This window comes from Lysobacter sp. N42, assembly GCF_004344885.1.
Genome location: NZ_SKFB01000002.1, coordinates 346,029 through 403,699 on the forward strand (window position 1 = coordinate 346,029; position 57,671 = coordinate 403,699).

45 protein-coding genes (2 of these 45 cut by a window edge) are annotated in these 57,671 nt (G+C 46.0%); 18 read left to right on the forward strand and 27 right to left on the reverse strand.

What is annotated here, in order from left to right; genetic code table 11:
* On the reverse strand, window positions 1-839 hold the 5' end (the start) of the coding sequence (locus EYQ95_RS06830) for an efflux RND transporter periplasmic adaptor subunit (protein ID WP_111915155.1). 931 nt of this gene lie to the left of the window's left edge; the window shows 839 of its 1,770 coding nt (coding positions 1-839); its start codon is at window positions 837-839; its stop codon lies off the left edge, out of view.
* A 628-nt stretch (window positions 840-1,467) separates the two neighbouring features.
* On the opposite strand from EYQ95_RS06830, the gene EYQ95_RS06840 reads away from it, so the two are divergent.
* Together EYQ95_RS06840 and EYQ95_RS06845 are read left to right on the forward strand one after the other, a co-directional pair.
* Window positions 1,468-3,978, forward strand: coding sequence for a zinc-dependent metalloprotease (locus EYQ95_RS06840; protein WP_111915156.1), 2,511 nt, complete (start codon window positions 1,468-1,470; stop codon window positions 3,976-3,978).
* Entirely contained in the window at window positions 3,978-5,204 is a 1,227-nt protein-coding gene (locus EYQ95_RS06845; protein WP_111915157.1) for an Nramp family divalent metal transporter, read from the forward strand. Before EYQ95_RS06840 ends, EYQ95_RS06845 begins: the two co-directional genes overlap by 1 nt.
* Here EYQ95_RS06845 and EYQ95_RS06850 read toward each other — a convergent pair.
* The 5 genes from EYQ95_RS06850 to zwf are packed head-to-tail and all read right to left on the reverse strand — an operon-like array spanning window position 5,190 to window position 10,861.
* Window positions 5,190-5,831, reverse strand: a complete 642-nt coding sequence (locus tag EYQ95_RS06850; protein WP_111915158.1) for a bifunctional 4-hydroxy-2-oxoglutarate aldolase/2-dehydro-3-deoxy-phosphogluconate aldolase — start codon at window positions 5,829-5,831, stop codon at window positions 5,190-5,192. The genes EYQ95_RS06845 and EYQ95_RS06850 overlap by 15 nt on opposite strands.
* The gene (glk, locus tag EYQ95_RS06855; protein WP_111915159.1) at window positions 5,828-6,814 is read right to left on the reverse strand and encodes a glucokinase; all 987 of its coding nucleotides are present in this window, start codon (window positions 6,812-6,814) and stop codon (window positions 5,828-5,830) included. The genes EYQ95_RS06850 and glk overlap by 4 nt, the downstream gene beginning before the upstream one ends.
* Window position 6,815: 1 nt before the next feature.
* A complete protein-coding gene (gene edd, locus EYQ95_RS06860; RefSeq protein WP_111915160.1) occupies window positions 6,816-8,669 on the reverse strand; it encodes a phosphogluconate dehydratase in 1,854 nt (617 codons plus the stop codon).
* A gap of 19 nt (window positions 8,670-8,688) precedes the next feature.
* Window positions 8,689-9,384: a 6-phosphogluconolactonase gene (gene pgl, locus EYQ95_RS06865; protein WP_111915161.1), complete on the reverse strand. Its 696-nt coding sequence runs from the start codon at window positions 9,382-9,384 to the stop codon at window positions 8,689-8,691.
* Window positions 9,377-10,861: a glucose-6-phosphate dehydrogenase gene (gene zwf, locus EYQ95_RS06870; RefSeq protein WP_111915162.1), complete on the reverse strand. Its 1,485-nt coding sequence runs from the start codon at window positions 10,859-10,861 to the stop codon at window positions 9,377-9,379. The genes pgl and zwf overlap by 8 nt, the downstream gene beginning before the upstream one ends.
* A gap of 115 nt (window positions 10,862-10,976) precedes the next feature.
* On the opposite strand from zwf, the gene hexR reads away from it, so the two are divergent.
* From hexR to EYQ95_RS06890, 4 genes are all read left to right on the forward strand, one after another.
* Complete coding sequence (gene hexR / locus EYQ95_RS06875) at window positions 10,977-11,834, forward strand: transcriptional regulator HexR (protein WP_111915163.1); 858 nt, start codon at window positions 10,977-10,979, stop codon at window positions 11,832-11,834.
* A gap of 10 nt (window positions 11,835-11,844) precedes the next feature.
* Window positions 11,845-12,876 carry a type I glyceraldehyde-3-phosphate dehydrogenase gene (gene gap, locus EYQ95_RS06880; RefSeq protein WP_111915164.1) on the forward strand — a complete coding sequence of 344 codons (1,032 nt, stop codon included), beginning with the start codon at window positions 11,845-11,847 and terminating at the stop codon, window positions 12,874-12,876.
* Between the two features lie 162 nt (window positions 12,877-13,038).
* The gene (locus EYQ95_RS06885) at window positions 13,039-15,678 is read left to right on the forward strand and encodes a glycoside hydrolase family 16 protein (protein WP_111915165.1); all 2,640 of its coding nucleotides are present in this window, start codon (window positions 13,039-13,041) and stop codon (window positions 15,676-15,678) included.
* A 34-nt stretch (window positions 15,679-15,712) separates the two neighbouring features.
* The gene (locus tag EYQ95_RS06890; RefSeq protein WP_111915166.1) at window positions 15,713-18,697 is read left to right on the forward strand and encodes a TonB-dependent receptor; all 2,985 of its coding nucleotides are present in this window, start codon (window positions 15,713-15,715) and stop codon (window positions 18,695-18,697) included.
* A 369-nt stretch (window positions 18,698-19,066) separates the two neighbouring features.
* On the opposite strand, the gene EYQ95_RS06895 is transcribed toward EYQ95_RS06890, so the two are convergent.
* Both EYQ95_RS06895 and EYQ95_RS06900 read right to left on the reverse strand, forming a co-directional pair.
* Window positions 19,067-21,400 (reverse strand): exo 1,3/1,4-beta-D-glucan glucohydrolase, encoded by a 2,334-nt coding sequence (locus tag EYQ95_RS06895; protein WP_207916252.1) that lies wholly within the window; start codon window positions 21,398-21,400, stop codon window positions 19,067-19,069.
* A 167-nt stretch (window positions 21,401-21,567) separates the two neighbouring features.
* Window positions 21,568-22,809 (reverse strand): sugar MFS transporter, encoded by a 1,242-nt coding sequence (locus EYQ95_RS06900; RefSeq protein ID WP_111915168.1) that lies wholly within the window; start codon window positions 22,807-22,809, stop codon window positions 21,568-21,570.
* Between the two features lie 98 nt (window positions 22,810-22,907).
* On the opposite strand from EYQ95_RS06900, the gene EYQ95_RS06905 reads away from it, so the two are divergent.
* The 3 genes from EYQ95_RS06905 to EYQ95_RS06915 are packed head-to-tail and all read left to right on the forward strand — an operon-like array spanning window position 22,908 to window position 26,623.
* Window positions 22,908-24,269, forward strand: coding sequence for a GH1 family beta-glucosidase (locus EYQ95_RS06905; RefSeq protein WP_111915665.1), 1,362 nt, complete (start codon window positions 22,908-22,910; stop codon window positions 24,267-24,269).
* On the forward strand, window positions 24,266-25,591 hold the full coding sequence (locus tag EYQ95_RS06910; protein WP_111915169.1) for a glycoside-pentoside-hexuronide (GPH):cation symporter: 1,326 nt from the start codon (window positions 24,266-24,268) through the stop codon (window positions 25,589-25,591). The genes EYQ95_RS06905 and EYQ95_RS06910 overlap by 4 nt, the downstream gene beginning before the upstream one ends.
* A 27-nt stretch (window positions 25,592-25,618) precedes the next feature.
* Window positions 25,619-26,623, forward strand: a complete 1,005-nt coding sequence (locus EYQ95_RS06915) for a LacI family DNA-binding transcriptional regulator (RefSeq protein WP_111915170.1) — start codon at window positions 25,619-25,621, stop codon at window positions 26,621-26,623.
* On the opposite strand, the gene EYQ95_RS06920 is transcribed toward EYQ95_RS06915, so the two are convergent.
* From EYQ95_RS06920 to ampD, 10 genes are all read right to left on the reverse strand, one after another.
* Entirely contained in the window at window positions 26,589-27,143 is a 555-nt protein-coding gene (locus EYQ95_RS06920) for a hypothetical protein (RefSeq protein WP_111915171.1), read from the reverse strand. The two genes, EYQ95_RS06915 and EYQ95_RS06920, sit on opposite strands and share 35 nt — an antisense overlap.
* Window positions 27,144-27,215: 72 nt before the next feature.
* Window positions 27,216-29,264 (reverse strand): M13 family metallopeptidase, encoded by a 2,049-nt coding sequence (locus tag EYQ95_RS06925; protein WP_111915172.1) that lies wholly within the window; start codon window positions 29,262-29,264, stop codon window positions 27,216-27,218.
* Between the two features lie 121 nt (window positions 29,265-29,385).
* Window positions 29,386-29,988 (reverse strand): GTP cyclohydrolase II, encoded by a 603-nt coding sequence (ribA, locus tag EYQ95_RS06930; protein WP_111915173.1) that lies wholly within the window; start codon window positions 29,986-29,988, stop codon window positions 29,386-29,388.
* 5 nt (window positions 29,989-29,993) lie between these two features.
* On the reverse strand, window positions 29,994-32,753 hold the full coding sequence (locus tag EYQ95_RS06935; protein ID WP_111915174.1) for a bifunctional diguanylate cyclase/phosphodiesterase: 2,760 nt from the start codon (window positions 32,751-32,753) through the stop codon (window positions 29,994-29,996).
* 116 nt (window positions 32,754-32,869) lie between these two features.
* Window positions 32,870-34,297, reverse strand: coding sequence for a dihydrolipoyl dehydrogenase (lpdA, locus tag EYQ95_RS06940; protein ID WP_111915175.1), 1,428 nt, complete (start codon window positions 34,295-34,297; stop codon window positions 32,870-32,872).
* 117 nt (window positions 34,298-34,414) lie between these two features.
* The gene (gene aceF / locus EYQ95_RS06945) at window positions 34,415-36,124 is read right to left on the reverse strand and encodes a dihydrolipoyllysine-residue acetyltransferase (RefSeq protein WP_111915176.1); all 1,710 of its coding nucleotides are present in this window, start codon (window positions 36,122-36,124) and stop codon (window positions 34,415-34,417) included.
* 10 nt (window positions 36,125-36,134) lie between these two features.
* Window positions 36,135-38,801, reverse strand: coding sequence for a pyruvate dehydrogenase (acetyl-transferring), homodimeric type (aceE, locus tag EYQ95_RS06950; RefSeq protein WP_111915177.1), 2,667 nt, complete (start codon window positions 38,799-38,801; stop codon window positions 36,135-36,137).
* 29 nt (window positions 38,802-38,830) lie between these two features.
* Complete coding sequence (gene pdhR, locus EYQ95_RS06955; protein WP_111915178.1) at window positions 38,831-39,592, reverse strand: pyruvate dehydrogenase complex transcriptional repressor PdhR; 762 nt, start codon at window positions 39,590-39,592, stop codon at window positions 38,831-38,833.
* 114 nt (window positions 39,593-39,706) lie between these two features.
* Window positions 39,707-40,501 carry a regulatory signaling modulator protein AmpE gene (gene ampE / locus EYQ95_RS06960; protein WP_111915179.1) on the reverse strand — a complete coding sequence of 265 codons (795 nt, stop codon included), beginning with the start codon at window positions 40,499-40,501 and terminating at the stop codon, window positions 39,707-39,709.
* A complete protein-coding gene (gene ampD, locus EYQ95_RS06965; protein ID WP_111915180.1) occupies window positions 40,498-41,064 on the reverse strand; it encodes a 1,6-anhydro-N-acetylmuramyl-L-alanine amidase AmpD in 567 nt (188 codons plus the stop codon). Before ampD ends, ampE begins: the two co-directional genes overlap by 4 nt.
* 103 nt (window positions 41,065-41,167) lie before the next feature.
* Here ampD and EYQ95_RS06970 point away from each other — a divergent pair, with 103 nt between their 5' ends.
* From EYQ95_RS06970 to yacG, 8 genes are all read left to right on the forward strand, one after another.
* Entirely contained in the window at window positions 41,168-41,704 is a 537-nt protein-coding gene (locus tag EYQ95_RS06970) for a TIGR02281 family clan AA aspartic protease (protein ID WP_111915181.1), read from the forward strand.
* Window positions 41,705-41,725: 21 nt separating this feature from the next.
* Complete coding sequence (gene nadC, locus EYQ95_RS06975) at window positions 41,726-42,619, forward strand: carboxylating nicotinate-nucleotide diphosphorylase (RefSeq protein WP_111915182.1); 894 nt, start codon at window positions 41,726-41,728, stop codon at window positions 42,617-42,619.
* Window positions 42,620-42,719: 100 nt separating this feature from the next.
* Window positions 42,720-43,178 (forward strand): prepilin-type N-terminal cleavage/methylation domain-containing protein, encoded by a 459-nt coding sequence (locus EYQ95_RS06980; RefSeq protein WP_165831959.1) that lies wholly within the window; start codon window positions 42,720-42,722, stop codon window positions 43,176-43,178.
* A gap of 3 nt (window positions 43,179-43,181) precedes the next feature.
* On the forward strand, window positions 43,182-44,162 hold the full coding sequence (locus EYQ95_RS06985) for a GspE/PulE family protein (protein ID WP_111915184.1): 981 nt from the start codon (window positions 43,182-43,184) through the stop codon (window positions 44,160-44,162).
* Window positions 44,150-45,334 carry a type II secretion system F family protein gene (locus tag EYQ95_RS06990; protein ID WP_111915185.1) on the forward strand — a complete coding sequence of 395 codons (1,185 nt, stop codon included), beginning with the start codon at window positions 44,150-44,152 and terminating at the stop codon, window positions 45,332-45,334. The genes EYQ95_RS06985 and EYQ95_RS06990 overlap by 13 nt, the downstream gene beginning before the upstream one ends.
* A gap of 28 nt (window positions 45,335-45,362) precedes the next feature.
* Window positions 45,363-46,220, forward strand: coding sequence for an A24 family peptidase (locus EYQ95_RS06995; RefSeq protein ID WP_343142076.1), 858 nt, complete (start codon window positions 45,363-45,365; stop codon window positions 46,218-46,220).
* Window positions 46,217-46,846, forward strand: coding sequence for a dephospho-CoA kinase (gene coaE / locus EYQ95_RS07000; protein ID WP_111915186.1), 630 nt, complete (start codon window positions 46,217-46,219; stop codon window positions 46,844-46,846). Before EYQ95_RS06995 ends, coaE begins: the two co-directional genes overlap by 4 nt.
* A gap of 13 nt (window positions 46,847-46,859) precedes the next feature.
* On the forward strand, window positions 46,860-47,060 hold the full coding sequence (yacG, locus tag EYQ95_RS07005; RefSeq protein WP_111915187.1) for a DNA gyrase inhibitor YacG: 201 nt from the start codon (window positions 46,860-46,862) through the stop codon (window positions 47,058-47,060).
* Here the strand turns inward: yacG and mutT are convergent.
* The 3 genes from mutT to EYQ95_RS07020 all read right to left on the reverse strand — a co-directional run bounded on the left by mutT (window position 47,022) and on the right by EYQ95_RS07020 (window position 51,287).
* Window positions 47,022-47,426: an 8-oxo-dGTP diphosphatase MutT gene (mutT, locus tag EYQ95_RS07010; RefSeq protein WP_111915188.1), complete on the reverse strand. Its 405-nt coding sequence runs from the start codon at window positions 47,424-47,426 to the stop codon at window positions 47,022-47,024. The two genes, yacG and mutT, sit on opposite strands and share 39 nt — an antisense overlap.
* A gap of 80 nt (window positions 47,427-47,506) precedes the next feature.
* A complete protein-coding gene (secA, locus tag EYQ95_RS07015; RefSeq protein ID WP_111915189.1) occupies window positions 47,507-50,233 on the reverse strand; it encodes a preprotein translocase subunit SecA in 2,727 nt (908 codons plus the stop codon).
* 124 nt (window positions 50,234-50,357) lie between these two features.
* On the reverse strand, window positions 50,358-51,287 hold the full coding sequence (locus EYQ95_RS07020; protein ID WP_111915190.1) for a M23 family metallopeptidase: 930 nt from the start codon (window positions 51,285-51,287) through the stop codon (window positions 50,358-50,360).
* Between the two features lie 28 nt (window positions 51,288-51,315).
* On the opposite strand from EYQ95_RS07020, the gene EYQ95_RS07025 reads away from it, so the two are divergent.
* Complete coding sequence (locus EYQ95_RS07025) at window positions 51,316-51,642, forward strand: DUF721 domain-containing protein (protein WP_111915191.1); 327 nt, start codon at window positions 51,316-51,318, stop codon at window positions 51,640-51,642.
* Here EYQ95_RS07025 and lpxC read toward each other — a convergent pair.
* From lpxC to murC, 6 genes are all read right to left on the reverse strand, one after another.
* Entirely contained in the window at window positions 51,618-52,532 is a 915-nt protein-coding gene (gene lpxC, locus EYQ95_RS07030; RefSeq protein WP_111915192.1) for a UDP-3-O-acyl-N-acetylglucosamine deacetylase, read from the reverse strand. The genes EYQ95_RS07025 and lpxC overlap by 25 nt on opposite strands.
* Window positions 52,533-52,682: 150 nt before the next feature.
* On the reverse strand, window positions 52,683-53,873 hold the full coding sequence (ftsZ, locus tag EYQ95_RS07035) for a cell division protein FtsZ (protein ID WP_243699871.1): 1,191 nt from the start codon (window positions 53,871-53,873) through the stop codon (window positions 52,683-52,685).
* 48 nt (window positions 53,874-53,921) lie between these two features.
* A complete protein-coding gene (gene ftsA, locus EYQ95_RS07040; protein WP_111915668.1) occupies window positions 53,922-55,154 on the reverse strand; it encodes a cell division protein FtsA in 1,233 nt (410 codons plus the stop codon).
* Window positions 55,155-55,159: 5 nt separating this feature from the next.
* The gene (locus EYQ95_RS07045) at window positions 55,160-55,897 is read right to left on the reverse strand and encodes a cell division protein FtsQ/DivIB (protein WP_111915193.1); all 738 of its coding nucleotides are present in this window, start codon (window positions 55,895-55,897) and stop codon (window positions 55,160-55,162) included.
* 3 nt (window positions 55,898-55,900) lie between these two features.
* Window positions 55,901-56,827 carry a D-alanine--D-alanine ligase gene (locus EYQ95_RS07050; protein ID WP_111915194.1) on the reverse strand — a complete coding sequence of 309 codons (927 nt, stop codon included), beginning with the start codon at window positions 56,825-56,827 and terminating at the stop codon, window positions 55,901-55,903.
* Window positions 56,824-57,671, reverse strand: partial view of a UDP-N-acetylmuramate--L-alanine ligase gene (gene murC, locus EYQ95_RS07055; RefSeq protein ID WP_111915669.1) — the 3' portion only. 616 nt of this gene lie beyond the right edge of the window; the window shows 848 of its 1,464 coding nt (coding positions 617-1,464); its start codon lies off the right edge, out of view; its stop codon occupies window positions 56,824-56,826. The genes EYQ95_RS07050 and murC overlap by 4 nt, the downstream gene beginning before the upstream one ends.

Here is a 57,671-nt window from a genome sequence, read left to right on the forward strand (position 1 = left end):
TTTTGACCTTCACTAAGGTAGGCTACTTGGTTTGGAAACACGTCGAGTTCAACCCAAACATGCTCGGGGTCGGCAATGCGTGCGATTGGTGCACCGCGCTCAACGTACTCACCGACTGCGACTAAAGCGTCAATCACAACACCCGACATAGCCGCATATATTGCAACGGCATCTTCTTGATTCCTTTCTGCCACTAATCTTTCGATATCAGACTGAGGGATACCTAACCACTGCAGCCTTTGAGCCGACGCTCTCAAGGTTTCCTGCGCTGAACTGCGTAAAGTGGGTGAAAGCTGACGATTTTCAAGCAGCTGCACTGCGTCCAAGTATTCCTGTTGCGCGCTCAAAAGTTCAGGACTGTATAACGACGCAACCCGATCGCCTGCATTTACCTGCTCACCCACTTCATCGACATGTAAGGTTTCAATGCGACCGGCAGACCATGCCGTAAGTGTTTTAATATGCCGGGTATCCCATTGAGCACGCCCTTGAAGCTCCACCATTTCTTTAGCGACGCCTTGTATTACAGGCGAGCTTTGGACACGCATTAAAGACACTGCTCGCGGTGAAAACTCGGTAAACTCTGCACTCTCGGAGACTTCAACGCCTTCATTTTCAATAGGAATCAGGTCCATTCCGCAAATTGGACAAGTGTCATTAGGATCGGTACTGCGCACTGAAGGGTGCATCGAGCAGGTGTATTCCGTAACGGTGCTGCCATCAGCAACTTGCTCTGCCAACGTGTGGTCATGAGCATCTTGCTCGGTACAAGCAGTAAGAGCGAACATTAGGAAGAAAATACTCGCTAAGCGGGTTAAAACTTTTTTATCAATAAACATGGCAATGCCTCAATCGTACAACTTAAAAGAAAACGTTTCGCCGCAAAGCAAGTTGCAGCGTCAGCGGGTTTCCTTAAGCACGACTGGGCGGAGGATTCTGAAGGCTTGCGTAAAATTGATAATTGAGAGTGACGTACGGTATGCGCTCGGAAGACATGCGCACATGGGCAACAGTCGTCGTTGAAACAAGGCCAGCACTCGACGCGACCACATGCTCGCAGTGATCACATCCTTTATCACAACTATGAACGGTATGAGACTGACCTTCATCACAGCAATCGTATAGTGCGCTGGCATCGCTTATCGCTGAATCGCTCTTGTGCATCGGACAAGGAGCATCTTCATTTTTCACGATGTGATTCGTTGGCATATTTTCATTTGGCACAGCAAAGCTCGCGGGCGCTGCAAGAAGCCCCACGGTCATTATGCTTATAAGTAACCAAGTGAAAAAAGTTTTCATTAGTCCACAATATTGCTTAGTGAAACACTATTATGACCTGCCTTAAACACCTACGCAAATAGCAACGGTATTATTTGTTTACACTTTGTTACTGCTAAGCTTTTCATTTTGTCGCATTACCTTATAGAATCGGGAGGTTATTACTAAAAAACAACAAGAGGACTTGTCATGTTGAAAAAGCTCGCAGTAGCTAGTGCAGTAGCATTTGCACTTGGACTGAACGGGTACGTAGCTCCAGTATCAGCGCAAGAAGGTGAAGACGCTGAAGAGGAAATGACGTACGCGAAACTCATTGAAGACTTAGAAGTTCAAGAAGGTCTGTTCAATCTTTACCGTGATACAGAATCTGGTGAGTTAATGATGTCACTCACGGAAGACCAATTGAACACCCCTTTCCTTTACTTCGCGATGACTCATGACGGTGTACTAGAAGCGGGTCATTTCCGTGGTTCATATCGTGATGAGAAAATCGTTGAGTTTCGTCGTTACTACAATCGTATCGACATTATCCAACGCCCTATTCGATTCAAATTTGATCAAGACAGCGCGCTAAGCAATGCAGAAAGTGCAAACATGAGCACGAGTGTTCTTGCTTCGCTTGAAATCAAACATGAAGAAGACGGCCGTATTGTTATTCCTGCCGACGACATTTTTGTAAGTGAAGCACTGCACCGTGTATCTCCTTACCCGAACCCGAACAACCGTGACGGTTTTAGCGTAGGCAGTTTCAGCAAGTCACAATCTCGTGTACTGAACGAGCGTGTATATGACAACAACCTAGACGTTGTTGTGAACTACGTGTTCAATAACCCGAATCCTTCTTCGTGGCCAACGGCTGCAGTAGCAGACCCACGTTCTACTTCGGTAACCATGCAGCACTCTTTTGTTGCACTACCGGAAAATGACTTTGAAGCACGCCGCGACGATGCTCGTGTAGGTTATTTCGGTAACCAGTTTGACGATATGACTTCAGCAGACTGGGCTCCGTACATGGACAACATCAACCGCTGGAACTTGGTTAAGCAAGATCCATCAGCTGAAGTTTCAGATCCTGTAGAACCTATCGTTTTCTGGTTGGAAAATACTACTCCTGAAGAGTGGCGTGGCGTAATTACCGAAGGTGTACTTGCTTGGAACGTAGCATTTGAACAAGCAGGCATTTCTAACGCGTTAGAAGTACGCATTCAACCAGACGACGCAGAATGGGACGCAGGCGACATTAATTACAACGTAATCCGTTGGACTTCATCTCCGAACCCTCCATTCGGTGGCTATGGCCCGTCTCTAGCTAACCCTTATACCGGTCAAATTCTTGGTGCAGACATCATGATGGAATATGTCTACATGACGAATCGCTGGATTGAAGGTGAACTATATGGTGCAAACGACGCTTCAATTGATGACGCGGCATACTGCAGCCAAGGTCACTTGATCAACGAAGGGCTACTAGCTGGTGCAGCGATGTCTGGCTTACTTGGTGTTGAGTCTATTGAAGACAACGAATTACTACGCCAAGGTATGATTCACGTAATTTTGCACGAAGTGGGCCATACACTAGGTCTGAATCACAATATGAAAGCTTCTATTTTGTGGGATTCAGAAGAAGTGCATGATGCAGCGACAACACAAGGTCAGCTTACTGGTTCTGTTATGGACTATGCGCCAGTAAACATCGCACCACCCGGCGTTGAACAAGGTGATTATTACCAGTACGTAGTAGGTCCTTATGACCGCTGGGCAATCGAGTACGGTTACAGCCAAGCTGCAGCAACTCCAGAAGCTGAAGAAGAACGTTTAGAAGAAATTCTTAGCCGTTCACACCAACATGAACTAGCGTTCGGTAACGACGCTGACGATATGCGTGCACCTGGTCGCCACATCGACCCACGCGTAATGATTGGTGATATGTCTTCAGAGCCTGTGAAGTATGCACAAGGTCGCTTCGCTATCGTGAACGAGACTTTTGGTACTCTACTTGACGAAGCGCGCCCAGAAGGCGAGTCTCACGAACAGCTATCGACATTAGCTAGCCGTTTGTTTGGTAACTACTATGGCCAAGCTGGCGTGGTTTCTCGTCAAATTGGTGGTGTTTATGTAGAACGTGCATTCGTAGGCCAAGGCGCTGAAAATGCTCCATTTACACCAGTGCCAAAAGAGCTTCAAAAAGAAGCGATGCAAACGCTAACTGACTCGGTATTTGCACCAGACGTTCTTGAGTCTATGGAACCTGTTCTTGCATACATGCAAAGACAGCGTCGTGGCTTCAACCACTATGGTAATAACGAAGACCCGAATTTTCATGACATGGTACTGATGATGCAACAGAACGTGTTGAATCATGTACTTCATCCGAACACGATGAAGCGTATTACCGACTCTACACGCTATGGTAACGAGTACCCACTTGGCGAAGTGATGACTGATTTAACAGACGCGGTATTCCCGAATCCTCGTTCAATCACAACCACTAGCCGCAACCTGCAAATTGCTTACGTAGAGCGTTTAATTGCAATTTCAGGCCTAGAAGGTGACTCACCGTTTGATCATATCAGCCGTACTGCGGCGTATGCGCAACTAGAACGAATCAAAGCGATGCGTGCTCCACGCCGCTCTGACTTCGAAGTGGTTGCTCATTTCGACTACATCAAGCGTATGATTGAGCAGGCAATGGAAGCCTAATGAAACTGGGTCCAGCCACCCTTGTTGCCGCGGCCTTTATTGGCCCCGGCACGGTGGTAACAGCTTCTCTAGCTGGGGCCCAATTTGGATATGCGCTGATTTGGGTACTTGTGTGCGCAATCGGCGCTACCCTTATCCTTCAAGAAATGGCCGCGCGTGTAGGCGTGGTTACTCAACAAGGACTTGGGGAGAATCTTAGAACTTTAGTCACTCACCCTATTCTCCGAATTTTGTTTTTCATTCTCGTTATAGCTGCAATTGTGATTGGTAACGCAGCATATCAGGGTGGAAATATTACCGGTGCCAGTATAGGTGTCAGTGCGTTAATGCCCTCGCCCGAAATATTTGAAACTCTTCAATCGAACTACAATGTCAATGTTTGGACCCTGGTCATTGGTACTATCGCAGGTGTGATTCTCTGGCAAGGTCAATATAAGAGGATAGAAATAGCACTTATCGCACTTGTTGCTTTAATGAGTCTAGCGTTTTTAAGCACATTTATACTTACAGGACCAGATTGGCTAGGGCTATTTAAAGGCTTTCTTCCATCAGCGCCAAGCGGCAGTTTATATACGCTCATGGCTTTAGTGGGTACAACGGTTGTTCCATACGCCATTTTTCTTCATGCGGATAGCGCGAGACAACGCTGGCATGGTCAAGACACCCAGCATGCGCTGAAAGAGTCTAATCAAGACCTTTGGACTTCAATTCCGATTGGCGGGTTAATCACCTTAGCCATTCTCTCTACCGCTTCAACGGCCTTTTTCGCGAAAGGCTTAACGATTAGCGGCCCGGCAGATCTCGCGACAACCATAGAGCCGGTCTTCGGTGATGCCGCCGGAATACTCATGGGAATTGGCCTTTTTGCAGCGGGTATATCTTCAGCTATCACAGCACCACTTGCTTCAGCATACGCTTTAACAGGCATCCTCGGTGGACAAAGAAGTCTTAACGGACGAATGTTTAAGCTGACATGGATAGGCATTCTTATTACGGGCGTCATCATAGCTTCATTGCGTATTCAGCCATTAACCCTAATTACCTTTGCCCAGATAATGAACGCCCTACTATTGCCGCTTATTGCAACTTTCCTTTTAATGGCGGTAAACCACAACAAACTTGGAAAATACAAAAACACAACCACGCAAAACATTTTAGGTTTCGTTGTGGTTCTATTTACACTTGCCCTCAGTTTAAGAACATTCTGGTTTTTATTTTTTAGGTAAGGCAGCCGCTGCTAATTTTTTAAGTTTTTCCCAGTTCTTGTCAGCAATCACATCCTTTGGAAGAATCCATGATCCGCCCACGCAAAGCACGTTATTAAGCTCTAGATAATTACTAGCATTTACTGCAGAGATACCCCCTGTTGGACAGAACCGCATTGCAGGGAAAGGTCCGGCTATAGCCTGCAACATAGGCACTCCACCCGCAGCTTCAGCTGGGAAAAACTTCAAATGTGTGTAACCTTTTGATTTGGCGTACATCAACTCTGACACCGTGGAAATTCCAGGAATCAGCGGAATGCTCCCAGCTGCAGCAGAGTCAAGTAACTCGGGGGTTATACCTGGACTTATTGCGAATTCGGCACCTGCCTCTTGCGCGGAATCTAGTTCTTCAGGGGTACTGACAGTTCCCGCACCAACTACAGCTTCCGGTACAAACTCAGCTATTCTAGAAATAGCTTCCAATGCCACATCACTTCTTAAAGTAACTTCTAAAAGCTTTATTCCCGCGCCAACTAAAGCTTTAGCTAAGGGCACCGCATCATCTAAATCGTTTATAACGATAACAGGAACGATAGGGGTTAAACTCATTAAGTATTCAGGTTGGTGTTTCCAGTGTTTAAAGCTCATAGCTCCCCCATCTGTTGCTTTTTCTCTTGTAACTGTTGTTTGAGATACTGCCCTACCCCTCTAAGGCCAGCATGTTCAGCTGTGATTACAAAGCAGGGAATAGCCTCTGCAACTTTGCAAAAGCGCCCCTTATGCTCAAAACGCGCTCTAAAGTTTGATGTTGCCAACAAATTCATTAGTTTTGGAACTACTCCGCCTGCAATATAGACACCGCCATAGGTATTTAGGTTTAACGCCAAGTTGCCCGCGAAAGTTCCTAAGCTAGCGAAGAATTGGTTTACTGCTTCTAAAGCTAATGTATCGTTACCGCTCAATGCGCGCTTTCCTATCTCAGCAGCGCTCAAGTTATTCACATTCTTGCCATGGTAATCAGCCAAAGCGAGATACAACGTTTCTAATCCAGGGCCGGAGAGAACACGTTCAGCGGATACACGACCAAACCGGTTATGAATATACCGATGAATTGCCCACTCTTTTTCATTAGTAGGCGCCCAGTCAACGTGTCCACCTTCACCAGGTAGTGGTATAGCGCTGCCATCTGGAAGAGTAATTAAATGGCCAACCCCTAACCCTGTACCGGCACCCAGAATTGCTTTCGGCGCCTTAGGTGCAATCTTACCTCCACCTATTTGCTTGAGTTCATGTGGTTTCAAAGTCACTACGCTCATGGCTGCCGCTGCAAAATCATTGAGAACGATGAAAGTTTTCAAGCTCATGGCCTTTTTCACACCGCGCACTGAAAACTTCCAATGGTGGTTCGTCATATCAATTTCGTCAGCATCAACAGGGCAGGCTATAGCTATAGCTACATGCTCAAGTGGCACTTCTTGTTCATCGCTATACGCATTTAAAACATCACCCAGAGTGGGGTAATCAGCACAAGCAAAAACTTGAATCCGATCAAGCTCAAAGGTAGTCAAATTAATGCGGCTAAAACGCGCATTTGTGCCACCTATATCCGCTACTACTGCAAATGTAGACATGTTATTTAGTACCGTTTTTATTGTTATTCGCGCACGCGACAGAGCCGCCCAATAGGCCACACGCCCCCTCTTCCGCACCACTCAATTGGCCACGATAACCGTTAAATAGTTCTCGGCCCATGCCAAAATGGCTAGTACTTAAGTCACAATGGGACTGCTCTCGCTGCTCAAGCACCGAGGCGTCTACTAGCAACTCTAGCGTCCCTGAGTGTGGGTCAAGCTTAATCATGTCGCCATGTTGTACTTTACCAATCAATCCGCCTTCCACTGCTTCAGGTGTTACATGAATAGCTGCGGGAACTGCTCCTGAAGCACCAGACATTCGACCGTCGGTGACGAGCGCTACATTGAAGCCCCGTTTTTGCAACACGCTTAATGGCGGTGTTAACTTGTGAAGTTCCGGCATCCCAATCGCCTTGGGACCTTGAAACCGGACAACAACAATACAGTCACGGTCGAGCTCTCCGGCTTTAAATGCTTTATCCAGTTCATGCTGAGAAGACATCACCACAGCAGGTGCGGTAATCGACTCTTTACCTTCTGGAATGGCTGAAGTTTTAATAACGGCGCGCCCTAGGTTCCCCGACAGTACAGCAAGGCCACCATGGTCACTAAACGGGTTTTCCGCACTACGAAGCACCGATGTATCTAATGACTCTTTCGGCCCTTCTTCCCATGTGACCTGCCCCCCCACTAATACGGGCTTTTTCGTATACTTTGATAACCCGAAGCCGGCAACAGTATTAACGTCTTCAAACAATAGCCCCTTCTCAAGCAGGGTATGAATTAGGAAAGCCATTCCGCCAGCACGTTGAAAGTGATTTATATCTGCTTCACCATTCGGGTAAATACGAGTAACTAGCGGCACTACGCTCGAGAGTTCAGCGAAATCATCCCAATTAATCACAAAGCCCGCAGCCCGAGCAATAGCTACAAGATGCATAGTATGATTAGTCGAACCTCCTGTAGCCAGAAGTCCTACAAGACCATTAACTATAGCTTTCGCGTCTACCACTTCACTAATTGGAGTGTATTCTGTGCCCAAATCAGTAATACGGGTTACTTGCTGGGCTGCAACTCGCGTAAGCTCTTCTCGTAACTCACTACCCGGATTTACGAATGAAGACCCAGGAAGCTGCAAGCCCATAATTTCTACGATAAGTTGGTTTGAGTTAGCAGTGCCATAAAACGTGCATGTTCCAGGGCTGTGATATGAAGCTGACTCTGCGTCCAACAATTCTTCTTTACCAATTTTTCCCTCAGCGTATAACTCTCTCACGCGAGCTTTTTGCTTATTTGTAATACCCGAGGGCATCGGCCCTGCGGGCACAAATACAAACGGCAAATGGCCAAAGCTTAAAGCGCCAATTAAAAGCCCGGGTACGATTTTGTCACATATCCCGAGCATTAAGCCGCCGTCAAACATGTTATGGGACAAGCTTACTGCGGTAGCCATAGCTATTACGTCTCGGCTCATTAAGCTTAATTCCATTCCAGGCTGACCTTGGGTCACACCGTCACACATTGCAGGTACACCACCCGCAACTTGCGCAACGCTACCTACATCATGGATGGCTTGTTTAAGTTTTTGCGGGTAATCATGATAAGGCTGATGCGCAGACAACATATCGTTATAAGAGGTCACAATGCCGATGTTGGCCTTGGTTAAACTTCTGAGGTTTGTCTTTTCGCTCTGCCCGCAGGCAGCAAACCCATGAGCAAGATTGCCACATGACAGTGCGCCACGGTGTGGTCCTTGTTGACGCGCCGCCGCCATTCTTTCCATGTAGTCTTTTCGGGTATTTTGGCTTCTTTCTTCAATACGCTTTTGAACGCGCTCTATAACAGGATGCATGATCTAATCCTCGCTCAAATTACTGCTTAGGTACTGCAAGCATGACATCTACAGAGACCAAGTCTTGATGAATAAAATAGTTCATCGGGAGTTGAGAACCAGAGTCCATTACTTCATCTAGCGTGTGTTTCTTGTTCTGACCCACGAGGTGAACATAGATTTGAAGGCTATTGAGTAAACGCCGTTTGGTCATAGAAACACGTGCATGAGGAGCTGTCTTAGGATAAACAGCAATGAATGATTCTTTCCCGTTTAAGCCCTCGTCGATTTCTTCACTACAAGGGAACAATGAAGCGGTATGCCCATCATCTCCCATACCGAGAATGACCACGTCAAACGCGGGCATGAGCGACAATTCTTGATTCACCAGTGCAACCGAGGCATCAATACTTTCTGGGTCTTTAATGTAAGATATAAATTTCGCAGATGCGGCACGATGTTGAAGAAGATTCTCTCGCACCAATTTTTCATTACTCGCCTCGTTATTCACATCAACCCAACGTTCGTCAGCAAGTAATATTGTAATTTTGTCCCACGGTAACATTTGAACAGATAGCCTTTGGAAGAAAGGTACAGGAGTGCTTCCCCCGGATACTACAAGTGTTGCAGAACCTCTTTCTTTTATAGCTTCCTCGAGCTTTCGACACACTTGCCGTGTGAGTTGATCGGCAAGTTCATTTTTATGATTGAAAATATGAATTTGCGCTTTAGACATCGTCTTCCCACTCTCTTCCTTCTTGGGCCATGAGAGATACGGAAGCAACGGGGCCCCAACTCCCTGCTTTATAAGGTTTAGGTTTTTCGCCGGACTGTTGCCATGCTTTGCGAATGGAGTCTATCCAGCGCCAAGCGTATTCAACCTCTTCCCGAGCGACGAACAGGTACTGGTGACCTTGAAAAGCTTCAAGTAAAAGCCGCTCATAAGCGTCTGAAATACGATTGTTCTTGAAGGTTTCATCGAAGCTAAGATCAAGCGTCGTGGACTTCAGCTCCATTTGCTTACCTAAACCAGGCACCTTATTCATCATTTCGATCTCAATCCCTTCATCAGGTTGCAATCGAATAATTAAACGATTCGGAGACAGATTCCCGATGGAATCTTTGAATATGTTATGCGGCTGCGGTTTGAAGCTTATGACAATTTCAGTGCACTTGTTCGCCATCCGTTTGCCTGTGCGCAGGTAAAATGGCACGTTCGCCCAACGCCAGTTATCAATATGTGCTTTAAGTGCGACAAAGGTCTCGGTGTCACTGGCTTTTCTCGCACCTTCTTCGTCTAGATAGGCTGGTACTTTCTGGTCATTTACGAATCCCGCCGCGTACTGCCCCCTCACTACATCTTCGTTCACATTTTCAGTGGTAATTGCGCGTAATGACCTTAACACCTTTACTTTTTCGTCTCTTACGCATTCAGCGTCGAGTTGGGTTGGCGGCTCCATAGCCACAAGAGCGAGGACTTGCAGTAAGTGATTTTGTACCATATCTCGTAGTTGGCCTGCGTCATCGTAGTAACTCCAGCGACCCTCAACACCAACCTGCTCTGCAGCTGTAATTTGAATATGGTCAATGTACTTACGACTCCACTGACTGGAAAAGATGGGATTTGCGAATCTCAAAGCCATAAGATTCAAAACTGTTTCTTTACCCAAGTAGTGATCAATCCTATAAATTTGCTCTTCGTCAAAGTATCGAGCTACCTCATCGTTTATTTCTACCGATGACTCAAAATCATGACCTAGTGGCTTTTCAAGGACTACTCGCGAAGGACTTGAGGCGTAACCAATTGATTCGAGTCCCTTACAAACTTGAGCAAAAAGCGACGGAGGAACAGCTAAATAGCTCATGACAGAGCGTGAACTATTGTTATTCTCGTTATTTAAGACCGACGGCAACTTCTGAAAACCGTCACTATCCGCTAAATCTAGCTCGCAATAGCGCAATCTTTCGGCCATTCGAAGCCAAATTGAATCGTCAAATTCTGCAACTGGAATAAAGCGTTGTAAGCTCGCTTTAACTTCTTGTTGGAACTGTTTTTCAGTGAGCTCCTCACGCGCGACGCCAACAATGAGAGAATTCTCATCTAGCAAGTTTGCTCTCTCCAATTGATAAAGCGCCGGCAGTAACTTTCTTCGCGACAAGTCACCTAAAACACCAAAAAGAACAAGGTCATATTTCTGTTCAGCTGAAGTCATATCCCACTCACGAAATGTAGTTTTGCTACAAAATATCACTCGATGTTAGCAATAGTTTGCATGATTTACCAATTAAATGTAATTTAACTACAAAATAATACACGGTACAGCACGCATGTTAGACGAAATAAGAAATCAGCTAGATCAACTTAGTAAATCAGAGCGTAAAGTAGCTCAAGTCATTTTGGCGGATCCAGAATCGTCAATTCACCACAGTATTGCGCATCTCGCTCATCTTGCCGACGTCAGCGAGCCTACGGTAAATCGCTTTTGCAGAACTATGGGAGCCAAAGGCTACCCTGACTTTAAGCTTCAAGTAGCCAAGAGTCTTGCAAAGGGAACACCTTATGTACATCGACATGTCGAGCAGAGCGATAGTGCAGCATCATTCAGCTCTAAAATTTTCGAATCAACTATTTCATCCTTGCGTCTCACTCAACAGAATTTAGATATTGAAACGCTTGAACAAACAATTGAGCATCTCAATCGAGCTGGCAAGATTATCTTTATGGGGCTAGGCGCCTCTGCCTCTGTAGCCCACGACGCTCACAACAAGTTTTTACGCTTCGACACACCGGTGCTTTTTTCTGACGATATTTTAATGCAACGCATGTTGGCCATTAACGCTAAAAAAGGCGATGTACTTATTTTTGTCAGTCACACAGGAAGAACTAAAGCACTAATTGAGATAGCGGAACTTGCAAGGCAGTCGAACGCCATTGTCGTAGGTGTTACTGATGCAGACAGTCCTCTAGCCCACGTATGCTCTCTCGTTCTTTCAACCCAAGTACCTGAAGACACTGACGTGTATATGCCCATGGCATCGAGAATAGCTCAACTTCTATTGATCGATGTTTTGGTTACTGGTTTTACATTGAAAAAAGGTCCTGCTTTGCAGGAGAAACTTCGACTGATTAAGGCTACGCTTCGCGATTCACGCTACGACAAGCCTGATCATTCCAACTACGAATAGGAGGCACACCATGACTACTCGAGTTGCCATAAATGGCTTTGGCCGAATTGGCAGAAACGTGGTCCGCGCATGGCTTGAACGCCAATTGCACGATGACATTCAGATTGTTGCCATCAACGATTTAGCAAGACCAGAGCTTAATGCACATTTACTAAAATACGATTCAATTCATGGAGCACTGGCGCACAATGTATCAGCATCAGAAAATGAACTAAGAATTGACGACTATTCAATTTTACTTTTACGTGAAAGAGAGCCAGAGCGGCTCCCCTGGAAACAGCTACAGGTTGATATCGTTCTGGAGTGCACTGGACTTTTTACATCGAAAGCTAGTGCATCACTGCACCTGCAAGCAGGAGCTAATAAAGTTCTAATATCCGCGCCTTCAGTAGATGCAGACGCAACAATAGTTTTTGGAGTTAATCATCACCTTCTTTCGAACGCGCATCGAATCGTCTCAAATGCCTCATGTACAACAAATTGTCTTGCTCCAGTAGCAAAACCAATACAAGACGAAATTGGAATAGAAAGCGGACTCATGACCACAGTTCATGCGTTTACCAACGATCAAAACCTCACGGACTCTGTTCACTCAGACCCGCAAAGAGCAAGAGCAGCAACACTGTCGATGATTCCTTCTAAAACAGGAGCAGCAGCTGCCGTTGGTTTGGTTATTCCCGAATTGAAAGGTAAGTTTGATGGTTTAGCGGTTCGCGTCCCTACCCCAAATGTCTCTCTGGTTGATCTGAGCTTTATTGCACAGCGCGAAACAACAGTAGAGGAAGTTAATGCTTGTATTACGAAAGCCGCTCAATCAAGTTCCGTTCAGGGAGTTCTCGATGTAAACCGATTACCTTTAGTATCGAGTGACTTCAATCACAACCCGCATTCATCAATTTTCGATGCTAACCAGACGAGAGTAAACGGAAGACTTGTTAAAATCATGGCATGGTACGACAATGAATGGGGATTTAGCCAAAGAATGCTAGACACCAGCCTGGCGTGGTCAACCGCATCAGAACAAAGAAAAATTCAAGCTTAATTCAAAGCAAAATTACAATATTTTAATAATTTTTTAACGACATGGATTGACGCTCAAATTTTCTTGTTCTATTTTATGAAAGCGCTTTCATAAGCAAATAAATATAAATTAGAAATAAAACAACAACGAATACGGTATGAGTCAACAATCAGGAACTCAGTTATGTATAACAGCAGAACCAACAAGAGTGTAATTACGGCGCTCTTTATTACGTTAGGCCTCGTCGGATGTGGTAGTGAAGACGTTAAAACGGTCTCAGATTTCGAGTCTGTGGACACCACAGCCCCCGTAGATGACTGGCAACTCGTGTGGAGTGACGAGTTTTCCGGTAGTCAAATTGACACCAATAAGTGGACCTTTGAGGTTGACTGTCGCGGCGGAGGAAACCAAGAGCAACAATGCTACACGGACAGCGCTGAAAATGCTTATGTTTCTGACGACACACTGAAGATTGTTGCCTTGCCAGCAGAAGAAGGTGCTGACTTGCCGTATACCTCGGCACGACTAAATACCCGGTATAACGGTGACTTCAAATACGGACGTATTGAAGTGCGCGCACGTATGCCTAGAGGTCAGGGTACATGGCCTGCTATCTGGATGATGCCAACCGACGAAGTCTATGGAGGTTGGCCTAAGTCTGGTGAAATAGACATCGTAGAAGCTGTTAACCTAGGTGCACAAACAGCAGAAGGCGAGGAAGAAACTCGCGTATATGGCACCCTTCATTACGGTCGTGACGCACCAGACAACTCATCATCAGGCACAGCCTACGCTCTTCCTGGAGGCGCTAGTCCTGCAGATGGTTTTCATACATATGCTATTGAGTGGCAAGAAGGCGAAATTCGCTGGTACGTAGACGGCTACCTCTACCAAACACAAACGCGCTCATTTGTGAGATTCAATAGCCGCGGTGAAGCGGTTGGCTTGCGTCATCGTGGTTGGTTTGCGGAGTACTTTAATCAGGCATCCGGAGACCTAGAAACAACTTGGGATGCAGCGCCTTTCGACCAACGTTTTTACTTAATTATGAACTTGGCTGTGGGTGGAACATGGCCTGAAAATGTAAACGAAACCGGTATCGATGCTGATGCTCTCGCTAACGGTCAAACATTCGAAATCGATTATGTCCGCGTGTATGAGTGTGGCTCTAACCCACAAACAGGTCGCGGTTGTGAAACAGTTCGCGACGGATATAAAGACGCAGAAACTTACGTAGAGGGCGACGCCCCCATTCCCTCGCCTCCGTCTGATGGTGTTGCTCGTAATTTAACTATTTTTGATGGCACACCGAATCCAAACTGGCCTGCATGGGATTGCTGTGGCGGCTCTACACCAGAACTTGTAGATGACGCTGAGAAAGGCAGTTCATATCGATTTGTCGTAGGTAGTGCGCCAACAGTAAATGGGTTTATTACGCGTTCAGATTTTATTACCGATCCAGCTGGCTCACCTTCTCCGTTTGACGCGTCACCGATATTGGAAACGGGTTCCATTTCTTTCGACATTAAGGTTGAATCTCAACCGAATGACGCTTCTTCAGTTTGGCTGTTTAAAGTAGAGAGTAACGGCGCGTCTACGGCTGCTGAATTACCTCTCACAGACAGTAATGAAGGACTAGCGCCAGCAACAGGCGAGTGGCAAACCGTTACTTACTCATTACAAGCACTTTCAGACGCGGGTCTTGATGTTTCTGCAATTGATGCCTTTATGGTGTTCCCAGCATGGGGAACGGGTGAAGGCGCACAGTACCTCATTACCAATGTTGAAATTTCGGCGCCAGAGGTGGCATCTCCTGAGCTGGTCTTGTTCGATGATAGCGAGAATTCAGACTGGCCCCTTTGGGACTGCTGTGGCGGTACCATCCCAAGTGTTGTTGAAGATGAAGAGCGAGGCCCTGTAGGTGAATTCACGATTGGAGCCACGCCGACAGTTATGGGTTTCAAACCAGCAGATGGCAGCGGGATTCAATTTGATGCGTCAGCATTGTTAATTGAAGGTGTTGTCCAATTTGACATGAAAGTTGTTTCTGCACCAACAGACTCATCATCAGTGTGGAAATTCAAAATCGAGTCCGATGGCGCTTCAACAGCAGTGGAAGTTGACCTATCTACTGGTAATGCAGGTAACGAGCCGGTGGTTGGTGAATGGCAAACTTACACTTTCAGTTTACAAACATTGTCTGACTTAGGGCTCGATGTTTCTGCTATCGACGTTGTCATGATTTTCCCTGCATGGGGAACTGGTGACGGCGCAACATACCGTGTGGATGAAGCTAGAATATACAACCCGAGCGCAGGTGGTTCAGGTTTAACTGTGTTCGAAAATGAAATCGTTGAGGGTTGGTCTTTGTGGGACTGTTGTGCAGGTACAACGCCTGAAGTTGTTGCTGAAGACGCACCATACGGGTCAGTTGCTGAATTCTCGATTCCAGGATGGCCTGAAACAGTACTAGGGTTTCTTGCGGACGAGGGTGTTTCCTATGATGCGTCAAGCATGGTGGCAAACGGCGCTATAAGTTTTGATATGCGCATTGTTACTCAACCGGATGGCGGCGAAACATCTTGGCTATTCAAAGTAGAGTCTACAGGTGCCGCAACAGCTGTCGAATTGGCTTTAGAGTCTGGTAATTACGACACGCCTCTTGTTACAGGTGAATGGGCAACATATCACTTCCCGTTACAAGAGTTATTCGATGCGGGTCTCGATTTAACCGATATCAATGTCATCATGATATTCCCAGCGTGGGGAACCGGCCAAGGCGCGGTTTATCAAGTTGATAACGTTAGAATCGATAACTTTTAATGCGCACAGCACTGACAAAACGGATAACTAAATTATGAAAAAATTAACGTTTATGAAGAGCCCTGTTGCTGCAGCTGTGTCGTTGGTTTTAGCCAGCAGCTTTATTACACCTTTGTACGCACAGGACGCACAAGAACAAGAAGAGCAAACGGAACAAACTCAACAAACTGAGCAAGAGAACTTCGAGGTCATTGAAGTTCGAGGAATTGTTGGAAGCTTGGCTCGTTCAACTGCATTTAAAAGAGATAGTAGCGGCATTGTGGACGCAATCTCTGCAGAGGAGATGGGGAAATTCCCAGACACCAACCTTGCTGAGTCTCTACAGCGCATCACAGGTGTTTCAGTAAGTCGCGTAAATGGCGAAGGTAGTCAAATTACGGTTCGCGGCTTTGGTCCTGAATTTAATTTGATTACCCTTAACGGCCGCCAAATGCCGGGTACTGGTTATACGCGTTCATATAACCTAGAGAACCTGTCTTCTGAAGGGGTAAATGCGCTCGAAGTATACAAAACCGCAAGAGCAGCCACTCCAAGTGGTGGTTTGGGAGCAACCGTTAACATCGTTACAACTCAACCTCTGGAAAGACCGGGACAACGCTTTTCTGTCTCAGGCAGAGCCCTACATGACTCCTCTGTCGCTGACGGAAGCGATGTAACCCCTGAAGTTGCAGCTGTCTACAGTAACACTTTCGCAGACGACCGCTTTGGGGTTGCATTTTCGTTCTCCCAATATCGACGCGACTTTCAAATTCAACAGGCGAACATTCAAGGTTGGCAAGCAAATGTACCATTGCCAGGAGACTTACCAGAGTCTTCAGTAATCGATCCTCGCCCAGTCGACGAGGAAGGTAATCGCGTAGGTAATCATTTCTTTCCTAAAGATATGAACTACGGTATCGCGGATCTCGCACAAGAGAGAACAAACGGCCAACTAACCCTTCAGTTCGAGCCAATAAATGGTTTGGTCTTAACGACTGACTACACTGCAAGTCGCAACTTAACAGGTCGTGAAGCCTTTGGTTGGGGTATCTGGAATGAGTTCGGCGGAAATATTAATGCTTACGAGCTAGACGAAAACGGAACGGCAGTTTATGCAGATATTGCCGGTAACGACGGTTCTTTCACAGCAGAGAAAGGAACGACTGAAACCGAGGCAGAATCGGTAGGCTTCAACTTAGAATATCAATTAAGCGACAGCTGGAGCTTCTGGTTTGATGCGCATGACTCAAGCAACAAAACAGATGACGGTGCCGATGCAGGTAGCGGAATGTTTGGTCAAGTGATTCTGGGCTCTGACCAACTTCGCTCAAAAGTTTATGACTACCGTACGGGTGAAATTCCACAAGTTTTAATTAACTGGAACAACGGAACAAATGTTCTAGACCCTGCGTCAATTGACTCTAACTTCAGTCAGTTCTTCCACCGCCCTGGTGAGAGCAATATTACTCAGTATCAATTCAAAACAGACTGGTATAACTATGGCACGTTTGATGTTCCACTCGTGAAAGTTACAGCTGGTTTATCTAGAACTGACCAAGAGATGGGAGGCTATACTGCTTGGAGTGGGCTGAGAGGAGGACCTGGATTTAACCCTTCATTCGCTCAAATTCTTCCCGACAGTATGTTTACATATAATGGCACAGGAAGCTTTTTAGACGAGCTTTTAGGCGGTGGTAGTAACCTCCTAACCGACTATTATTATACTTATGATTTTGACGAAGCAGTGGCCCGTCAAATGGCATACATCACAGAAGCACTGATGGGCAGTGATGCCTATGTAGCAGATCCTTATTTCGACGGAATTGACAGCGAAAGTTATGTTAACGAAGTAACAAACGCGCTATTTATTCAGTCTGATTGGGAGTTCTACGTTGCAGACTTCCCTGTTCAGTTAAATGTCGGTGTACGCTACGAAGAGACTGATGTAACAAGCCGAGTTCGTCAAAGCGTTGAGCGACAAGTCAACTGGGTAAGTCCGTCTGAGTGGATTATGCAATATGAGCCTTCAGACCAAGCTACGTTCCTTACCCTCGAAGGTAATCATGACGTACTCCTTCCAAGCTTAGACTTCAAGGTCGAGTTAACACCTGACCTAATTGGTCGCTTCTCATACGGCAAAACAATAGCTCGCGCTCCTCTAGGTGATCTCGCTGGTGGACGCTCACTGAGCGGAAGTCCAAAACCAGGCTCTCGCTCAGGTGGACAAGGCAATACCAACTTGCTTCCATTTGAGTCCACCAACTTCGATTTGTCGTTAGAATACTATTATGACTTCGGTAGTTATGCCGCTATCGGTTATTTCCGTAAAGAGGTTGATAACTTTATCCAACGGTCTATTACAACAACGACAATCGACGGTTTAAGAGACATTCTCAATGGTCCTCGCTATGCACAGGCTGTTGCATCTTTGGAAGAACGCGGTGAACAAGCAACGAGTACAAACATTTTCAACGAGATGATTGCTCTTGGGTTCGGTAATGGCGAAGGCGTCATTGAACCTAACGCTGATGACCCTCTGATGGAATGGCAAATTTCACAACCGACCAACACCGACACCAAAACCGTAGACGGCTTTGAAATTGCTGTTCAACATGTGTTTGGAGAGTCTGGTTTTGGCTTGGGTGTGAATGCTACGGTCGTCGACGGAGACGTGGATTTTGATAACGAGAGCTTAACGCAACAATCACCACTTGTGGGCTTAAGTGACTCTGCCAACTTCCAAGGGTTTTATGAAAAGCATGGCTTGTCTGTGAAAGTAACATACGCATGGCGTGACAGTTACCTTATCGGTGTAGGCCAAGCGCAAGGTTCTGCTGACGCTCCTCCACAATATGCTAGAGAGTACGGGCAATGGGATATGAGCGTGAACTACAACTTCACAGAAAACTTTTCTGTGTCTTTTGAAGGATTAAATCTTACGAACGAAACCGAGCAAGGTTATGGTCGTTACGAAGAGCAATTCTTATTCGCTCGTCAGTACGGACCAAGATACTCACTAGGCTTTAGATACAGCTTCTAAGGCGGTCTTCAATTCATAGTGCAAAAGCATGGATGCTTATTTAAGCAAGACAATGGGACAGCTAATCGCTGTCCCTTTTTTTATCCTATCGCACCTTAAACTTACCTTACGCAACAAGACCTGCTATCCCGCAAGGTGCATTTTTCAATTGAAATTAAGCGGCCTGAGTATCGGATAACGATATTCAGCAATGAATATACGATTCATAAACGTTTCTACTAAACATGCCCCAACCATTCACCGCTCAACTTTTCGTGCGCCGCCAAAGACAATATAGAGAAAGTAAATAATAGCAATAGACAAGAGCCTACAAGAACAAAAAAGCCCACCTCACGGTGGGCTTTTATTTGGTTGGTTCGCTCAATTCAGTTAAGGACTTACGCAATGCAAATGAGCATTTTCAGGAGCCTGCTGAACAAAACGGATATCATTAAAACTGATTTCCAACGGGTCGGTCGAAGATAAACCGAATACACCACTAACGTGTCCTAAATTCAGGCCTTCTTGCTGCATACATGAGAGATCAAAGTAAGTTCGTTGCCACTGACCTGGAGGTAGCTCCGCCAAAATAGGCTGAACATTTACATTGAGTCCGCAATCATTGCCACAGTACATATTTAACATGACGTTAGTCGCAACAGTTTCAGGTACTTTTAAGGTAACAACAAGTGCACTTCGGTCGCCCATAAATGCTCTAAGATCTCTTGGGAAGGGAGCTACAAAATTAAACGCCGCCTCCTGAGCACCGCTGAACTCAAACCTTCTTGCGTCCTCTTGTACCTCATCATCGAACGTAGAAACAGCGACGGCTCCTTGAGACTGAATGCTACTTTCAACAATAGCGCGCGTATCTCCGCTACGCAGCTCTAATAGCCATGGAGCTTTCACTGCACGTTCGAAAATCACGAGATCCTCTGTTTCACTCTCACCGCCTAGTTCCTCATTAAGCAAGCTTGTGAACAAAGGCGTGTCGCCGTAACTCATTCCGGCGCCAACCGGAAGCAGTTCACGATTATCCTCAGGGTCCGCAGGCCAAGCAAAAGAAAGTCGGCCCGTAACATCATATTGAACGTCGCCATCAGCATTTCGAAGAATTACATCAGCCACGCCTTGCCCTTCACTACCCGGAAGCCACACAGCAACAAAGGCATCTGATGCATTTAGTTCAGGGTTTACCCACATAGGACGACCACTAATGAATAAGGTCACCACAGGTATCCCCTGCTCTTGAAAGCGCTCTAGCAACGCTAAGTCGCTCGCATTGCCACGCTGATAATCGAGGTTATTTAAATCACCATTGCCCTCTGCATAAGGTTGTTCACCGAAAACTACAACTGCGACATCTGGCTTATCATCAAAGCTTCCGTCCTCTGATAACCGAACTTGTCCACCCGCAGCCTCAACTTGCTCAGCAATACCATCAAAGATAGAAGTGCCACCAGGAAAATCATCATTGGTGTTACCTGTGCCCTGCCAACTAATTGTCCATCCCCCGGACTGCTGCCCAATATTATGCGCGCCGCTTCCTGCTACAAGAATATTTTGGGTCGGATGTAGAGGTAGTAATTGGCTATCGTTTTTTAACATCACTAAAGATTGACGCACCGCGTCACGCGCGATAGCTCGATGCTCTTGAGAACCAATAATTCCACTACGACCCGCCAAAGGACGATTAGCTGGACTCGGCTTGTCGAAAAGGCCCGCACGGAACTTAACACGCAATACTCTTCTTACGGCATCGTCCACACGTTCTTGTGAAATAATTCCTTCTCGTACCTGCGCAACAAGGTTATCAAACAAAGGACGCCATGATTGAGTTGGCACCATATAAACGTCGAGTCCCGCATTCGCAGCTTGAGGACAGCTTTCATTAGTGCAACCTGGAATTTGTCCGTGACCATTCCAGTCCCCTACAACAAATCCGTCAAAACCCATTTGTTCCTTGAGTACTTCTGTAAGTAGATACCTACTACCGTGGATTTTTTCGCCATTCCAACTATTGAAGCTAGCCATTACCGTTTGAGCGCCAGCTGCTAAGCCGCCAACATATCCTTGCGCATGCAAATCAAATAATGTCTGCTCGGTAACTTCGGTATTTCCTTGGTCTATGCCGTCCGTCGTTCCTCCGTCCCCTACGAAGTGTTTAACGGTACTAATTACTCTCTGCTCGTTAAGGAAGTCTTCGCCAACCTCACCTTGCAACCCATTTACGATAGCAGCAGAATATTCACGAACAATATTTGGGTCTTCAGAGTAACTCTCATAAGAGCGTCCCCAACGTAAATCCTGAGCAGCGGCAACTGTTGGAGCGAATACCCAATCAATGCCAGTAACCATGACTTCCCGCGCCGTAGCACCAGCTATATCTCGGATAAGATCCGGGTTATTGGCTGCGCCAAGACCGATATTATGTGGAAATATCGTGGCTCCAATGACGTTATTGTGGCCATGAACTGCATCTGTCCCCCACATTGTGGGAATAGATATTCCATCAAGACTGTCATCAATGGATGCTTGATACATAGCGTCGGCGAGCTCAATCCAGTCTTCCGGGGTTGCATATTTATCATTGCCCGGAAATGCACCTCCGCCATTTAAGTACGAGCCAAATCCGTACTCACGCATATCTTCAACGGTAATATCTCTAATCTCAGGTTGAATCATTTGCGCTATTTTTTGCTCTAACGTCATCGTTTCGAGCATCTGGGTAATTCGACTCTCAATTTCAGTATCAAGACCAACTGGAGACTCTATGTGCGGCCATATATTGGACTCCGCTACTGTCGGCTCACTCGTATTTTCAGCGCATCCAGCAACAGACAAAGCTACTGTGAGTAAACACCCATTGAGTGCATGTTTGCTCCTAAGCATTAGGCTGTCTCCCCTTCTGGTGATTGCTGAAGTTTAGTTTGTGGTTTATATCCTTTGTAACCATAAAACGCGATATATAAGTAACAGACAAGAGGAACCACAAAAGCCGTCTGAATACCGACTTGGTCAGCTAGCAGTCCTTGTAGAAGCGGCACAATAGCGCCACCTACTATCGCTAAGCATAAAATACCTGAGCCCTGCCCTCGGCTATCACCTAAGTTTTGTAACGCCAAACTAAAAATAGTTGGAAACATAATGGAGTTACATAAGCCTACGAATATCAGCGCCCACATGGCTAAAGTTCCCGAGCTTGTCATTGTCGTTAGCAACAATAGCACTGCTGCAAGAGCATTAAACATCAACACCTTTTCACCTGAAATTCTCTGCATAATTGCAGCACCTAAAAATCTTCCCACCATGGCACCACCAAAATACCAAGAGATGTAATGAGAAGACTGAGACGTTGGCATATTTCCTATTTCAGGAAGCGCGATATACATAGCTAAAAAGCTACCAATGCTCACCTCCGCGCCTACGTATACAAAAATACCCAGTGCTCCAAGTACTAAGTGACGCTGCTTCCAAGCGGACCCTTGCGAGGGTAACGCGCTTGCGGTATTCGTTTTACCCATGTTGGGTAATTTAAGCTTCAAAAAGACAGCTGCCATTACTACAAGAGTTGCGGCCAGAATAAAATAAGGCAGGCTTACGGCGTCTTTAGACACACCTGATATTTCTGGGTCGGTAACACCTTCGAAAATTAACCATGCCCCAAACAACGGAGCTACGGTTGTACCTAATGAATTAAAAGCTTGCGTCATTGTTAAACGACTAGAAGCTGTTTCAGGAGCGCCAAGGACAGTTACATATGGATTCGCAGCTACCTGCAGAATAGTGATCCCCGAAGCTAAAACAAATAGCGCCAGCAAGAATAAACCATAAACTTCCGCTTGTGCGGCTGGATAAAACAATACGCAACCGGCTCCAGCAATCATTAAACCCGTCACAATCCCATTTTTGTAACCTATTTTTCCTATCAACATACCTGCTGGTATTGAGACAATGAAATAGGCTCCAAAAAAGCAAAATTGAATGAGCATTGACTTGGCATAGTTCAAGTCAAATAGGATTTTAAGGTAAGGAATAAGAATATCGTTCATACATGTAATGAAGCCCCACATAAAGAAAAGGGACGTCAGTGCGGTTAATGCAAACCGGTAGTTGTTGTTTTGATTGGTCATGGTTGCCTCAATCTAATTATTTTTTGACCTTTAGCTACTTTGAGCCTATTATGAAAGCGCTTTCATTTATAGCATAATTAGACGGATTCGCAATGCTTATGAAGAAAATCACTTTACCCAAGCAGTCTAAACTACAGTCTTCACACTTTATGTTTGGAGTTGCGACCAGCTCATTCCAAATTGAAGGTTCTGCGGACACAAGGGAGCCTTGCATCTGGGACACCTTTTGCTCTCAGTCGGGACGTATAAAAGACGGTTCTAACGGTATAGTAGCGTGCGACCACGTTGCAAAATGGCAAGAGGACGTTCAGCTTATCGCTAATTTAGGAGCGGAGGCCTATAGGTTCTCTATAGCTTGGGGACGCGTCATCAACGCTGACGGCAGTGTGAATAGAGTCGGATTAGATTTTTACGTGAAACTTGTAGATGCGCTCAAGGCAAAAGGTATCGCAGTTCATGTCACGCTTTACCACTGGGATTTGCCTCAGTATCTCGAAGACCGAGGGGGCTGGCTTAATCGCGAAACGGCATACCGATTTGCCGAATACGCTGAAGTTGTCGTAAAAGCCCTGGGTGACAAGGTAGCTCAATACTCCACAATCAATGAGCCATTCTGTAGCGCTTACTTAAGCTACGAAGCGGGCATTCATGCACCAGGCCATAAGAATCGCAAAAGTGGCAGACAAGCAGCTCATTACCTATTACTCGCCCACGGACTCGCACTACCTGTATTAAGAAAGTATGCACCAAATTCAGAGCATGGCATTGTTCTCAACTTTAGTCCGTGTTACCCAGCGACAGAAACCGAAGCTGATCGCCGTGCGGCACTTGCAGGGCACACTTACCACAATTTATGGTATTTGCAGGCTATTTTGACTGGTACCTATCCAACCCCCATTTATCCACTCAAGAAGGATGAATATCCTGAAATTGAGCAAGGAGATATGGAGGTAATTTCCCAGCATATAGACTTTGTAGGTGTGAACTATTACACCAAAACGGTTTTTCGAGAGAAAAATAACTGGTTCTCCGATGTTCCCGCGACAAAAGAACCCCTCACAACAATGGGCTGGGAAGTTTACCCGGAAGGTTTCACTGAAATACTCGTTCAGCTTAACGAAACCTTCGACAACCTTCCTCCGATCTATATTACGGAGAATGGAGCAGCATTCCCTGACTATAACGATCAAGGAAGTATTCACGACATCGCAAGAATTGATTACTATCAAAGGCACCTGCATGCGGTCCATGACGCAATAGAAGCTGGTGTAGAGATACGTGGCTATTTCGCTTGGAGCTTGCTCGACAATTTTGAGTGGGCTGAGGGGTATACGCAGCGTTTTGGTATTGTGTATGTTGACTTTGAAACACAGGAAAGAATATTGAAAGATAGTGCTAAGGCTTTGAGAGCCCTGTGGCTCGATAGGAAACTACAGAATCAGTCCGTGGAGGGCTTATGATCTCTCGTAAGGAGAAAGTGGCCTATGGATTGGGTGATACTGCTAGCAATCTTATCTTTCAAACGGTCATGCTATTTTTGGCATTTTTCTATACCGACATATTTGGTATTTCCGCAGCGGCCGTAGGAACTATGTTTTTAGTGGTCAGACTGATAGACGCAGTCACTGATCCGCTAATGGGATTACTCGCAGATAAAACTCAAACCCGCTTCGGCCAATTCAGGCCGTATTTAATCTGGCTCGTTATTCCTTTCGCCGTCTTTAGTATTCTTGCTTTTACAACACCGGGGCTATCAGGCTCCGGAAAGCTAGTTTACGCGTATGTAACTTACACTCTGCTTATGCTCGCATACACGGCAATTAATATTCCATATTCAGCGTTAGGTGCAGCAATCACACAAGACCCGGAAGAGCGTGTGTCAGTTCAATCCTACCGATTCGTTTTCGGTATGCTTGGGGGGCTAATCGTCACGTTATGTACGCTGCCGTTGGTTGAGGCTTTGGGAAATGGAAATAGAGCGCTAGGCTATCAACTCACCATCGCCTTCATGAGCGTGCTCGGTGTCATTTTCTTTCTGATATGTTTCGCGGGTACGAAAGAGCGTACTCAACCGAACCACTCCCAAAATCTTACCTTAAAAAGTGGGCTCCAAGTTCTATGGAAAAATGATGCGCTCAAAACTTTGGCGATAGTTGCAGTGCTTCTGTTAACCGGTATCGCAATAAAAAATACGCTCGCCATTTATTATGTGAAATATTACCTGATGCGTGACGACTTGGTCACAGAATTTGTCTCGATTGGTATGGTGGGTAATATTTTAGGTTGTGCGATAGCGAATCCACTAACGCGCCGAGTCGACAAAGTTATTGCGTACAAGGCGTTACAACTTATTGCAGCCGCTCTTTCGCTACTTGCATTTTGGGTTGCGCCTAACCAACTTTCACTCGCTTTTATTCTCTATTTCTTTTGGTCATTTTTCTTACAAATGGCAACCCCCATGCTTTGGGCAAAAATTGCTGATGTTGTCGATCTAGGGCAAAAACAGTCTGGTATCCGCGCTACCGGATTAATATATGCTTCGGTAGTGTTCTTCATTAAAATAGGTATCGCTATTGGTGGGGCTATCGCAGGATGGTGGCTCGCCCTATATGGGTATCAAGCAGATCAAACGCAGACAGCCGAAAGTCAATTTGGTATTCTCGTAGCCTTTACCGTATTACCGGCAATCTGTTCTATATTAGTAGCTTGGGTAATGCGTGGATATAAACTCGATCAAACACGTGTTTTACGGATATCTAAAGAGCTCACACAAAAAATATAATTAGAAGCTAGCGAGACCCCAACACATATGGCGACAATATACGAAGTTGCGAAACTTGCCGGAGTGAGCCTTGCCACGATTTCTCGTGTCATTAATCAAACGGCTCCAGTTCGCGAGTCCACCAAAATTAAAGTAGAAGCGGCAATGAAAGAACTTGGGTACCGCCCTAACTCTGTTGCCCAATCGCTAGCCACCAACCGCTCAAATAGTGTGGGCATTCTCGTTTCTGAATTAGGTGGCCCATTTTATAGTGAGTTAATTAGCCGCATTGAGGCGGAATTTAGAAATGCTGGTAAGCACGTCATCATTGCAGCAGGTCATAGTCACGAAGAAGTTGAACGAGAGCGAATCGAGTTTTTAATGAGTCGTAATTGCGACGCACTGATTCTGCACGTCGAATCAGTTAGTGACGAATATTTACAAGAGCTTGCAGAGCAAAACAAAGCGTTCGTGATTATTAACCGCTCGGTAGCGGCTCTCTCCGACCGCTGCATTACCCTCGACAATCAACTAGGTGGCTACTTAGCTACTGAATTCTTGCTTCGAAAAGGTCATAAGCGCATTGCATATATTTCCGGGCCTATGTGGAAAAATGACGCGAGTGAGCGCTATAAGGGACACCTTCAAGCATTAAAGGAATACCACATCGAAGAAGACATCTCTTTATTCTACGAGGGAGACTTCCAAGAAACAGGCGGCGTACATGGCTTTGCTCATTTAAGCGCTAAGCACAGTAAACATAGTGAGCTAGGATTCACCGCGCTTGTGTGCGGAAATGACGAGATGGCCGCTGGTGCGATGGCCGTAGCCCATGATAGAGGGTTAGATATTCCGCATGACCTGTCTATAGTTGGCTTTGATAATGTCAATTTCTCACATTACACCTATCCGAAATTAACCACCATAGATTATCCGATAGCAGAGATCGGGCAAATGGCCGCGCGCTGGGTGCTTAAACATGTTTACAAACAAGACATCGAAAGAATCCAATCGGTATTTAAACCGAGACTGATGCTTCGGGATTCCTGCTGATTTTTGAAAGGATTTTCTGATATCTCGGACGATTGTACCTTTGTACAATGACTGGATAGAGGTTGAGCAGTATATTGGTTGCAATCAACCATACGGAACCTTGCAATCCATGTAACCACGCCACCACGACGGCCACAAGCGATACCACCACAAATATTACGACATGCCCAAATTCGGACACACGCGTTCGGTACTCAAGCTGCTTTAGCAACTCTTTCTTTTTTCCTACTGGGTTCGCTTGTTTATTCAGCCTTTCCCAACCCGTCCAAATTAGAATCTTGCGAAACATATGAACACCAACGTAACGATAAGCATTTCCTGCTTGCTCCCACGCTCGCGTATCGAAATATGCACAATTAAGTTTGGGCTTGAGTGTTTCGGTATAAAACAGCATCACCATCATTAATATGAAATTAAGTGTCCATGCAAAAACGAACGAAGACGAGCCTTTCCAACGCAATATCCAGATTACCGCTGCTAGGCCTATAAGAAAAACAAGCAAAACTTTTAAATTACGCATCGAATGTCCTTGAAAAAAAACGCCTCAGGGGAAAACCACTGAGGCGTTTATAATTCCAAGTAATAAGCTGAATTACCAGATAATTACACGATCTTCAGGAGCTAAGTACATACCATCGCCTTCTTGCACGTTAAATGCTTCGTAGAACGCAGGAATGTTACGTGGTGCACCCAATGCACGATACTGTGCAGGAGAGTGAGGGCCACGCGCTAGCTGAGCACGCATCGCGTCTTCACGATACTTACCTTTCCAAATTTGTGCCCAGCTCAAGAAGAAACGTTGCTCGCCAGTAAAGCCATCCATGACCGGAGATGCTTCACCGTCTAGAGACATTTGGTAAGCACGATAAGCACTTAACAAGCCCACGTGGTCACCAATGTTCTCACCAAGAGAAATGCGACCGTCGATATGCATACCCGGCAGCGGTTCAAATGCAGAGTACTGTTCTACTAACATGCCAGTAAGTGCTTCGAACTGCTCACGATCTTGATCAGACCACCAGTTTCTTAGGTTACCTTGACCGTCGTAACGTGAACCTTGGTCGTCAAAGCCGTGACCGATCTCATGACCGATAACTGCGCCGATACCACCATAGTTCACTGCATCGTCCGCATTCATGTCAAAGAACGGAGGCTGCAAGATACCCGCTGGGAATACGATTTCGTTAGCAGTTGGGCTGTAGTATGCGTTCACACGTTGTGGGTTCATTCCCCAGCGTGAACGGTCTACCGGTTGGCCGATATCTGCAATGTTTTCGTCGTATTCAAAGTTTGCTGCACGAATCGTGTTGCCGATTAAGTCACCTGGCATGATTTCCAAGTCAGAGAAGTCTCTCCACTCGTCTGGGTAACCAATTTTCGGTGTAAAGTTAGCAAGCTTCTCAAGCGCTTCTACTTTAGTATCTGGTGTCATCCACTCAAGTTCGTTAATAGACTGCTCCATCGCAACCAATAGGTTATCAATAAGCTCACCCATACGCTCTTTTGCTTCAGGTGGGAAGTGGCGTGCTACGTATTCTTGACCCAGCACTTCGCCTAACGCACCGTTAGTCGCTTGAACACCGCGCTTCCAACGTTCTTGCTGTTCTGGAGTACCATTCAATGTAGTTGAGTAGAAGTCGAACTGAAGATCTGCAACTGTGCTATGTAGACGAGAAGCAAAGCTACTCAATAAGCGAACTTGCAGATAGTCTTTCCAAGTAGCAAGGTCTACATCGGTGTACATTTCACCTAAAGTTTCAATGTAAGAAGGCGTATTTACAATCACGTAATCTGCCGCTGTTACACCTGCTGCTTCCGCCATTGCGTCGTAGTTAATGTCGCCAGTTAAAGCACGAACTTCGTCAATCGACATTTTGTTGTAGCGTGCTTCAGCGTCGCGAATTTCCAAACGCGTCCAGTGGTGCTCGGCAAGTGACAACTCTAAGTCGTAAACGCGCTGTGCAGCGTCTGCTGCATTCTCATGACCAAGCTCTGCAAACATCGCTTCTAAATATTCAACATACTTAGTTCTGATGTTCTCGAACTCAGCGTTGTCGCGGAAATAGTAATCGCGATCCGGTAAGCCAAGACCAGACTGTACTAAATGAAGTGCGTAAACTTCAGGGTTCTTTGCGTCGGTAGACACATAGAACGCGAGAGGGCCGCCTAAACCGTCACGGCGCATAGAAGCCATGGTAGTCGTTAGTTCTTCATGGCTATTAATGCCACCAATTTGAGCCAGCATAGGCTGAATTGGGCTTAAACCGAGAGCTTCAATACGCTCTTCGTCCATAAAGCTGTTGTAGAAATCACCAATTTTCTGTTCATTGGTGCCTTCTGCTGCGCTCTTGTCAGCAGCGTCTTCGATAATGCTACGTAAACGTGTCTCGTTTTGACGCGCTAGCATATCAAATGAACCAAAGCGCGAACGATCACTAGGGATTTCAGTATTCTCATACCAAGAGCCGTTCACAAACATAAACAAGTCGTCTTGTGGGCGAACGCTGGTATCAAAGTCTTCTAGCATTAAGCCAGAAGTTAGATCTGTGGACGCTGTGGTATCGTTATCGTCGGTACTGACACACGCCGCCAGACCAAGTGCCAATGCGATACTCGCAGCAGCTAATTTAACTTTCAACATACTTCATGCCTCTTTGTTGGATGCGGAGGTAGTTCTATACCCCAACAAGTCTAATTCCAATCGAAATTCGACAAAAGGCATTGTTCTTGCGTTTTTGTAACGAGATGCTACGACTTGAACCTTAAAATAGGTGTCCGAACTTCCGGCTTTTAGTTTCCAAGTAGTGCTTATTATGGGGGGTTCCCTCGGTAATATGAGGAATTCGCGTATCTATTTTCACACCGTACTCAGACAGTGCCTCTAATTTTCGAGGGTTGTTAGTCATCAGTTGTACGCTACTTACACCCAGCAGCTCAAAGATTCCTGCTGCAATGTCATATTCCCGAGCGTCAGCCTGAAATCCAAGAATTTCATTTGCTTCAACAGTATCCAACCCTTTGTCCTGTTCGGCATAAGCCCGAAGCTTGTTAATGAGTCCAATACCTCGCCCTTCTTGCCTTAAGTAAACCAGCACGCCTCGTTTCGCTTTAGCTATTTTCTCTAGCGCAGAATAAAGCTGTGGACCGCAATCACAGCGTTGGCTAAATAGTGCGTCACCGGTTAAACATTCAGAATGAACTCGCGCGAGTACAGGTTCGCCATCAGCAACATCGCCAAGTACCATAGCCACATGCTCTTTGCCATGCCGGTCGGTAAAACCAACCAGCCGGAACTCTGCAAAAGGTGTGGGTAATTTGGTTTCAGCGGCTTTCACCACAACTGGCTGTTCATTGCTCGAGCTCATTTTTACTACTTCTCTTGTGACGTGTGTTTAGCGATAAACTCTTTGGCGTTCTCAATAGGCATAGGCTTAGCGAAGTAGAAACCTTGCATTGCGTTCACGCCCGCTTTTTCTAAGAATGAAGCTTGGGTTTCAGTTTCTACACCTTCGGCGACAATATGCATCCCTAATTGCGAAGCCATGGCTATAATACCACGAGTTATAGCCCCGTCAGAGTTTTCAGACACAATGTCTGCAATAAAACTGCGATCAATTTTCAATTGATCCGCTGGTAGATTCTTCAAATAGCTCAAACTTGAAAAGCCGGTACCAAAGTCATCAATAGACACCGACATCCCTAACTCTCTAATACGGTTTAGGATGTTAATTGCTTCACGCTGATCTTCTACCAATATACTCTCAGTTAACTCTAAGCGAAGCTTTTCAGAAGGATAATTGTTTTTGGCGAGCGCAGTTTTCAAGCTGTCGATAAAGTTCGCTCTCTGGAACTGCACAGCAGACAAGTTCACTGACAGAATGATGTCTCCATATTCTTGCAACGCTAATGCATCCTGTGTTGCTTGCTCCAGAACCCACTCACTAATTGGAATAATTTGTCCGCTATCTTCAGCAAGCGGGATAAAGTCTGCTGGCGAGATAAACTTTCCTGGAGCAATTTCCCAACGCAGCAGAGCTTCGACGCCAATAACTTCACGGCTCACCGCAGACATTACTGGCTGGTAGTGTAGCGACAGTTCTTTGTTGTCTAGTGCTTGTTGTAACTTGTTTCTTAGAGATACAGCTTCGTGGAACTTTTCTACCATGGTCCGGCTAAATAACTGTGACTGATTTCTACCGCGGCGCTTGGCCTGAAACATCGCCATGTCGGCATGCTGAATCAGCAGCCTTGGAGATGGCGGTGTTTCGTCCGTTGTCGTAATACCTATACTTGCTGTTAAGTAAATTTTATTACCATCGATGTCGAATGGCTGTGCCAGACTCGCAAGAATATCTTGAATCAATTTATTTAACTTGCGCTGCTCGGTGTTGCGCCGAACTACCATGACAAACTCGTCACCGCCAAAACGTGCAACCAGAACATGATTTGGACTTAAAGACTTAAGCCTTGCTGAAGTTTCCTTCAGCAACGCATCACCGACCTCTAAGCCTAAACTGTCGTTAATCGGTTTGAATCCATCCAAATCCACAAACAAAACTGCAATGCCGTCGCCTTTAAAGCGGTAACGCTCACATAAAACTTCCAAATGACTTTCCAATACTGCCCGGTTTGCCAACCCGGTTAACTCATCTTCTGTAGCTTGCAGCTTAAGTTGTTTTCGTTGTCGGCGTAATATCTTACTGTTCTCTAAACTTATCACGAGGAAAATAGCTACCAAGAAGCCACTGACCAGAACAAACGCTTGGATATTAGAGGTCGTTCTGAGCTCAGAAGTGTCGTCTAGGTAAACCGAAAGTTCAGTTTCTGGCATATATGGCAAATTCATTGTTTGTTGATACAAAAACAACGAATGACGGTGACCGTCGTTAGACAACAAGATTTCGGTAAAATCACCGCGACTACTTAATAAATAAGGACCAATACTTGCGCTAGTTTTAAATTCGGAATTCAACTCAATCGTAGATGGGTTGACCAACTTTGCGAAGTCATACACTGCTACTACATACCCATATAACTGCTCATTTCGATACATAGGTTGTCTGAACAGTATGACTGGCGTAGCGGTTTCTTCAATAGAGTGCATAGGCACCGTAACTGAACGAGATTCAGGGCTATGATTTATCCAGCGTCGAACGTCTTCGAACGGCTCAAAGTCTGTCGCTGTAATGTAGTGGGAGTAAGCACTTCGGTCTGAACTTTTTTCCACCAGAACGTTCCAGTTTTGGTCAAAAACCATGATTGAAAGAATCTGGGGCTCGTCATTCAGTAAACGTAAAATATCTTGCTCTTGATAATCAACTAGCTCGGAATCTGAAACAGATGACCAACTCGACACCAGTCGAATGATAAGGTTTACATTACGCCAAGACGTTTGTTCTCTGCGTGTGGCAACTTCCTCTACGAGTTCCATTCCGCTGTATACAACGGCTCGAGACTCTTTTACAGACAGTGAAAACCAAACCATAGTGGGTAACAACACACCCAAGAAACCCACGATTAAACCACGGGTAGACGGCAACCGATTGAGCTTTATACCGTGCTCACCACCAAACCAAACAGCAATACCAATGAGTATGACGAAACGGCTCGCGATATCCGCAACCATTGGATGAGGAGCAACCCATGTGTAAGTCAGTTGAAACCATGAAAACAGGCTGAGGATGATGCCCCAAATGATCATTGCCGCACCACCATACTGCCAAAGCTGCTTCCGCCAGTCGGACCGAACCCCAACAGCTATCAACAGACCAAAAATTAAATACGGGGCGGCCAGCGGCCAATGCGCACTAGAGCCAATAGGACCAATATCACCAATAATCGCATCTTCTAAAATAACGCTGCGGGTAATGGAATACATCGACATAAGCGCTATAAACGTACCCAAAGCAACACGAATAACCGAACTACCGCGCATAACGATATAAAGCGCTATACCGGAAATCAAAGCTATGATCGAGGCGGTTAAAGAAAGGACACTCATAATAGGTTGATCGTTACCAAACCTATATTCCAAGCCAATACCCACTAAGCCAATCAGCACACCAGCCATAACAACGGTATAGTATGTCGCGCCAGCAGGTGACGGATGGGTTCTCAAGTAGTTACGCAAGCGAGGTATCCTTTATGAAGCGTAAAGAGTGCTCTTGCCACTTTAGCCAGAAATGGTTATAAAAAAAAGCCTTGTGCGGACACAAGGCTTTCCAAACATGAAGCTTTATCTATCTATTACTTCTTTTTTGCCTTTTTATTTGGCAAGTCAGTAATAGAACCTTCATACACTTCTGCAGCTAAACCAACAGACTCGTGCAACGTTGGGTGAGCATGAACAGTAAGTGCGATGTCTTCTGCGTCACTTCCCATTTCAATCGCTAAGCATACTTCACCAAGAAGTTCGCCCGCATGAGAACCAACCATAGCACCACCAATAATACGGTGTGTTTCTTTTTCAAAGATAAGCTTAGTGAAACCATCGGTAGCGCCCGATGCGATTGCACGGCCAGAAGCAGACCAAGGGAAAGTTGCTGCTTCGTACGCAATACCTTGCTCTTTCGCTTCTTTCTCGGTTAAGCCTGCCCATGCTACTTCTGGATCAGTATAAGCAATTGAAGGAATCACTTTCGGGTCGAAGTAATGTTTCTTACCAGAAATAACTTCCGCTGCTACGTGCCCTTCATGAACAGCTTTGTGCGCAAGCATAGGCTGGCCAACAATGTCGCCAATCGCGAAAATGTTGTCTACGTTGGTACGCATCTGCTTATCAACTTTGATAAAGCCACGGTCGTCAACATTTACACCTGCTTTGTCTGCAGCAATTTTCTTACCATTCGGTGTTCTACCTACAGCAACAAGTACTGCGTCGTATTTAACCGGTTTTTCTGGAGCGTTTTTACCTTCAAAAGTAACGTGAATGCCGTCTTTTTTCGCTTCAACTTTAGTTACTTTTGTTTCCAGCATGATGTTCTCGAACTTCGACTTCATCTGCTTGGTAAATACTTTAATCAAATCTTTGTCGGCAGCTGGAATAAGTTGGTCCATAAACTCAACCACGTCCATTTTGGTACCTAGCGCATTGTATACGCAGCCCATTTCTAGACCGATAATACCACCGCCCAAGATAAGCATTTTCTTCGGTACAAACGGTAACTCAAGTGCATCTGTTGAGTCCCAAATTCTGTCGTCGTCATGAGGGATAAATGGCAATTCAACAGGCTGAGAACCAGCTGCAATAATAGCGTTGTCGAACTTAATCGTGGTTTCTTCTTTTTCACCCACAACTTTAAGTTCGTTCGCTCCCGTAAATTCACCTTTACCGGTAACTACTTTTACTTTGCGCATTTTAGACATTTGTCCAAGGCCGCCCGTAAGTTGGCCAATCACTTTGTCTTTGTGCTCACGAATCTTGTCTAAATCAATTTTCGGGGTGCCGAATTCAACACCTGCGTCACCTAGATGTTTCGCATCTTCAATATGCTTAGCTAGGTGCAAAAGCGCTTTTGAAGGGATACAACCCACGTTCAAACATACACCACCCAGGGTGCTGTAGCGCTCTACTAATACTACGTCTAATCCTAAATCAGCAGCACGGAAGGCTGCAGAGTAGCCGCCAGGACCTGCGCCTAGAACCACTACCTGTGTTTTAACTTCATTGCTCATGTTGACCCCTATTATTTCAGTCAAAGTACGGTTTCGACACGTTGACCCGAATCGCGAGCCATATTGTAACGAGAAATAACCGCTACGTCTTGCCCAAACGGCAAGACGTGGTTCAATTTACAGAATAATTTTGCGTATATCTGACAATACCTGACTCAGATAAACCGTGAATCGTGCTGCAACGGCTCCGTCGATCACACGGTGATCATACGACAAGCTCAATGGCAACATCAGCTTCGGTTCAAACTCTGATCCATTCCAAACCGGTTTTATGTCGCTCTTTGACACACCTAGAATGGCAACTTCTGGCGCATTTACGATTGGAGTAAACGCAGTACCACCGATACCACCTAAACTTGAAATGGAGAAGCAGCCACCTTGCATATCTGCAGCTTTCAGTTTTCCGTCGCGAGCACGCAAGCTTACGTCAGTCAGTTCACGTGAAAGCTCCACGATTCCTTTCTTGTCCACATCGCGAATCACCGGAACAACCAAACCGTTTGGCGTATCTACTGCAATTCCAATATGAATGTACTTCTTCATGATCAGGTGCTCACCGTCTTCATGCAATGACGAGTTGAACACAGGGAATTCCTGCAATGCTTTCGCAACAGCCTTCATAATGAACACTAGCGGCGTGAATTTAACGTCGGCTTTGCGTTTTGCAAGCTGTTCGTTTTCACTTTTACGGAATGCTTCAAGCTCTGTAATGTCAGCTTCATCAAATTGCGTCACGTGAGGAATGGTGACCCAATTGCGATGCAAGTTTGGACCTGAAATACGTTGAATACGTGTCAATTGCACTTCTTCAATTTCACCAAACTTACTAAAGTCGACTTTAGGTGGCGCAATAACTTGCAAGCCACCTTCTCCACCAACACCTGGTGCGGCAGAGGCTTTCGGACGAGAAAGCTCATATTTCACATAAGACTGCACATCTTCTTTCAAAATACGATCTTTTGGTCCCGAGCCTTTTACGTTTTCAAGCTCTACGCCAAACTCTCTAGCCAACCTGCGCACAGAAGGAGAAGCATGAGGTAGTTTTCCGCCTTTTTCCTTACGCCCTAATGGGTGATCTGGTACCGGAGGCTTCCTATCCGACTTGCTCGACTTCTCTTCCTTTTCTGGCTCTGACTGTTTTTCAGTTTTGGACTCGTCCTCTTTAGGTTCAGGCTTAGACTCTGAAGAGCTACTTTGCTCACTCTGTGTTTCTAATTTCAGAACTACCGAGCCTTCGCTAACCTTGTCACCAACTTTCACACTCAACGACACAACCTTACCTGCTTTAGGGCTAGGTACGTCCATCGTTGCTTTGTCGGTTTCAAGTGTGATTAAGCCGTCTTCAACCGCAATTTCGTCGCCTTCAGCAACCAAAACTTCAATGACTTCAACTTCACCAGACTCGCCAATATCAGGAACCTTAACTTCAATCGTTTCTGACTCGGTTTCTGAACTACTTCCAGAGCTTTCTTCTGTGTCACTTTGCTCTGAATCTGAAGACTCTGTATCGCCTTTGTCTTCCGATTCAGAAGAGCTATCTTGCTCTTCTTCTTCAGGCTCTTCTTCCTTAGCTTCATCTTGTGACTCTTCTTCAGCAGCAAGCTGCGCTAGCAAGTCACCTTCGCTAATTTTGTCGCCAACTTTCACTTTTAACGACTTAACGGTGCCTGAAAACGGTACAGGAATATCCATAGACGCTTTATCACTCTCCACTGTAACTAGCGCGTCTTCTACTTCAACCGTATCGCCTTCATTGACTAAGACTTCGATAACTTCAACCGCTTCCCCGCCTACGTCGGGTACGAGGACATCTTTTAAATCTGCCATCATCTACTCCTTATGCGTTTAGCGGGTTAATTTTTTCAACGTCGATGCCCAAGTCTTTAATCGCTTTGGTCACCACTTTTTTCTCGATATCACCAGACTTAGCAAGTTCAGCAAGCGCTGCAACAACTACATAGTTAGCGTTCACTTCGAAGTGACGACGTAGGTTGTCACGGCTGTCTGAGCGGCCAAAACCGTCTGTGCCTAACACACGGTACGATCCCGGAACCCATGCACGTACTTGGTCCGCATACAACTTCATATAATCTGTTGCAGCGATTACAGGACCCTTACCACTCTCAAGAACACCTGTAACGAATGCCTTCTTCTCTTTCTTAGAAGGATTGAGCATGTTGTAACGCTCAACATCCAAGCCGTCACGCGCTAGCTCGTTAAACGAGGTTGCGCTATAAACTTTAGAGCTCACGTTGTATTTATCTTTCAAGATATCTGCAGCTTTGCGCACTTCCTGTAAAATAGTACCAGAACCAACTAAACGCACTTCACCGGCACTCTTAGTGGCTTTCACTTGGTCTAGCTCGTAAATACCTCGCAAAATACCTTCTTCAGCGCCTTCAGGCATTTCTGGTTGTTTGTAGTTTTCATTCATCACGGTGATGTAATAGAAAACATTTTCCTGCTCTGCGAACATACGACGCATACCGTCTTGTACAATCACGGCCACTTCATAACCGTAGGTTGGGTCGTAAGTTACGCAATTTGGAACAGTACCGAAATGCAGGTGGCTGTGTCCGTCTTGGTGCTGCAAGCCTTCGCCATTAAGCGTTGTACGGCCCGCTGTACCACCAATTAAGAAGCCCCTTGCTTGGCTGTCGCCAGCGGCCCATACAAGGTCACCAACGCGTTGGAAGCCAAACATCGAGTAGTAAATATAAACCGGTATCATGGGCTCGTTGTTGGTCGAGTAACTCGTACCCGCAGCGACCCAAGACGCCATAGCACCTAGCTCGTTGATACCCTCTTGCAGAACTTGGCCTTTTTTATCTTCGCGGTAATACGCAACTTGGTCGGCATCCTGCGGCGTATACTTCTGGCCTTGGCTCGAGTAAATACCTACTTGTCTAAACAAACCTTCCATACCGAAAGTACGAGCTTCGTCTGGAATGATAGGCACAACACGTTGGCCAATTTTCTTGTCTTTTAACATTGCTGTTAGAACACGTACAAATGCCATTGTGGTTGAAATTTCTCTATCACCAGAACCTTTCAGAACAGCTTCAAATGCCTTCAAACCTGGAACTTCTAGAGTCTGGTCTGCTTCTTGGCGACGCACAGGCATGGAACCACCTAACTTTTCACGGCGTTCGCGCAAGTATTTAAGCTCTTCACTGTCTTCAGGGAAGCGGTAGTACGGAATGTCTTCAAGCTCAGAGTCTTTCACTGGGATATTGAAACGGTCACGGAAGTGTTTAATGGCGTCCATATCCATTTTCTTCACTTGGTGCGCTACGTTCTTACCTTCACCAGCAGAACCCATGCCGTAGCCTTTCACCGTTTTCGCTAAGATCACTTGTGGGCGACCTTTCGTATTTACGGCTTTGTTATATGCAGCATAAACCTTAACTGGATCGTGGCCACCACGATTCAAACGCCAAATATCCTCGTCGGAAAGGTTGGCCACCATAGCTTTAGTTTCTTCAGTTTTTCCGAAGAAATGTTCTCTGGTGTATGCTCCGCCTTTCGCTTTATAGTTTTGGTACTCACCGTCCACGCTCGTTTGCATAATTTCAGCAAGTTTGCCTTCAGTGTCACGGTAAAGAAGAGGATCCCAATAACGCCCCCAAATCACTTTAATCACTTCCCAGCCTGCGCCACGGAATGTGCCTTCAAGCTCTTGAATGATCTTACCGTTACCGCGCACAGGACCGTCTAGACGTTGAAGGTTACAGTTGATCACGAACGTCAAATTGTCCAAGCCTTCACGACTAGCAAGACCAATAGCACCTAAACTTTCTGGCTCATCTACTTCACCATCACCGAGGAAGCAGTAAACGCGCTGATTAGAACAGTCTTTAATGCCGCGGTCGGTCAGATACTTCAAGAAACGTGCGGTGTAAATCGCCTGCATCGGACCAAGACCCATAGACACCGTTGGGAACTGCCAGTAGTCCGACATAAGTTTCGGGTGCGGATAACTCGGCAAACCTTCTCCGTCTACCTCTTGGCGAAAACCGTCTAGCTGCTCTTCAGTAATACGGCCTTCTAAAAATGAACGCGCGTAGATACCAGGAGACGCATGTCCCTGAATAAATAGGAAGTCGCCGCCATCTTCCCCTGGCGCACGGAAGAAGTGGTTGAAACCAACGTCATAAAGCATCGCAGAAGAAGCGAAGCTCGAGATGTGTCCGCCTAATTCAAGCTCTTTCTTAGAAGCTCGCAACACCATAGCCAACGCATTCCAACGAATTGCAGCACGAATTCTAGACTCAAGCGTTTGGTCACCTGGCATTACCGGCTCTTGGCTTACCGGAATAGTATTCAAGTAAGCTGTTGTCGGTTGATAAGGTAGGTAAGCACCACTTCTGCGTGCCTTATCAATAAGTTGTTCTAAAATATAATGCGCACGCTTCGGACCTTCAGCATCTAATACTGACTCTAGCGCTTCTACCCACTCTAACGTTTCTTGTGGATCGACATCTTTATGATCATGCTCTGCCATAACGGCTCCTTTCACTTAAAATTCGTGATTCAGGACACTGTGTCCTGAGATCGTCTGAGCGCTCTCTCGTGACGCCCCTGTTCTCTATTCAGTTGTAAAAGAATATTTTCAATGTAGGCAAGATGCGCATGGCACGCCTCTCGCGCTTGTTCAGGTTGCCTGTCCGTAATAGCCTTAACCATAGCATTCCTATGAACATGCAACTGCTCTCGAACATCACTACGGTTTTGTAGCTGTTCTAGATTCTTAAAAATATTGTCTCGTAGTACCGACTGCATGCCTCGCACTAAATGTAACAACACCAAGTTGTGCGAAGCTTCCGCCACAGTGGTATAAAACTTAACTAACGCATCAGCTTGCGCTTCTACCGACAATTCCGACTGGGTAGCCGTAGCTAAACTCTCTTTAATTCGCTCAAGATCGTCGTCGGTACCGCGAAGCGCTGCGAAATAAGCAGACACACTCTCCAGCGCATGACGAAATTCTAGTAAGTCGAATTGTGATTCCGGATGACGAGAGAGTAAGTCGAATAAAGGGTCAGAAACCTGCTGATTTAGAGCACCGGTAACATAGGTGCCTCCGCCTTGGCGACGGCTAACTAAACCACGCACTTCTAACTTTTGGATAGCTTCGCGTAATGAAGGTCGGGAAACTTCGAATTGCCGCGCTAGTTCTCGTTCAGCAGGCAAGCGCGTGCCGGCGGGCCATGTCCCGTCAACAATAAGAGCTTCCATCTGGCCAACAATGACGTCTGAAAGCTTGGTGTGCTTGATTTTTCCAACAGCAACCATGGTTTGCGCATACCCTCTGGTTATTTGGTCTTACCAATTTTCCAGAAAATTATAACGCTATTGCTATAATCTTTCTAGTACCGCCTATTGGAATCTTGAGTTTTCAGCCAATGGTCATACCACCCAACCAAACAGTGTGGCGAGTGCAATAGCAGCCAAAAGCAAAATAGTACTTCTTCTAGCTAATGCCAACATTGCCTCTGGCTCGGCGTTTACCGCAACATCACCGCTGGGTATTTCCTCTGCGGAACGGGCAATGGTGAGCAATGTTTCTTGTGAAGCTTCTACTTTAGTTAAATGTTCCAGCCAAACCGGTAGCGCTTTCGAGAAATTACCTACTAACAAAAATGCGAAACTAGCTACACGACTAGGAATCCAGTCAATCCAGTCCATGAATGCACCTACGCGGTCTGCGTTGGCTCGGAAGAACGCATAAGCTAAAGCACCTGGCGCTCCTAACAGCACAAACCAAAGAGCTACCGCAAAGTAAAAACGGAAGTTAAGCCATAAAATATGGTCACCTATAGAGGCTCCCGGACCGGCCCCATCACCTAAAAATTTTTCCGCTTGTTCCTTTTGGCTTGCTAAATCTTCTCTTTGCACTGCCAAAAACCATTCACGCATTGCATCTCTTTTGTTTCTGCAGCCAATAACCAAAGTAAGTACTAACACATTAACAAGCAGCAGAAGTAAACTCTGGTCGCTCATCAGTAGTAAAATAGCTAATATAAACGCAGGAATAAGAAGCAGAAAGGGACCAAATGTTGTATTTTGCCGCGCACTACCAAAGGTTCGATGCCCTGTTAGCCAAGCATCAAAACTGCGGGCTTTCTCGTCCAGCTCCCAACCTGCAGGCGTGACACGAAGCCTCTCTAAAGCCAAAGCTAAAAATAAAGAAAATACGATCATTCAGTTGTCCTTTTTACGCATTGACGAACTTCGTCAATAAAGCGTGACCAATTAAAAGCTTCGCCTGGGTCTGTTTTCCGACCTGGAGCAATGTGTTCGTGCCCCACTATACGATCTAACGTAATGTCTGGATAGTCGAGCATAATGGCAGCCGCGAGTTCAGCTAATTTCTCATACTGCAAATCAGTGTAGGGTGTGGTGTCCGTTCCCTCAAGTTCAATACCAATACTAAAGTCGTTACAACGCTCTCGCCCCTTGAACGCTGAGCGACCTGCGTGCCACGCTCGACGGTCAAATGGAACGTATTGAATCACTTCCCCGTTTCTTCTTACTAAACAGTGCGCCGAGACCCGCAATCCTTCAAGCTCACCAAAGCTACTATCGGCTTTACAATCTAGGCATCCCATAAATAGATCATCAATATAAGGACCACCAAACTGCCCCGCAGGCAAACTTATGCCGTGAATAACCAGCAAACTTATATCATTACTATCTGGCCTTTCGTCTGCGTGTGGTGACGCTCGAAAGACACCCTCTTTTACAACGTGTTGTTGAATCTTCAAGATCTTTCCCTAATCACTATGGGTATAATTTATTTTAACTTGAGTTGATTATAACGACACCTTTGCGAGAAGATCGAGTTATCAGACATTGAGCATACAAAAGATGAACGGTACAAACGACAATACTGCACAAATCGGAAAATTCTTTAACTGGTTCGCATGGATTGCTGCGTTGGGCCTATTGTATTGGTTTTTTAATGACGCACTCGAAGCTCAGTTCAATCCGAATCAACAGGTAGAAACCTATCAACAAGGTTCAGACGCTGTTGTGGTGTTGCAACAGAACCGTGCAGGGCATTACGTTGCCAATGGATATATCAACAATGAACCGGTCACCTTTTTACTCGACACGGGTGCAACACAAGTAGCTATACCAGGACGGCTCGCGCGGCGGCTTAATCTGCAACAAGGCACGCCGATTCGAGTACAAACCGCCAACGGTATTGCCACAGCCTATCAAACCGAAGTGAACACGCTGCAATTAGGAGAAATTCAACTTACAGGCGTGGCCGCAAGTGTAGTACCCGACTACGACAGTGAGCATATACTGCTAGGCATGAGCGCCCTTCGCGCGTTAGAATTCAATCAGCGCGACGGGCAACTCACGATTCGTCAGCGCAAAAACACTTCTTACCCCTAGAATTAAGACCGAGACAATTACATGACTAATGCAGTTCAACCCGTTATTACGCCCGAATTAGAAGACTCTGTGCAGCAGGAAGTTACCCGCGCATTACAAGAGGATTTAGGGTTGCCTGCCGACACTGTTTCTATTTCTGGTGAGCACGACATTACTGCCATGTTAATCCCCAGTGAGCAGCAAGCACTGGCTCGGGTTATTACGCGCGAACCTGGCGTATTTTGCGGCAAGCTTTGGGTGAATGAAACATTCCGCCAGCTCGACAACACGGTGAGCATCACTTGGCATGTTGATGACGGTGACAACGTCCATGAAGACCAAACTCTTTTCACATTAGAAGGCTCTGCACGAAGCTTACTTACGGGCGAGCGCACCGCACTCAATTTTGTGCAAACCTACAGTGGTACTGCAAGCGCCGTAGCAAGTGCTATGACGCATTTAAAAGGCAGTCAGACACAGTTATTAGACACTCGTAAAACGCTACCAGGTATGCGGTTAGGGCAAAAATATGCGGTACAATGTGGTGGTGGCACCAACCATAGAATCGGCTTGTACGACGCGTACCTGATTAAAGAAAACCACATCGCAGCCTGCGGGGGAATTGATGCAGCAGTATCACAAGCTCGTATCAACCAGCCGAGTAAATGGGTAGAAGTGGAAGTAGAAAGTTTGGAGGAATTAACACAGGCGTTAACAGCAGGTGCCGACGTTATTATGCTCGACAACTTTTCCGACCAAGACATTCTCTCCGCTGTTGAGCAAGCCCATGGAAAAGCTAAATTAGAAGTCTCAGGCAATGTCACCGCCGATCAACTGGCTCACTATGCAGCTATGGGCGTCGACTACATAAGCTCAGGGGCGCTCACCAAACACGTACAAGCACTAGACTTATCCATGAGGTTTATTGAAACCTAAGCCGAAAAGCATGTGAGCTATTGCTGAAATAGCTCACTTAAGTTCGCTACCTTTTACCTTAAACACTATACCTTCTTTGTTCGCAAACAAGGAGGTGAGTGTGAATCAAGCAAGTATCAAACAAAGGGCGTTTAGTTTAATCGAGCTCATGGTGGTTGTGGCCATTTTAGGCATCCTGAGCTCAGTCGCTATTCCAGCGTTCACCGACTACACCCAACGTTCTCGCGCCACAACAGCCTTACTCGGCTTACAGCCGTGGCAAACTGGAATTACGCTGTGTTGGCAGCAGTATGGGACGCTTAATAGTTGCAATGAGTTAGGTACACAAGGCATACCGGCGTCACCATCAATTTTTCCAGAAGGTATTACAGCAATAGCTTCCGGCTCCAATACTGGCTCTATTGCTGCCACTTTAGCGGCAACCGACACAACCGGAGAGCCGATTCAAGTAGAGTTAGTACCCCAAACAACCGACACTCAAATTTCATGGCAAGTCTTTTGTTCTGACTTCACCCTTCAACCTCGCATCTCTCGTTGTATTGGCTCATTAGAGGGTTAACCTATGGAAACCGCTAACCTACCTAAAGCCCTTCACGAACTCATTGTGAATGCCTGCCAAACGCAAGCCTCCGACGTGCATTTTGAGCCGTCGAAAGAACACCTCATAGTTCGTTCTCGGATTTTAGGCCGCTTGTCTATTGTGGAAAAACTACCTAAATCACAGGGTATTCAGTGCATTGCAGCGTTAAAAAATGCGGCCAATATGGACGTGACTCAGCGCCAAACACCACAAGACGGTAGGTTTCAATTGGCAGTTGAACACCAAAATATAGATTGCCGTTTAAATGTTATGCCCACCATTTGGGGTGAAAAAGCAGTGGTACGTCTGCTGAACACGCAGGGTACATTGATATCCCTTGACCATTTGGGAATGCTACCCGAGCAACTCAAAATAGTTCAGCAACAGCTCGTTCATTCGCACGGGCTGATTTTAACTACAGGTCCTACAGGTAGCGGTAAGACCGCAACGCTGTATGCCATGTTAGAATCGCTCAATAATGCCAGCCTTAACATCAGTAGCGTTGAAGACCCTGTCGAAGTTCCGATAGACGGTGTAAACCAAACAGAGGTGAACTCCAGCTTCCATCGCTCTTTTGCGCAATGCCTAAGAGCGTTACTCAGACAAGACCCCGACATACTTATGGTAGGAGAAATTAGAGACGCAGAAACAGCGGAAGTAACCCTACAAGCGGCTCAAACAGGGCATTTAGTCCTCGCCACACTGCATGCGAGTAATGGACTTGCTGCCATTGTCAGGCTATTGCAGCTGCAATGTTCAGCAGTGCAAATTGCTAGTTCGTTACGATTGTTGATGAACCAACGCCTTGTGACTATTGGCAAACAACGAAAGGGTGTGTTCGACATAAACCCCATGACCGAGCAGCTTAGTCATGCCCTACTCGCGCACTCAAACAGCAGCAACTGCTGGAATCAAATCAAAAATGCATTAGGAAACGGTCAAGAAACTGTATGCGAACATTGAAATGGTTGAAGTGGCGAACCGCAGATCATTCGGGCGTACGCTTGGCAGAAAGTAAGTCATTACTCATTATCGAACTCTGGCAACAAGAGCACCACGTAAAGTCTGTTCGAACTTTACCCGACTTAAAGAAGACTAAATCTGTGTATTTGCGTGCCTGTTGGCGTTGGTTCCACGGTTGGCATCAATTAGTCGCATCTGGGTTTGACCACCATGCAGCATTACATAGTTTATTGATGCATGGAACGACACAGCAAGAGTGTCAGCTTTCGCATTCCTGCATACAGCAGGTCGAGCAAGGTCGTCCTCTATCCCAAGGATTACTTCGCAGTTTCCTCGCCAAAGACACCCATGTCATACGACAAATACAGTTCGCCGAACAAAGCGGTTCATTAGAGGCCGTGCTTAAAGATATTGCCGACGACTTCGAACATCAACTTTACAGCTACCAACAGCTAAAGAAGTCGATGGCCTACCCTGTGATGGTTTTAATTTTAGGCGTTATGCTTATTCTGGGACTCAAGTTCTTTATTTTCCCAAGGTTCGCCAATCTATACGCACAAACAGGGGCCGAACTACCTGGACTTACTCGGGTTATATTAAACCCCAGTGATTTTTATACGCTGCAAGACCTTGCCGTCATAACTTTAATTGCATCAAGTCTCTATTTATTGCTCAATGGCGCGCTTCGTTTATGGAAAAACAGCTTCTATTTGAAATCTAAGATTTGGCAGCTCTCTAACGCATTGAGTCCCATGTTTTTAAAAGCTACAGCAATCGAGCTAGGGCTCATGCTCAAAGGGCTTGAGCAAAATATGCCCATACAAGATATTTGCAGAACACTTTCCACTCACTCTAAATGCACACTTCGTACCTACCTGTGGCTCACAGCCCTCCAGTTTGTCCATCGCGGTCAACCCATAGAGCGTATATTTCAGTTATTACGTCTACCCGAACGATTTACCGCGATGATAACCATAGGTACGCAAAGCGGCCGTCTCACTCAACAACTTCGACTTGTGGTGCATCAGCTTGAAAGCACCCAACAACAGCGGCAGCAGCATCTTTTACAAGTTATTCCGCACATCATGCTTAGTATTATGAGTCTTATTACGGCTGGCTTAATGGCGGCTTTGTATCTTCCGCTATTTCAGTTAGGGCAAACAGTGGGGTAACATTGTCTTTTCACCAAGGAGAAAGTGCGTGTTAGAACTATTACAACAAGAACCCATGCTAGCCCAGGTATTCGCTTTTTTATTTGGCCTAATGGTGGGCAGCTTTCTCAATGTGGTTATTGCGCGCCTACCCGTAATGTTAAAACGGCAGTGGCAAATAGACTGCGCCGAATCGACAAAACAAGCACCTCCGCAATTTGACAAGTTTAATCTAGCAGTACCCGGCTCACGCTGCCCTCATTGTGAAACGTCACTGCGTTGGTATGAGAATATCCCCGTATTGAGTTATGCGCTCCAGCGTGGAAAGTGCCGACATTGCAGCGCAAAAATTTCTATTCGCTATCCAATCGTAGAGCTGGCTGCTGCATGTTTGACTTGGGCCTCGGTTTACCAGTTTGGGTTTACATTATTGGCACTTAGCTATGTCGCATTTCTACTCATTCTACTTACGCTAAGCTGTATCGACCTCGATGAAATGCTGTTACCCGACCAAATAACATTACCGTTTATTTGGCTCGGCTTAATTCTCAGCATCTCCGTTCTCCCTATCTCTCCCATCGACTCTATTATCGGTGCCACAGCAGGCTACTTGGTTTTATGGTCTGTATTTTGGCTATTCAAGCTAGCAACCGGTAAAGAAGGTATGGGCTACGGAGACTTTAAACTGCTAGCCGCTCTTGGCGCGTGGCTTGGCTGGAAGTTTTTACCTTTTATTGTGTTGGCGTCATCAGTCATTGGAGCCCTCGTTGGCATAGCTTTTCTGTTGTTAAAGAAGTCTAAGGCGGGACAAGCAATGCCATTTGGTCCATTTATTGCCGCTGCAGGTGTAGTTGCTCTATTTTGGGGTGCAGAAATCTATACTTGGTATTGGGAATTAAATACATGACTTCACCCAACCTTCCTTCAACGCAATTTATTGTTGGCTTAACCGGTGGTATCGGAAGTGGTAAATCGTCTGTAAGTGCCCTGTTTGAAGAAAAAGGCATCAAGGTTGTCGACGCTGACATTATCGCACGAGAAGTAGTTACCGTGGGTTCCCCATTACTTACTGAAATTGCTAAACACTTTGGCGACAAAGTAATCAACGAAGATGGGAGTATCAACCGTGCTCAACTCAGGGAAATCGTTTTCTCTAACCCAGACGAAAAAACCAAGCTAAACCAACTGATGCATCCGGTTATACGCAAACATATCGTAGATGCACTAAGTTCCGCACAATCTGCGTACGTTATTCTGAGTGCCCCTCTATTGTTTGAAAATAATCTAGATGCCATCACACATCGAGATCTTGTCGTCGATGTGCCGGAGCATATTCAAATCGAAAGAACCTCCGCAAGAGACAAAGTAAACCAAACACAAGTTGAATCGATTATTAAAGCACAAATAAGTCGTAATGAACGATTGGAAAAAGCCGACGATATTATCGATAATAGCGGCCCTCAGTCATTTTTGAACAAACAAGTCGATGAGCTCCACGCAAAGTACTTAGAGCTTGCTCGCGCCATTAAATAAATTTAGAGGAACCATGCCGAATACAACTACAGTTCAATGCCCCACTTGCGATACCAAAGTAAAGTGGACATCTGAAGCGAAGTACCGTCCATTTTGCAGCGAACGCTGCAAACTCATTGATTTGGGTGAATGGGCAAGTGAGGAAAAAAGAATTCCAGGGGAAGAGCTTCCTCCCTCAGCCAACGAATCCGACTCTTCGGTTGATGGCTTCTAAAATAGGCGCATTCGCCGCAGGAAATTCATAATCTGACAACGTATGAAGAGGCACCCACTTCCAAGGTTGCCCTTCATTCGCGTGAGGTTCTCCACTAAAGTCCTCACTCCACCAAACATCTAGTAGCACTGTCTTGTCACCATAGTCATGACTTATTTCAATAAGGGGCTCAGCGCTTCGCACCTCTACAGCTAACTCTTCTAGCAATTCTCGAGTTAAGGCTTGTTGTACCGTTTCACCCACTTCCACTTTTCCGCCTGGAAATTCCCATAAATTTCCTTGGTGCTGGTTTGCTGCACGAAAGCTAAGCAAAACTTCTTGTTCGTTATTTACAATAACAGCAACGGCAACATGAACTCGTTTCACAATATTGTCCTCGGATTATAAAAAAGCGGTGTCACTGTAACAGTCACACCGCTGTATTTATTACGCAATAACTTAATTGGTTAGGTTAGCTTTCCGTGGCACTGCTTGTACTTTTTACCTGAACCGCAAGGGCAAGGATCATTACGCCCTACCTTCGCGCCTTCACGCACAACAGTTTGCGCACCTTCACTAGCTGCTGAATCTCCGCCTGAAGTCGGGGCAGACTCATGCTTGTACTCCTTTGGCGCTTCCTCAGACTTACGACGCTGCGCTTCAACCGCTTCTACGTCTTCTTCAGCACGAACCTTAACCTTACTCAAGATCCCGATAACATCGACCTTCAAGCCTTCGAGCATATCCATGAACAGGTTGTACGCTTCACGTTTATATTCCTGTTTCGGGTTCTTCTGAGCATAACCACGCAAATGGATGCCTTGGCGCAGGTGGTCCATTGCAGCCAAGTGTTCTTTCCAGTGGGTATCAAGGCTTTGTAGCATTACGGCTTTTTCAAAGTTACGAATAACCTTCTCACCTACCTGTTGCTCTTTCTCTTGGTAGGCAGTTGCCGCTTCCTCAATGATACGTTCGCGTAAACGCTCTTCAAATAACTTATCGTCGTCATCAAGCCATTGCTGTATCGGTAAATCTAGATCAAAGTCCGCACGCAAACGGTCTTCTAAGCCTTTCACATTCCACATTTCTTCTAACGACTCTGGCGGAATGTACTCAGAAATAACCACGTTATATACATCGTCGCGAATCACTTCGATGGTTTCTTTAATATCGCCTTCGTTTAATAACTCATTGCGCTGTTCGTAAACCACTTTACGTTGGTCATTGGCAACATCGTCATACTCAAGCAGCTGTTTACGAATATCAAAATTACGCGCTTCCACTTTGCGTTGAGCATTCTCAATAGCTTTTGAAACCCATGGGTGTTCAATAGCTTCGCCAGGTTTCATACCTAAGCGCTTCATCATCGCACCCATTTTGTCCGACGCAAAAATACGCATTAAGCTGTCGTCGAGTGACAAATAGAAACGAGAAGAACCAGGGTCACCTTGACGGCCCGAACGTCCGCGCAACTGGTTATCGATACGGCGAGATTCGTGGCGCTCGGTACCCACAATGTGCAAGCCACCCGCTTCAATAACTGCGTCATGGCGTTTCTGCCAATCTTCTTTAACTTGAGCAACTTTAGCTTCGTCTGCATTCTCTAAAGCGTCGAGCTCTGTTTGTAAGTTACCGCCGAGTACAATGTCAGTACCACGACCCGCCATGTTCGTGGCAATGGTTACAGCGCCAGCTTGACCGGCTTGAGCGATAATTTCCGCTTCTTGCTCGTGATACTTCGCGTTCAGTACTTTGTGTTTGATTTTATCTTTTTTCAGTAACTTAGAAACTAATTCCGAGCTTTCTACTGATGACGTACCCACCAATACCGGGCGCCCTGCGTCACGTTGTTCTTTCACATCTTTAATAATGGCGTCGTATTTTTCTGCAGCAGTTAGGTAGATCAAATCGCCGCGATCGTCACGAATCATAGGTTTGTTGGTTGGAACAACCACTGTTTCCAACCCGTAGATATCCTGGAATTCGAACGCTTCGGTGTCTGCTGTACCAGTCATCCCCGCTAGCTTAGTGTACAAACGGAAATAGTTCTGGAATGTAATCGACGCCAATGTTTGGTTTTCGTTTTGAATCGATACACCTTCTTTTGCTTCAATAGCTTGGTGTAAACCTTCAGACCAACGACGACCTTCCATAGTACGACCAGTATGTTCGTCAACAATAACGATCTGGCTGTCTTTAACTATGTAATCAACATCGCGCTTAAATAAATGATGCGCACGTAATGCAGCGTTTACATGGTGCAACAATGAGATATTGGCAGCAGAATATAATGAATCTTCTGGCTTTAATAACTCGGCTTCACGAAGGATATCTTCGATTCGCTCTTGGCCTTGCTCCGTTAAATGTAACTGGCGTGCTTTCTCGTCAATCGTGAAGTCTGCGCGGTCTTCTTCAGCAACTTCAGTGTCTTTAGTTTCCTCAACCATTTGGCGTTTTAACACGCCCACTAACTGGTTGATTTGCTTGTAAAGCGCAGAAGAGTCTTCTGCAGGGCCAGAAATAATCAATGGTGTACGAGCTTCGTCGATAAGAATCGAGTCAACTTCATCGACAATGGCGTAATAAAGTTCGCGTTGCACACGCTCTTTCGGTGAAAATGCCATGTTGTCGCGCAGGTAGTCAAAACCGAACTCGTTATTCGTTCCGTATAGAATGTCTGCTTGATAGGCTTCTTGCTTCTCTTGTGGGCGCATGCCTGCGACGTTACAAGCAACGGTCATTCCCAAAAACGAAAATAGAGGACGGTTCCAGTCAGCATCACGACGCGCCAAGTAATCGTTCACGGTAACAACATGCACGCAGCCACCGGTAAGGGCGTTCAAATACGCAGGTAATGTAGCGGTTAGGGTTTTACCTTCACCAGTACGCATTTCGGCAATGCGGTTGTCGTTAAGAATCATACCGCCAATAAGCTGCACGTCGAAATGGCGCATACCAAACACACGCTTACTCGCTTCGCGTACAGTTGCAAACGCCTCAACTAAAATACTGTCTAAAGATTCGCCATTCGCTAGGCGCTCTTTAAACTCAGCTGTTTTAGCTTTGATTTCATCGTCAGACAGCTTTTCGTAAGAAGCTTCTAGCGCATTTATTTTGTCAACTTGCTTGCCAAGTTTGCTTATTATCCGGTCGTTACGACTTCCAAAAATGCTCTTTACTAAACTACCAATCATCTGCTTCGAGGTTCCTGCAATTTGCTTTGGGCTAGCTTACGTTCGCTTCACCACACAAAAAGATAATTAAATTTAAAAAACAAAACGGCACCTGTCAGGTGCCGTTGCGAAACTACCCTACGCCTTACTCAGTTGGCGCGCGGCGTGTCACATATTCAGCGGGGTTCAAATGGCGTCCATTCTGCAATACTTCATAATGAACGTGAGGACCGGTTGCTCGACCTGTCTGACCCACTTTACCAATTTCTTGACCGCGTGTGACCACATCTCCAACGGCTACATCATAGTCACCCAAATGTGCGTAACGAGTTCTTAACCCAGCACCATGGTCAACTTCAACTAAATAGCCATAACCTGTACGTCTTCCTGCATAAGTCACAATACCTGCGCCCGTAGCATACACGGGTGAGCCATTGGCTGCAGCGTAATCTATTCCGCGGTGCATCGTCGGGTTACCATTAAATGGGTCACGACGAATACCGTACTGCGAACTCAACCAGCCAGCGCCAATTGGACGACCTGCAATGAAGCGTGCTTCTTCTATATGGTGATTAACCATCACAGACTCAAGTAGGTGAAGCTGATTTTGTCGATCATCAAGCTGAGCAATCATCTGATCAAGGTCATCAAGAATATTATGGTCAGTAACGACGGGCCATTCATTCAGAGAAGCTTCAGGGCCACCCAAAGGCATAGGTGTGTCGAATAGGAACTCTCCATCATCGAAGTTTGCCACTTCAGCAAGACGCTGACCGAAAGCCTCTAAACGCATAAGTTGACCTTGCAACTCACCCATTTTAATCGACATAGCAGTAAGTTCGCGCTGAGCGTGCTCTCGCACTTGCTTGACCGCTTCAGACTCAGCGGCAATACGGAGTTGTTCTGCACGAATACTTTCTTGCGCGACAAGAGGGTCTATACCTTGTTCTTTCCAAGGTTGAGTAATAGATAAAGTTAGGAATGCAGAAATGCCTAATATGGTGAGGAGTCGCCGACGCGACAGGCTAATTTTAAATCTAACCTTTCGACCCTTATAAAGGATTGCTAAACTCATGCAATAATTCACTCACTTCAGTAGATAGATGCTCAAACGTCCACCGAAAACAGCACAACAATTATTGTCCACTGGACCCCTTGCTGAACTGAGTAAACGTACTCATCAGGCTGAGCATCTTAACGCACTCTGGCAGCAAGCCGTTTCACCTGCACTTGCCGCAGCCTCTCGTTGTATCGCCCATCGCGACGACACACTATTTATTCACGTTGCTTCACCCGCTTGGGTTACTCGAATCCGGATTACCGAATCCGAGATTATTCAACGATTTAATCAGATACCTGAGATAAAAGTCAACGCCTTAAATGTTCAAGTAGACCCGAGTATGTCTTACGCTGTAACCGGATCTAAATAACGAATTGGCGCTTCGCTTTCTTTATCTTCAAAGGTTATAAATTCCCAAGCTTCTTGGTTCTGGATTAATTCCACCAAAAGCTTGTTATTTAAAGCGTGACCCGACTTGTGGGCACGCAAGTGTCCTAGAATACTGTGGCCTTGCATATAAAGGTCTCCCACCGCATCTAGTACTTTATGTTTTACGAACTCGTCGTCATAGCGCAAACCTTCCGTATTCAATACACGGAACTCGTCTAACACTACAGCGTTGTCCATGCTGCCACCTAACGCTAGGTTGTTAGCACGAAGTACTTCAATATCTTTCATAAACCCGAAGGTTCTGGCGCGGCTGATGTCGCGAATAAAGTTCTGTGAACTTAAGTCCATAGAAACCATTTGGTTAGTATCAGCGATCGCGGGGTGGTCGAAGTCGATCGAGAAGTCGATTTTGAACCCGTCATGGGGTAACAACTCGGCCCATTTATCACCTTCTTCCACACGTACGGGTTTCTTCACGCGAATAAAGCGCTTAGCCGGCCCTTGCTCTTCCACGCCTGCAGACTGCAATAAGAAAATGAACGGATGAGAACTACCGTCCATAATAGGAATCTCATGTGAATCAACTTCAATATACAAGTTGTCGATTCCCATTGCTGCAACTGCCGCAAGCAAGTGCTCTACCGTAGAAACACGTACGTTTTCTTCATTGATCAAACAAGTACACATGCGCGTGTCGCGCACCAGTTCAGGCTCAACTTTAATCTCGACTACAGGCTCGAGATCGACGCGACGGAAAACAATGCCTGCATTTGGCGCAGCAGGACGCAACGTCAGATTGACCTTATTTCCTTTATGGAGGCCAACACCTGTCGTTGAAATTGCTTCTCTAATTGTCCGTTGTTTGATCATACACCTACCCTCACTGTATCGCTGAGACCTCAAACGCTTTCTCGCGTTGCCTCACCGTGTGACTCACGCCCCCTTCAACCCTTGAAAAACTGGAGTTAAAGGGCGCAAACTATAACAAAAGTCACATTACTGGTCAAGCCAGTCTATTTTTTAATCAGCCTGTCTGCGCAGAAACGCTGGGATGTCCAGGAAGTTTTGCTCTTTTCTCGGCTGACTTTGAGTTCCGGTTTGTACCATCGGCTCTTCAACTTCGCTTTCAGGCTCTAATTTTGGTGCTGCAGAACTAGAACCAGAATAAGGTTGAGAAACGCTACCGCTTGAACGCATACCGGTTGCTTCGGTCTTGCGTGGTTCTACAAGAGCGATGTCAGGCTTACGCTCTGCACCAAGACCCGTAGCAACAACTGTGACTCTCATTTCATCAGACATTTCTACGTCGATAACCGCACCAATGATCACTGTTGCGTTGTCTGAAGCGAAAGCACGAACTGTCTCACCCACAGTATCAAACTCGTCCATGCTCATATCCATACCGGCAGTCACGTTGACCAAAACACCGCGCGCACCAGAAAGGTCGATATCTTCAAGAAGCGGACTGTTAATTGCCATTTCAGCAGCTTCTTGAGCACGGTCTTCACCGCTCGCAATACCGGTACCCATCATGGCTGTACCCATTTCACGCATTACGGTTTGTACGTCTGCAAAGTCGACGTTAATTAAACCAGGGCGCGTAATAAGTTCTGCAATACCTTGCACTGCACCTAGCAATACATTGTTCGCAGCGCCGAAAGCGTCTAGCAACGAAGTTCCACGACCTAATACTTTAAGAAGCTTTTCATTAGGAATCGTGATCAACGAGTCCACGTGCTGTGCAAGCTCAGCAATACCTGCGTCGGCAGACTCCATACGTTTTTTGCCTTCAAATGGAAAAGGCTTAGTCACTACCGCAACCGTAAGTACGCCCATCTCTTTGGCAATTTCAGCAACGATTGGTGCAGCACCTGTGCCAGTACCACCACCCATGCCTGCAGCGATGAAAACCATGTCAGCACCGTCTAGGTAACGCTGAATTTCTTCACGGTTTTCTTCAGCAGCTAAACGACCAATTTCTGGGTTTGCGCCAGCACCCAAGCCTTTAGTAATTTCGCCACCTAACTGCACGGCAACATCAGCACCATTGCGACGAAGCGCTTGTGCGTCAGTATTAGCTGCAATGAATTGAACGCCCTCAATAGATTGCGTCACCATGTGCTGAACGGCGTTACCGCCACCACCACCAACGCCGATGACTTTTATCACCGCGTCTGACTCAAACTGCTCTATCACTTCGAACATGTTCATAGTTATTACCTCTCCACTTTCCTGTAGTTTTTTGTGTTACCCCAAAATTTAAAATTCACCGCGGAACCAACTTTTCACGCGAACCCACCAGTGTGCTTGCTGCTGGCGATTGCGCTCCCTCTCCTGTTCCGCTAACTCCATTTGACCAAATCTCAACAACCCAACAGATGTAGCGTGAATTGCATCGTCGACATAGTCTGAAAGTCCTTTCACCCCTAACGGTGAGCCAATACGCACGGGCATTTGAAATACCTCTTCTGCAAACTCAACCGCACCTTCCATCTTTGCTGTGCCGCCGGTAAGCACTACACCCGCAGCAATTTGTTCGTCTAAGCCACTTTTTTCTATTTCGTCTCTAACCAGCTCAAATAATTCCATATAGCGAGGTTCCACAACCTCTGCCAATGTATGTCTACTCATGGCACGGGCAGGTCTTCCGCCTACTGATGGCACCTCAATGGTGTCTTCCATGCTAACCAACTGGCGTAACGCACACGCATATTGAACTTTGATGTCTTCTGCGTGGCCAAGTGGTGTTCTAAAAATCTTCGCAATATCGTTGGTCACTTGGTTTCCTGCAACAGGAATAACCGCTGTATGACGCAACACTCCACCAGAGAAAATAGAAATGTCGATAGTACCGCCGCCCATATCAACAAGCGCTACACCCAATTCTTTCTCATCATCGGTAAGCACCGCATGGCTCGAAGCCAATGCCGAGAAAATTAAGCTTTCCACTTGTAAGCCACAGCGCTCTACAGCTTTCACAATGTTCTTTGCCATGTCATTGGCACAAGTGATGATGTGTACGCGCGACTCCATACGAACACCCGACATACCCACAGGGCTCTTAATGCTCTCTTGCGAGTCAATCACAAACTCTTGCGGCAATACGTGTAAAATTCTTCTCTCTTGGGCAATTGGCACAGACTTCGCTGCGTGAATGACACTTTCAACGTCGTCTAAAGTTACTTCCACGTCGTTGATGGGAACCATGCCATTTTCGTTTTGACAGCCAATGTGGCGACCAGAAATATTCAAATAAACATTGGTCGCACGGCAGTCAGCCATTAACTCAGCTTCATTCACGGCGCGTTGAATCGACTGCACCACTAGGTTTAAGTCGTTCACGCCACCTTTATCCATACCGCGGCTTGGGGTCATGCCCACACCAATTACGCTCAATTCACCGTCAGGCATAATTTCACCAATTAACGCAGTCACCTTACTGGTGCCTACATCAAGGCTAACGATCATGTTTGATTCTTCATTTTTCACTATCACGTTTATTCACCTGTACTGGTTTCTTGCCAACCGACTGCTGCGCCAGTGTCGTAACGCAAATCGATATAATCTATTTGTTCTTCTTTTTCTTCTCGAATCACCGGCAATAAATCCATAAACCTCTGAATCCTTTCAATTTGTGACTCTCTTCCTAACCTCAATTCAATGCCATTTTGTAACACCAAATTTGCGGAAAATCGGTCGCTCAAACGGAAAACCTGTATTGAGAAACCACCTTGCTCGAGCAAAGTTTGAAACCTCTGAAAATAATCTAAGGTTTCTTCCACATTGTCCGCTGGTCCGTAGAGTTCAGGAACTCTGCCCTTAACATCCGCGACCGGAGCGTTAAATACTTCACCTTGCACATTAAGCACAGCCTCGTTATTCCATAGCGCTTGTGCTTGCTGCTCAACCAAAAACACGTGTAGCGTTCCCGGCCATTCTCTTCTTATCGATGCCGAATAAATCCACGGCAATCCTTCTACTCTTTGTCTCAAAACGTCTGCGTCAGCTGTAAAAAATCCACCTAATCGCTCGCTTCGTAATGCGCCTACCACATCATCCGTTGTTGTGAATACGCGCTCTCCTTTAATAACCACTTCCGTAAACGGTGTTTGCTCCACGTCCGTTACAACTTTGAACAAAACCGCAATGCCGGTAATTAAACCTGCCAAAATGCAGATAAATACGACAACACCTGCCCAAAACTCATAACCTGTGCGCGCCACCGGCTCGCTCATGCCTTACTCCGAAGGCTGCGTAGTTGCCAATACGCGCATCACTAATTGCGAAAAACTCAATCCTAATTGTTTGGCAGCCATGGGAACCAAGCTTTTCTCGGTCATACCAGGCACCATATTTACTTCCAATAATTGCAAGTTACCGGTTGCGTCATACATCATGTCAACGCGACCCCAGCCTTCCCCACCCACGGCTTGAAAGGCTTTTAAAGCTAGCTCACGCGCTGCAAACTCATCCTCATTCGAAAGGCCTGCAGGGCATATATATTCAGTAGTCTGCTCTTCGTACTTCGCTTGGTAATCATAAAAAACATGTGGCGTTTTCACTCGAATCACTGGTAGTGCCGAGTCACCTAATATGCCAATCGTCAACTCTGGCCCCGCCAGCCACTGTTCAATTAATAACTCTGAGTCAAATTGCTTTGCAGCATTAAGCGCTTTTTCTAATTCTTGTTCATTGGTGGCTCGCGCCATACCAATACTAGAGCCCTCATGCGCCGGCTTAACCATAACCTCGCCACCCAGCTGCTCCAGCACAGCACGCAAGTCTAACGAATCCAACATTGACGCGTTCACTGTAAGAGACTGTGCCGTAGGTAAGCCCATACCTTGCCAAAGCGCCTTAGTTTTCGACTTATCCATGGCTAAAGCACACGCAAGCACACCAGACCCGCTATATGGAATCTCTAAGTAATCCAACACCGCTTGTACTTCACCGTCTTCGCCGCCACGGCCATGAAGTGCAATAAACGCCGCATCCACATTTTCGTTAGCTAAGGTCAATAAAGAGCGCTCTTGAGGGTCAAACCACACAACGTCTATATTGTTTTCTTTTAATGCAGCTTCTATGGCTCGACCTGAGCGCAACGAAATCTCCCGCTCCGCCGAAGTTCCACCCGCTAACAATGCAACACGTTTCAAAGCACTCATGCTTTTCCTCCTGTTGCTTTCATTTGCTCTACGTTCAACTGTAATCGATGCAACTCTTTGGCAATACCACCCACGTTTCCTGCCCCTTGCGTGAGCACAATGTCACCCGGCTGAATAACTTCAGCCAACATTTTCGGAAGGTGTTCAGGGCCTTTCACATACACCGGTTCAAACTGCCCACGTTGGCGAATCGAACGACATAAAGCTCGACTTTCAGCGCCCGGTACAGGTTCTTCTCCCGCGCCATAAACTTCTAACAACAGTAACTCGTCCACGTTTACCAGCACGTCTACGAAGTCTTCGTATAAGTCTCGTGTTCTAGAGTAACGGTGCGGTTGAAAGCACATCACTAGACGACGCTCAGGCCAACCGCTTCTTACCGCCTGAATAGTGGCTGCTACTTCAGAAGGGTGGTGACCATAGTCGTCTATCAACATAACTTCACCATCACCACAGGGGTAATGACCAAACTGTTGGAAACGTCGACCAATGCCTTCAAATTTTTCAAGCGCACTTACAATTGCCTCGTCACTCAATCCTTCGTCCGACGCTACAGCTATCGCTGCTAGGGCATTCAATACGTTATGTTTACCCGGTAAATTCAGTTTTACAGCTAGTGGTGGGTGCTCTTTTCTTAACACAGTAAAGTGACTTTGGTTACCAAACTGCTCGTACTGCACAGCCTGAACATCTACCCCTTCATTAAACCCGTAGGTGGTAATTTGACGACCTACACGAGGTAGCAACTCAGTCACTATCGGGTCGTCAGCACACATCACTGCAAGCCCATAAAAAGGCAAGTTATGTAGAAACTCTACGTAGGTGTCCTGCATTTTCGCGAAGT

Bases quoted from the DNA above. Each gene is read 5' to 3' on its own strand.
- pgl (WP_111915161.1), bottom strand. From the start codon at position 9,384: ATGTCTAAAGCGCAAATTCATATTTTCAATCATAAAAATGAACTTGCC.
- EYQ95_RS06845 (WP_111915157.1), top strand. From the start codon at position 3,978: ATGAAACTGGGTCCAGCCACCCTTGTTGCCGCGGCCTTTATTGGCCCC.
- secA (WP_111915189.1), bottom strand. From the start codon at position 50,233: ATGATTGGTAGTTTAGTAAAGAGCATTTTTGGAAGTCGTAACGACCGG.
- EYQ95_RS06900 (WP_111915168.1), bottom strand. From the start codon at position 22,809: ATGACCAATCAAAACAACAACTACCGGTTTGCATTAACCGCACTGACG.
- EYQ95_RS06910 (WP_111915169.1), top strand. From the start codon at position 24,266: ATGATCTCTCGTAAGGAGAAAGTGGCCTATGGATTGGGTGATACTGCT.
- nadC (WP_111915182.1), top strand. From the start codon at position 41,726: ATGACTAATGCAGTTCAACCCGTTATTACGCCCGAATTAGAAGACTCT.
- lpdA (WP_111915175.1), bottom strand. From the start codon at position 34,297: ATGAGCAATGAAGTTAAAACACAGGTAGTGGTTCTAGGCGCAGGTCCT.
- aceF (WP_111915176.1), bottom strand. From the start codon at position 36,124: ATGGCAGATTTAAAAGATGTCCTCGTACCCGACGTAGGCGGGGAAGCG.
- ampE (WP_111915179.1), bottom strand. From the start codon at position 40,501: ATGATCGTATTTTCTTTATTTTTAGCTTTGGCTTTAGAGAGGCTTCGT.
- EYQ95_RS07025 (WP_111915191.1), top strand. From the start codon at position 51,316: ATGCTCAAACGTCCACCGAAAACAGCACAACAATTATTGTCCACTGGA.
- EYQ95_RS07050 (WP_111915194.1), bottom strand. From the start codon at position 56,827: ATGAGTGCTTTGAAACGTGTTGCATTGTTAGCGGGTGGAACTTCGGCG.
- glk (WP_111915159.1), bottom strand. From the start codon at position 6,814: ATGTCTACATTTGCAGTAGTAGCGGATATAGGTGGCACAAATGCGCGT.
- EYQ95_RS07045 (WP_111915193.1), bottom strand. From the start codon at position 55,897: ATGAGCGAGCCGGTGGCGCGCACAGGTTATGAGTTTTGGGCAGGTGTT.
- EYQ95_RS06925 (WP_111915172.1), bottom strand. From the start codon at position 29,264: ATGTTGAAAGTTAAATTAGCTGCTGCGAGTATCGCATTGGCACTTGGT.
- EYQ95_RS06895 (WP_207916252.1), bottom strand. From the start codon at position 21,400: ATGCTCGAAACGATGACGTTAGAGCAAAAAATAGCGCAAATGATTCAA.
- EYQ95_RS06840 (WP_111915156.1), top strand. From the start codon at position 1,468: ATGTTGAAAAAGCTCGCAGTAGCTAGTGCAGTAGCATTTGCACTTGGA.
- gap (WP_111915164.1), top strand. From the start codon at position 11,845: ATGACTACTCGAGTTGCCATAAATGGCTTTGGCCGAATTGGCAGAAAC.
- zwf (WP_111915162.1), bottom strand. From the start codon at position 10,861: ATGACTTCAGCTGAACAGAAATATGACCTTGTTCTTTTTGGTGTTTTA.
- coaE (WP_111915186.1), top strand. From the start codon at position 46,217: ATGACTTCACCCAACCTTCCTTCAACGCAATTTATTGTTGGCTTAACC.
- EYQ95_RS06850 (WP_111915158.1), bottom strand. From the start codon at position 5,831: ATGAGCTTTAAACACTGGAAACACCAACCTGAATACTTAATGAGTTTA.
- EYQ95_RS07020 (WP_111915190.1), bottom strand. From the start codon at position 51,287: ATGAGTTTAGCAATCCTTTATAAGGGTCGAAAGGTTAGATTTAAAATT.
- ribA (WP_111915173.1), bottom strand. From the start codon at position 29,988: ATGAGCTCGAGCAATGAACAGCCAGTTGTGGTGAAAGCCGCTGAAACC.
- yacG (WP_111915187.1), top strand. From the start codon at position 46,860: ATGCCGAATACAACTACAGTTCAATGCCCCACTTGCGATACCAAAGTA.
- edd (WP_111915160.1), bottom strand. From the start codon at position 8,669: ATGCATCCTGTTATAGAGCGCGTTCAAAAGCGTATTGAAGAAAGAAGC.
- pdhR (WP_111915178.1), bottom strand. From the start codon at position 39,592: ATGGTTGCTGTTGGAAAAATCAAGCACACCAAGCTTTCAGACGTCATT.
- EYQ95_RS06920 (WP_111915171.1), bottom strand. From the start codon at position 27,143: ATGCGTAATTTAAAAGTTTTGCTTGTTTTTCTTATAGGCCTAGCAGCG.
- ftsZ (WP_243699871.1), bottom strand. From the start codon at position 53,873: ATGAACATGTTCGAAGTGATAGAGCAGTTTGAGTCAGACGCGGTGATA.
- EYQ95_RS06985 (WP_111915184.1), top strand. From the start codon at position 43,182: ATGGAAACCGCTAACCTACCTAAAGCCCTTCACGAACTCATTGTGAAT.
- EYQ95_RS06890 (WP_111915166.1), top strand. From the start codon at position 15,713: ATGAAAAAATTAACGTTTATGAAGAGCCCTGTTGCTGCAGCTGTGTCG.
- aceE (WP_111915177.1), bottom strand. From the start codon at position 38,801: ATGGCAGAGCATGATCATAAAGATGTCGATCCACAAGAAACGTTAGAG.
- EYQ95_RS06990 (WP_111915185.1), top strand. From the start codon at position 44,150: ATGCGAACATTGAAATGGTTGAAGTGGCGAACCGCAGATCATTCGGGC.
- EYQ95_RS06915 (WP_111915170.1), top strand. From the start codon at position 25,619: ATGGCGACAATATACGAAGTTGCGAAACTTGCCGGAGTGAGCCTTGCC.
- EYQ95_RS06905 (WP_111915665.1), top strand. From the start codon at position 22,908: ATGAAGAAAATCACTTTACCCAAGCAGTCTAAACTACAGTCTTCACAC.
- EYQ95_RS06885 (WP_111915165.1), top strand. From the start codon at position 13,039: ATGTATAACAGCAGAACCAACAAGAGTGTAATTACGGCGCTCTTTATT.
- EYQ95_RS06970 (WP_111915181.1), top strand. From the start codon at position 41,168: ATGAACGGTACAAACGACAATACTGCACAAATCGGAAAATTCTTTAAC.
- hexR (WP_111915163.1), top strand. From the start codon at position 10,977: ATGTTAGACGAAATAAGAAATCAGCTAGATCAACTTAGTAAATCAGAG.
- lpxC (WP_111915192.1), bottom strand. From the start codon at position 52,532: ATGATCAAACAACGGACAATTAGAGAAGCAATTTCAACGACAGGTGTT.